The sequence below is a fragment of the Sphingobium sp. YR768 genome (genome assembly GCF_900111125.1).
In the GTDB taxonomy this organism is placed as follows: domain Bacteria; phylum Pseudomonadota; class Alphaproteobacteria; order Sphingomonadales; family Sphingomonadaceae; genus Sphingobium.
Genome location: NZ_FOGE01000007.1, coordinates 55,709 through 110,223, shown reverse-complemented (window position 1 = coordinate 110,223; position 54,515 = coordinate 55,709). Strand labels below are relative to the sequence as shown.

The following is a 54,515-nucleotide window of genomic DNA, read 5'->3' as shown; positions in this document are numbered from 1 at the left end:
AACAGGCGCCCCAAGTGAGGAACAGGGCATGGATTTCCCACGCGGCGCGCCCTTCCATCATCGCGGGGATCAGCCGGTTCGCCCAGAAATAGGCCGCGACGCCGATCGGCAGGCCGATGATCGTGCCCAGGTTCAATATGTCGACCAGCAGGATGCCGAAGGGTAGCTTGCTCGCCTTGGCGAGCTTCGCCTTGCGCTTGGTCGACCAGAGCAGCAGCCCGGTGGCGATCATCGCCGCGCCGCCCAGCCCCGACAGCACATAGAGCGCGCGCAGCACTGGCCCGGCGAAATGCCCCTCATGCACCGCCAGCAACGCCAGCGAGAAGTCGGCCGTGGCGGTGCTCTTCTCGCCCTCGTCGGGCAGGCGCGCACCGGTCACGCCGTCGAACGATAGTTTCGGCCCGCTGCGGCTGAGCGTCGTCAGCGTATGGGCCGCGATATCGACGCGGGCGTCGGCGCGGCCGGGATGTTCAACCGTGAGCCGGGCAATGCGCCCCGCACCCCACGCCCGTTCCGCTTGCGCCAGCATCGGCGCGATCGGCGCGGTCGCGGCCAATGGCTTGACGTCCTTGTCGCTGTCTTCACGACCATAGACCTGCTCGTAGAAACGGTCCCGCGACGGTCCGTCGGGATAGAGGGTGTCGATCGGCACCGGCATATAGGTGTAGAGGAAGAAGATCAGGCCCGACCAGGTAATCATCAGATGGAAGGGCAGTGAAGTGACGCTCAGTAGGTTATGCGCGTCGAGCCAGCTTCGCTGCCCCTTGGCCGGGCGGAAGGTGAAGAAGTCCTTGAAGATTTTCTTGTGGGTGACGATGCCGCTAAGGATCGCCACCAGCATGAACATGGCGCAAACGCCGACGATGCGAATGCCCCAGTCATAGGGCATGTAGCGCAACGCATAATGCATGGCGTAGAGATCGTCGCCCCCGCCCGTCTCGCGCACGCGGCCCTTGTCCTCCAGGCCGGTGGCGGGATCGATCGTGGCGCGGGTGTAGGCGCCATAATCCTCCCCCGTTTTGGGCCAAGCCTGCCATGCCGCCTCCAGCTGGGTTTCGCCGCGGCGGCCGGGCAGAAATATATACCAGCGTTCGGCATCCCCGGCCTGTGCTCGCAGCCATTTTTCGGCGGCGGGCAGCAGGGTCTTTGCGGCGGGCGGCGCGCCGACCATGGGCAATTCGGGCCGCATCCAGCGGCTGACTTCGCTGTTCACATAGCCAAAGGCGCCGGTGACGAAGACGAAGAACAGCACCCAGCCGACCAGCAGTCCGGTCCAGGTGTGCAGCCACGCCATCGACTGACGGAAACCCTCCTTCATGCCCGATCGCCCATGTTCGCCGCCCGATGCATCAGAACTGGCCTCGCAGGGTGACCGTGACGTTGCGTGGATCACCGTACAGATTGCCGTAGCCCGGCCCGTCGATCGTCACATAATAGGTCTTGTCGAAAATGTTGTTGAGGTTGGCGCTGATCGAGAAACGCTCGTCCAGCGCATAGCCGGCCCGCGCCGACCAGATGGCATAGCCCTTCACGCGGAACTGATATTCATAAAAGTCGCCGTCATAGAGGCCAGTGGCGGGGTTGAGTTCCTGTACGAAGCCGGACCGGAAATTGCTGCTCTGCGCGGTGACGCCGCCGCCGATGCTAAGCCCTTTGAGCGCCTCACCCTGGAATTTATAATCGGTCCACAGCTTCAGCAGATGCTTGGGCGTGGTTTCCGCATAGCGCGCGTCGCTGTCCCGCTTGTTGACATTATTGTTGTAGGTGTAGCCGAAGGCGACCTGAAGGCCGGGCAAAACCTCACCGTTCAGCTCGACCTCGAAACCCTGGCTCTTGATATAGCCGTCGCGGATGTAGCAGCAATTATTGCCGCCGATGGGCGGATTGGCGGGATCGGACACCGCCGCGCCCTTCTTGTTCACGCGATACCAGGCGAGCGAACCGGTCAGCTTGCCGTCGGCCAGTTCACCCTTGACCCCGGCCTCATAGTTGCGGCCCGTGACGGGATCGAGCGGCGTGCCTGGGCGCGGGCCGCTATTATATTGCGCCTGCGACTGATAGATTTCGGCCGCGCTGGCGTAAAGGCTGACGCTTTTATGCACATCCCATATCGCCGCAGCGTATGGAATGAACACGCTGTCCTGCCTCACCTGGTTGCGCAGCACGCTGGTGATGAGGTTATAGTTGGTGGTCTTGTCGCGGAATGCCAGGCGGCCGCCGCCGATGAGCGAGAGGCTTTCGACCGGACGGACGCGCAGCGACCCGTATAATCCCATCCGCTCGATCGTCTGGCGGTTGCGATAGCTCCAGGCCGGCGGGAAGTCGGGTTCGACGGGATAGACCGGGTTGAAGATGTCGCCAGCGCCGACATAGGTCCAGAGCTGCTGATAGGTCTGCTGGTAGCGCACATAGTCCACGCCGAGGATCAGATTGTGGGTCTGGCCGAAGGCTTCGAAGGCACCCTGGCTGCTCAAATCGACGGTGGTTTCCTTCGTCGCCTTGTCCTGCTGGAAATACCACCAGTCGATGCCCGATCCGTCGATGGGATCGACCGCATTTTCCATTTCCGCCGCATTGGTCTTGTCGCGGTTGCGCATATGATTGGCGGTCAGCTTGACTGTCCAGTCGTCACCGATCCGTTGTTCCAGCCGGCCGAAGAAGACACTGGTGCCGCGTGTGATGGAGTTCCAGGGCGTGCCCATGTTGAAGTCGCGCGGCAGGCCGATATCGACGCCATTGCGATAGCGCGGCAGCGAGACGTTGAAGCCGTCCTTCTGGTCTTCCTGCCGGGTGAAGCCTGCGACCAGCAGGGTGGAGGGGGTCAGGTCCGCCTCGATCAGGCCATGGATGAGCGCGCGGCGATCCCGCTTGAAACGCTGGAAGCCGTGACCATTATCGATCACGCCGATCGCCCGCCCGCGAATTTTGCCATCGCTGGTGAGCGGCCCGGTCGCATCGACTTCCAGCCGATAATTGTCCCAGCTGCCGCCATAGGCCGCCAGCTTGAGCTGCGCGTCTTCCAGCGCTCGCTTGCGCGAGAAGTTGAGCACGCCGCCCGCTTCCCCGGCGCCGAACATGCCGTCTGCGCCGCGCACCAATGCGATGCTGTCATAGATGGCGGTGTCGATGTCCGACATGCCATCCACGCGGAAGCTGGTGGCGCCGCCATCATAGCGCGCAAAGCTGATCGGCAGGCCGCGGCTGTTATAGGTGGACGACAGCCAGTTGCGATCGACCGTGACACCAGTCGTTTGCAGCATCACGTCCTCGACGCTGACCAGGTTCTGGTCCTCCAGCCGCTGGCGGGTGATGACCGTCACCGATTGCGGAATCTGGCGCAGGCTTTGCGCGGCCTTGCCGACATTGGTGGCGAGTGGCGCGTAGCTGCGCGACCCTTCCGTTACGACTGGATCGCTGGACGCGCGCAGGCCCGCGACTGCGCCGCCGCCGTTTCCGCTGCCTTCGACCCGGACCGGGCCGAGCGCGATCGTATCTCCCGCCACATCGGGCGCGCGTTCCAGCACCACCGTATTGCCCATGACCCGGAACGTCAGGCCAGTCCCGCCTAGCAGCCAGCCGAGCGCGGAGATGGCCGACATGCGGCCATTGACGCCGCTCGACCCGCGGCCGGACAGGAGATCGGCCGGCGCGCTCACCTGAAGCCCCGACTGCTGGCCGAAGCTGGTGATGGCAGTCGCCAGCGGTTGCGCGGCAATGGCGAACGCTCGTTCCGCGGATGCGGACTGCGCCATGGCGGCCGTCGACATGGCCACGGTAGAAGCTGTGCCTGCGAGCAGCGCCGCCGCGACGGCTCGTTCAATCTTTCCGAAACGCACGATATTTCCCCCGAAACAAATCCCTAAGGTCACGCGAAATTTCTGCAAATGCGTTGCAATCGCGTTCCTGTATCAAGAGACGCTGGGGGTTGCGGGTCTTTCGGAAAGACTGGTAAATTTTTTCAGACTGTTTCCCGCGGGGGTCAGTCCTGTGAATAGATGATCAGCCAGTCACCGATCATGGTCACGCGACCGCCATAGGCGCGCGCCATGCCGCGCAGGGCCTGCACCGGGTCGGAAGCATTGAATATGCCCGTCAACCGTTGTTGGGCAAGGGCGCTGCCGTGCGTTACGATCATGCCGCCGAACCAGGGGCGCAGCCGTTCGATCGCCTCCGTGATCGGTTCATCCTGCACGATCAGCTGTCGCGCCCGCCATGCCGCCACCTGTGCGGGCGCAATGGCTTGACGTTGGATCGCGCCCGCAGGCCCGATCGCTGCGGCCTGACCGCCTGTTAGGAGGTGGGGACGGCCATGCATGAGCGCTACCTGCACCCGGCCATGTTCCACTCCGACGAATGCGGGATGCGCCTCGTCTTGGACTTCCCGCACATCGAAGGCGGTGCCGAGTACGGTGATGGTCGCCCGTTCGCCGATCACGCGAAAGGGGTGCCTCCGATCCGGGGTCACGGTGAAAAAGGCCTCGCCCTTCAGCAGGGTGACGTCGCGCCGACCGTTCGCATAATCGACGGCGATGGCCGAAAGCGGCGCCAGTTGCACGACGCTGCCATCCGCAAGCGAGATCTTTTGCACTTCGGCCACCCCGCTCTGGTGATCGGCGCGCAATCGCAACATCGCCGATGGCGCGACCAGACAAGTGAGGCAAAGGGTGCAACCGGCAAGCTGCGCTGCGCCGCGCCAGGCGCGGGGTCGCTTTGCCACGGCGACCGGGTGGATGGTTGGCCGGGCTTTGGGGGCGGGCGGGGCGCGCACGGCAAATGCAGGTTCGACATCGCCCAGCCGATCATAGACATGGGCCATCTCCGCCCAGGCGATGCCATGGGCGGGATCGGCCGTCAGCCATGCTTGGAATTGCCGCTGCACGATGATATCGGCCGGGGCGTCCCGCAACGCGATCGTCCACAGGATCGCCTGCTCTTCCGCATCCGGCGACGCGGGAACGGAAGACGAAGGATCATCCTGTATGCCAGAGCCCATGCGCGTCCTTATCCTGCGATCATCGCCATGACCATCAGACGTTCCATCCCAGGTGTTTTTCGCCCGGCGTGGTGAGATTATCGCATGGCGACGGGTTAAGGGCGCAAGGCCGCGCGACAATGGCGCAACGCGGCGGCAACCAGTTCATGGGCGCGCGTCACTGAAATATCCAGTGCCGCCGCGATATCCTGGAGCCGCGCGCCTTCGAACCGGTGCATTTCGAACGCGACGCGCGTACGGTCGTCCAACTCTACCAGCGCATCGCCCAATAGCCCCAATTCGCTCCGGGCGATCAATGTCCGTTCGGCCGAAGGCGCATCGTCGGCCGCCTGCCCCCGGGTATCGCTGGCGTCGCCGACCTGGGTGCGGGCTCGCTCACGCGCCAGGCTGCGACTGCGATCGATCGCCAGATTGCGTAGCACGCGCCGGAAGAGATGAGCCGGATCGCCGATCGCTTCCCGACTCGCAAGGATACGGCAGCGGATCCAGGCTTCCTGCACCAGATCCTCCGCTCCGAATTCATCGGAACTGACGACGCGCGCGTAGCGGACCAGGCCGCCATGCTGCCGTCGGTAGAATTCGCTTAGAGACTTCACCCAAAAGCCCATTCACCAAATGCGAATGATTCGCAATCCGATTTGACAACGCCGCGAAAAATTTCCGAACTCTATCCGGATTGTCGATCGGACCTTGTAGGGCGTGATATCGTCCGCGCCCCAGATAAGCAGGATAATATGCGGTTTAGGTACGCATCAAGATGCGCACGGCAGACATAGAGACGCGGAACAGCGGTGTTTAGGAAACGACCGGTGGGCTCAACCCGACCCTCCGGGCCTCTCCGCTTTCAGTACTCAAGGGCCGACCAGAGGCTGGCAGTCGGGTACAGGCACGGTAGGTTCGGTCGGAAGCCGCCGCTTAATCACGGCACCACATAAGATCGTCGCGGTTACTTTGATCCAGCCATCAATTCCGCGGCAGCGGGTTCATACAAGTCCCAAACCCCGTCATTTCGGTGGAATGCGTGAAAAACAGGCGGTTTGCGACGGGCGGCATGAAAATCAGTTTCTTGCCCAACGCTGATGATGATCGACGGCAACGGTTCTCCGCCTGTCTCCTGGCGGTGCAGCCGGATCTCGCCGATCCCCAATCTGATCTTTTTGGCCACGATGTCCGCCATGCGCCGAACATTGCCGGGCGTATCGAGATCGGGGACCCCTTCCAGAAATTCAGTCAGGAGAAGCGTGAGCATCTGACAAACTTCGGCCGAGCCGATATAAAGGGTGTCGCCCTTCCCCGCCGCATTGGATTGTTGCCTTTCCGCCGACACTTCGCAGATGGCCTTGACCACCGCCCGACGAAGTTCGCTGATGTACTCCTCGTTCAACTCAGCCATGGGTGATGTCCTTCGTGCTGGAGCGAGGAGACCATGATTTCGGGCATGCAGCAGCGAGTCCAGCCTTTTTGATGAAGGTGGCGGTCGAACAGATCCTGAAACCGCGTATGACGCGTACCACAAGATATTTCAAGGTAACTCAACGGGATAGGACTGCCCTCGTCGGCGTCGTGGTCCGCGTACTACAGCCTTCTGGATCGGCGTAAGACGCGTATCACGGCCATATATCCTTGTTTTACAAGCTAATGCGCCCGCAGCACCCGTGCGTAGGGTCCATTACAAAACGGCCTCGAGCCGTGCGTCCCGCCTTACGCAGCGCGCTCGCGCTGCGCAGCCTCGCACCGGCAGGCGCGGGGCACTCTTGCTGCAGATTTACAGAGCACATCGGCATGATGGTTTGAGGGATGTCGATCATGGGTGGGGGCTCCCCAAATACAAAAAAAGGACCGGGCGTCAGGCCCGGTCCCGAGGTGCAATTAGCCTTGCTGGGCGATCAACCTATGCGCTTCATGGATGAGCATCGCCGCCTCGTCGTCCCGGCCCTGCGCCCGAATGATCCATTACGCATTGGAGCGGGCGGCCATGCGGGCTAGGTCGCAAGCCTTGTTCCATTCGGCTTCATATTCCTCGTCGCACTCGCCCGTGATCACGACATCGCCGGTCTCGTGATCGGTGTAGCCGCAATATCGGCCAGCGTAGGAATTGGCGCTTTTGAGGTGTCGCTCGATCTTGTGGATGAGCGCGAAGCCCCGCGCCTGTGCACGGAAATAATGGGGCTCATGGGTTTCGACGAAACGGTCGAGATCGGGTTCGATGGCAAGCATGGATGCCTCCTTGAAAGGGAGCCGCAGGCGACAGGCTCCGCGGGCCGATGGATGGGATGGGTCAGTGAAGGATCGACAGGAGCGGCCAGACGCGACGCCCCGCCGGTTCCTCAGGAAGCGGCAATCCCTGCTTGCGCTGGTCCGTCGATGTGGCACAGTTACAGGTGACGGGCAGGCCATCGGGGAAGGACGATGGAAATGCCGAAGATGACGGAAAGGGATCGGCTTGCCGATCTGGAAGCGCGTCAGCGCAAGATGAACGATGAACTGGAAAGCGCGCGCCGTTCCCTGCGCGGCAAATATGCCGCGATGATAGCGGATCTGCCGGTGGAGAAGCTGACGGAAAGGGACTTCCGAGAGCTACTCACACAGGCGATCCGGGTAGGTGGCAATGTTGCGCTGACGGCAATTAAAGGATTGCCAGCAGCGACCTGATCGCGCCGCAGGCAATCAGAGGTTCCGGCAGGGATACGCCTCGAGGAAGCTGTCCCTGTCGGAATCCGATCGGAGCGTGATGAAGCGCTCTTCCGGATCGAGCCAGATCACAATGAAACATCCCCGCGCCGCCAATCGGTGGATATTGGCGAGGCTTCCCCGGCTGCGACCGTCCCAGATCACGAACCCGCAGGACGCATGTTGCGCCATCGCCTTGTCCTTGGGCGTGTGATAGGCGGCCGTACCCTTCGCTCCGAAAGACGGGATGTTTCGGGTGGGCCATTTCCCGAGGTTATTGCGCGGTCCATCGCCCGAACAATAGACCATGACGGCATCGATATTGCGATCGGAAAGGAAGCGTTGGACGGCACGGTCCGCACCGCGCGCATCCCCGATCAGGACAGGAAGCGCGCGCTCGACGATACCGTCGATACGCTCGATGACGGGTTCGGGAAGCGCGGTAATGGACAGCGATCCTGAAATGAAGACCGCCGGGTTGATGGATGATGGAAGGATGTGGTCGGACATGGCTTTAATCTCCTCAAATGAACCAATCGTCCCTGCCCTCCTCTCCTCTATGCGGCGGAACCGGACCGTGCCGCCTCAACCAACCCCGCCAAAACCGCACCCGAAGGGTGTCCCTGCGACGAGCACGGCGAAGCCGCGCGCAGGAGGCCGGGACCGCCCTGGCGGTTCCGCATCGGCCCCGCGACGGGCCCGCTTGCGGGTCCCTGAGCGGGGGCGAGAGCTACGCTCGAAAAAGAAATGAGGACCGGCCCGGCGAACCGGACCGATCCTCTTGGCGAAGCTCACTGCGCCTCCCATCCCTGATCGCTGAGCCTGACGAACCGCGCCGGGATACGCTTCTCCTTCACGAGACGTGCGAGGTGCGATTGCAGTCCCGATCCTTCGCAGACCAGCGCTTCGACGGGCCGCAGCCCGACCATCTGCTCGTTGCGCACGAACCCAGCCCGCTTGCCCAGCTTTGCACTGAGGCGGAACGTGATGAGCTTCACCTTGCGGGAGGCTGCCCACGCTGCGGCCATGGCGTCGCACCCCTTATCCTGTGCGGTGGTCGCCAGCAGCATCATCGGGTTTCGCGCTTTCGCTTCGTCGAGTTTCGCCCAGATAAGGCGGTCATCGAACCACGTGTCCGCTCCCCCTGAGAAGATCACGATGGGCCCTTGCGGGTTGTGTGCATCGGTCCGGCGCTGGCGGCGGGCGGCAAGGAAATCGGTGGCCGCTATGACGGAGGCGGTGCGCTTGCTCGACACCAGCGACCCCTTCGGCGCGGACCACGGCCGTCCGGTTTCGGTGTGGAAGACGTCGGCGGCATGGTCGCGCATGCACCGCAGGGCGTCGGTGGCTTCGTCGAGAAATTCGAGAGAGTCGCGCGCCTGCTCGAGTTCGACGCCGTGGATCTCGCTGCCGTCGGCGCACCGCAGCAGGTCCTGAACATCGCGGGTCGCCTTGTCGGCCTGACCCTCCCATTGCTGGGCGACATGATGGAAACTGTTGACGATGCCCCATGCGAGGCGCTCGGCGGCGGGCTGCAACCGGCTGTCCCGCAGCACATCGAAGAGTGTCGTGACGATGAGTTCCACGGCGAGCTGCGCTTCCCTCGGATCAGGCATGTCGGTCGCCATCTCCTCCTCATCGCGCCCGATGCGGATACCCTCCAGATTGGAGACGAAGGCGGCGTGGAAATCGTCGGTGGTGGCCGCGGTCTCTTGTGCGATGAATTCGGCGATGTCGGAAAAGAGGCGGACGGAGCGGTTGATAGTCGTCATTGGAACCTCCTGTTGAAACGAAAGAGGTTCCCCCCTCGGCACGGGCTCCGAGCGGCGGGGTCAAGGATCGCGGAGCGACCGGCGTAGCCGGCGATGGGGGTCACGATTTTTCTGGGCGGCCACCATCATAGCAGGCCAGGCGCAACGCCCGACCCGCCCGGAAAAATGGTGGGGCCCCGTCGTCCTTGAGGCCGGCGCGGTCCCGTGCCACCCTAGGAATTCTTGAGAGAGAGAAGAGGCTTTGCGAATCTGGGGCTCGATGCCCCTGATTCGCAAATGGGTGCCTCCGGGCGCCTCCCTCATATCCATGGACGGTGAGGGCCGGGGTCAAGGACCGCGGCACGCGGGCGCGAAGCGGCGGTGGGGGCAGCGATTTTGCGGAGCAAAATGGTGGGGGCCCGCCGTCCTTGACGCCAACCGACGCCTCTATGACGATCATGGGGATGGAAGGGTATTGCGAGCTTGCTCGCGATGCCCGCATCTCCCTTCCGCCCGATCAAGGGCACGCGCCTTGCTCAGGATGCCGGCGGGGCATAGGCGGCGAAGGGATCGCCTTCATGCAGGTGCCCGAATGGCGTGAAAAGATACTCTTCCCCGCTCCGGCCGACGGCGCACACGACAAAGCGTGGCTCGCCGGAAACCGCATCGGCGCATTCCAGCAGGGCGAGATCGCCGCTCAGGGCCGCATGCAGCAACGTTTGAAAATTGGCTCGGTGGTGATCGGGTATCGCCATGACACGTCCCCATGAAAATGGGGACAGCGCGTAGCGCCGTCCCCGACAGGATGAATGAGGTTTGCCGCTATTATGCCGCCCGACGGAGCCGGCCCCGCACTGGCGGCGCGATCTTCTCGGCCGGAGCCTGATCCGCCTTGCGGAAGGCATGGATAGGGACACCTGCCTTGCGCAGGGCCTGATAAAGGTTCGCCTGAATGCCCGATCCCTCCCCCAGCAAGGCCTCGACGGGTTTGAGATCCACCAGTTTGCGATTGCGCGCGAAGGGCGCACTGCGTCCCGAGCCCGTCAGCGAATAAGTCACGAGCTGGACCTCGCGGTTGCCGGCCCACGAAGCCACGATCGCGTCGAAGCCCTTGCGCTGCGCGGTCGTCACCAGCGTCATGTGCGGGATACGCTCGAGGATGGTATCAAGCCGGTCCCAGAGCTGCTGCCAGTCATGCCATTCGGCATGGCCAGAGGCGACAACGATCGGGCCTCGTGGGCGGAACCGCTCGCGTTCGACCAGTTCGCGGGCGCGCAGGAAATCCTGTATCGAGACCTGCGTGGCGGTCGCGACCTTCGAGACGCGCGAGCCGCGTGCGGGCGACCATGGGCGGCCCGAAAGCACCCGAAAGGTGTCGGCGGCATAGTCGCGCATGCACTCGACCGCTTCGCGCTGTTCGCTCAGCGACTGGCAAAGGAGTTGTTTCTCCTCCAGCTCGGTGTTGAACACCTCGGAAGGGTCGGCACGACGCATCATGTCGCGCAGTTCGTCAGCCAGCGCATCCTCCTGTCGCTCGAGCTTGCCGGCGACGAAGTGGAAGCTGTTGACCATGCCCCATGTAATCTCGGGCGCAAGCGCATCGAGACGGGTGTCAGTCAGCAGATCGAAGATCGTCGCGATGACGCCGGCACAGTCGGCTTGCGCATGGAGCGGTTCGGGCATGTCATGTTCGCCCGGTTCGTCGCCCGGGCTGATGATCGAAAGCGGAATGGGATCGCCAAAGGCGCGCTGGAATTCCGGAGTCGCCGTTATCTCGGCGAACAGCGCCGGCAGGTCTGCGAAGCGGCTGATGCTGCGCGAATGTTCTCGGGTCATGGAAGTTCTCCGTGGATATGGAAAGAAAAAGGGGCGCGGACGCGATGGCGTCCCGCCCCCCCGTTGTCGGATCAGTGGAGACTCGCCCGGATGCCTGCGAAGGCGGCCGACCGCGTCAGGACGGCTCCGACGATTTCGGCTGCATACGGGGCAAAGGGCGTGCCCTCGAGCAGGTCGTAAATGGCAGCGATGATCTCGCCGCAGGTGATCCCCGTCGGGATCTCCGAAATGGGGGCGCCAGGAAGCGGCGGCGAAAGCATGTCCCGGATGGCGGGACTGGCCATGATCGCGGCGCAGAGCGCGGAGAGATCGGCCAACGGGGCGAGGTCGTGCAACGAAGGGAGCGGCATGGGCTGCCTCCTCAGACTGGAGAAAAGAAAAGGGCCGGGGAAGCCTGACGCCTCCCCGGCCCGAAACCTGTTCCGATCAACCGGCGATCAGAACGGATCCTCCTCGCCGAACGGCGCACCCGCGCCGGTCAGTTCGCCGCCTGCACCCACGGTGCTGTCGCCGAAGCCGCCCTGATCGCGCGGGCCGCGATCGTCATAATTGGTGCGGCTGACGCCCATGCCGCCGCCGAAGTCGGAGCGCATGGTGTCGCGACGCCATGCGACCATGTAACCGCCATGATCGGCCGGGAAGAGCGCGATCGGCATCGGTTCGGGCAGGCTGGGATCGTCGATATTGCCGGCGAGGAAGACCTCGCCCGTGCGCTTCGACACGGCTTCCCACAGCGCGCCGATCTGGACCCAGCGGCGTGCGACGTTGAGGGCGAGGATCTCGTAGACCGGGGCCTTCTCGTTCTCGCTCATCACCTTGCGCAGCCCGATGCGGGGGAGATCGATCGTGCGGGTGGCGATCGAGCCCGTCAGGCGGTTGTTCACATTGAAGATTTCACCGATGTTCATCGTCTTGACCTTTCGAATGTCGCTCGGAAACCATTCTCCGGCGACACCCTCCCCGGTCCTTCTCTCCTCTCTGTCCCGCGCCCTCCCCGCGCGCCGTCCGCCCGTGGACCAGCGCTCCGCTGCCTCCTGCGCGACCCCGCACCGCCTGCCCCGCGCGCAACGCCCCAGCCCGCCCGCAACTCTGCGCGACCACCGCGACATGGCGCGAGGCCGGGGCGAGGTGCGGGGCCGAAGATGGGCTGGGGAGCGAGGCTGGAGGCGCGGCGGTAGCCGAGCTGGCGTTACGCCAGCGGACGTAGCGGTAGCGGCGCGGTCAGCATAACCAGGCGGTCCCTGCAGGCGGAACCGGCGGACCCATGCTGGAATGCACCGCTCGGTGCGTTTCTGGTATCGGGAGCGGTCAGCGGATAGCGGCGGGCCGCGCGGCGGAATTTGCTATTGCACGGACCTGGGAAACCACACCTCGCAAGCTGGCTCTGCGAAGTGCGTCAACATGCGGATCATGGCATTTCTGACCAGCTTGGCCATGCGCATCCACGCTTTGCTATCCGTTCGCGGGATTGATAGATTCGGCTGGCGCTCCCGTTCGAAGCCAGGACGTATTTCAATTTGGTCACTGGCAAACAAGTGGTGCGATGTAGGTGCTGGCGAATTCTATGAACGTTCTTGCCTTGGTCGAAAGGCGATGCCCTGGAGGCCACGCCATGGACAATCGCAACGGTTCAATCATCACCCCCGGCAAGACATGCACAAGTGTTCCAGCGGCGACATCGCCCTGTATCTGAAATGCAGGCAGCAAGCCTATCCCCAGTCCGGCCAGGACGGCCTGGTGGGCGGCTTCGCTGCTGTTGCATGTGAAGCGAGGATCGATAGGGATTGCTTCACGCTCGATCGTCCAGATGCCTGACAGTTTGTCGTAACAATATTCCACCAGTTCATGGGACCCCAGTTCGCTTGCTGTCCCCGGTAAGGCTCTATCCCTGAGATAACGCGGCGATGCCACAAGGCTGCGCGCGACATCTCCGATCCGCCGCTGGATCAGACTGCCCCCCGATATCTCGCCAATGCGAAAGGAGATGTCGATTCCTTCTTCGACCATGTTCGCGGAAGCGTCGGACATCAGCAAATGTATGCGCAGCCGCGGATGGAGTTCGTAAAGCTTGCCAAGCAGATTACGGGAGAAGAACAATCCAAGCGCCGTCGTGACACCGATGCGCAGCAGCCCTTCTGCATCCGCGCCGCGCTGGCCCAGTTCGGTTTCGGCAAGATCGATATTCGCCAGGATCGAGCGCGCGTGGCCAAGGAGACGCTCACCATCATCCGTCATTTTCATATGCCGGGTGGAGCGCTGGAATAATCTTGCCTGAAAGCGATCTTCCAGAAAGTCGATACGACGCGCAATCGTCGTATGACTGGCATGCATTTCCGACGCGACGGCCGAAAAGCTGCGGCATTCGGCGACGCGGATGAATGTCGAGAGTGCTTCGATGAGATCTGCCATAAGTGCGTCATACGCACAGGTGATGTGCCTGTCTCGCCAATTGTCCTTCGCCCGTAGGCATCTCATATGAGTATGAGAACAAGGCATTAAACTCGTTGGCATCGACGCTCGAACCGCTAACAACGGGCAAAGCGATACTTCTCGACGCCAACTCGGCAAAAGAGAAATTGGCGAATGTTCGAAACGACCAACCCCTATACCGGTGAGACCCTCAAGAAATTCGAGGCCGCGACCGAAGCTGAAATCGGGCAGGCAATTGGTGATGCCGATGCGGCGTTCCAGTTGTGGCGCCAGACGTCTTTTGCAGAACGCTCCAAAGTCATGCGCTCGGCGGCGGCGATCCTGCGGCGGGACACCGATAAATATGCCCCGCTACTTACCCTGGAAATGGGCAAGCTGATATCAGAGGCGCATGCGGAAGTCGAACTCTCGGCAGCGATCTTCGACTATTATGCGGATAACGCCGAGCGGCTGCTGGCGCCCGAGCAGCTGCCCGTTTCGGATCCGGCGGAAGGCGACGCCATCCTCGTCCATGACCCGCTGGGTGTGCTGCTCGCAATCGAGCCCTGGAATTTCCCTTATTACCAGATCGCTCGGATCATCGCACCGCAGTTGTCGGCCGGAAACACGATCCTGCTCAAACACGCGGCGAACGTCCCGCAGTGCGCAGCGATATTCGAGACGCTCATGCTCGAAGCGGGCCTGCCACGGCACGCATTCATCAATCTCTATGCTGGCCATGATCAGGTGCAGTTGATCCTGGAAGATCCTCGCGTCCATGGCGTTGCATTGACAGGGTCTGAAGCCGCCGGTGCTGCCGTGGCTTCGGCGGCGGGCAAGGCGCTCAAGAAATCGACGATGGAACTGGGCGGGGCGGACGCCTTCATCGTCCTGAAGGACGCCGACCTGGAGAAGACGGTAAAATGGGCCGTTTTCGGCAGGCACTGGAATGGTGGCCAGGTGTGCGTTTCATCCAAACGGATGATCATTGCCGACGAAATCTACGATGAATTCCTGGAAAGCTACACCAAAGGCGTGGCGGCTTTGCGCATGGGAGATCCGTTCGATCCGGAGACCACCTTGGCGCCCCTTTCGTCGCAGAAAGCTGCTGACGGCCTCAAGGACATGATTGCCAAAGCCGTTGAACATGGCGCGACCGCGACGACCGTCGGCCCCGAGGTTCCCAATCAGGGCGCATTCGTGCAGCCCACCATCCTGACAAATGTCAGCGAGGACAACCCCGCTCGCCATTGGGAATTCTTCGGCCCGGTCTCGATGCTGTTTCGTGCCCGGGATGAGGACGATGCCGTGCGCATCGCCAATGACTCGCCCTTTGGCCTGGGCGGCTCTGTGTTCACTGCCGACGCGGCCCATGGAGCCGAAGTGGCGCGCCGAGTTTCGACAGGCATGGTTTTCGTCAACCACCCCACCATGGTGAAGGCCGATCTCCCGTTCGGCGGTGTGCGTCGATCCGGTTACGGGCGCGAACTACTCGGCCTTGGTATCAAGGAGTTCGTCAATCACAAACTGATCGACGTCGTCGATATCGACGCGCCCTTCTAAGCGGCGAGATGTTGTACTGCGTGCGCCGGCCATGCCGGTGACGCCTATTCTTGTGAAGCGAGAGCCCAATGCAGAGCACTATGAAAGCAGCGGTTGTCCGGGAATTCGGGAAACCCCTCGTAATCGAAGAGGTGCAGGTGCCGCGGCCCGGACCCGGGCAAATTCTCGTCAAGATCGCCGCGACGGGTGTTTGTCATACCGATCTTCATGCCGCCCAAGGCGACTGGCCGGTCAAGCCGAACCCGCCCTTCATCCCGGGACATGAGGGTGCAGGCCATGTGGTAGCCGTCGGTCAGGGCGTGACTCATGTGAAGGAAGGCGACCGCGTCGGCGTGCCGTGGCTTTACTCGGCTTGTGGCCACTGCGTACACTGCCTGGGCGGCTGGGAAACCTTGTGCCATGAGCAGCAGAATACAGGCTATTCTGTAAACGGCAGCTTTGCCGAATATGTACTGGCCGACGCCAATTATGTGGGGCACTTGCCCGACAATATCAGCTTCGTCGACATCTCCCCGATCCTGTGCGCGGGGGTGACTGTCTATAAGGGTCTCAAAGTCACAGATACAAAGCCGGGCGACTGGGTAGCGATATCGGGCATTGGCGGCCTTGGACATATGGCCGTGCAGTACGCCAAGGCGATGGGCCTTAATGTGGTTGCCGTCGATATCGACGATGCAAAGCTGAAGCTCGCTCAGTCGCTGGGTGCGTCCCTCACGGTCAACGCGCGTGACGTCGATCCCGTGAGCTTCATCACCAAGGAGATCGGCGGCGCACAAGGGGTCCTGGTTACCGCCGTCTCGCCAAAGGCCTTTCAGCAAGCGATGGGAATGGTCAGACGGGGCGGAACCGTGTCGCTGAACGGCCTGCCGCCCGGCGATTTCCCGGTGTCGATTTTCGACACGGTTCTCAACGGTATCACCGTGCGGGGCTCTATCGTCGGAACCCGGCTTGATCTGCAGGAATCGCTCGATTTCGCGGCACAGGGCAAGGTGAAAGCAACCGTGACGACAGCCAGCCTCGAAAATATCAACGATGTCTTCGCACGCATGCACAAAGGCCAGATTGAGGGACGTGTGGTCCTCGATCTGGAGAATGCATGAAGGTTCAAGCCATGCTCCCCTCGCGACCTCCACCAAAGCTATTCGGTGCACGACCAGCCCAAACTGAAGGAGCCGCATGGATAGCCGACCGGGAGCAGCGGGAATCTTTTGAAGAACCGGCTGGGAGAAGTCGCTTCACCATTGTCTGAGGCTGGCAAGGCGGAAACGGGATGGGAATGGCGGGCTTTCCTGCGCTGCCGCGGCCCAGACGACGTTGGAACCCTAGACTGCCCCCCGGGTGCGCAAGTGCTGCGGGCTGGGTTATCAAGTCACAGGGGTGACCAGATCTCCGCAACCATCGATATGATGCATGTTGCGGTTGCGAAGGGCAAGGCACTCGATGCGCCTGCTCGGTGCTCTGCACGACCGTCACTCCACAGCTCGAAGCAGTTCGACGCCGGCGTATCAGGAACGCGTCGAGTTAGGGCGCGACACGGCTGAGGTCAGGAATATGGGCGTTCTTGTCGTCACCGATCGCCAACATGCAGAAACGGCCCACCACAGGTTGGGAGCTGTGGTGGGCAGGTTTCAGGATGTCTGGAGGAAGGTTATCACAATGCCTGTGCCTTGCAAGCTTATGCTGCGACGCATCAAGAATGTGGACTTTTCCGTCGGCAACGACATCGTGAATGCCGAGCGAGGTAAATCTTGGCCGTCATTCTACCCAATGACCGAGACCTGCATTGAAGCGGTCCAGCCATTCCCGCATATGCGGCCTCATCTCCGGCGAAACCGCCGCTGCGCTCCGCTGAAAATCCAGAAGGTCAAGCGGCGCCGACGCGATTATATGATCGATCTCATGTTCATCGAGCAGTTGCTCGCTCCGGATGAAGGCCGTCATCGATCCCGGCCTTTTCCGCGTCGACTTGCGCCAAAGTCCCTCAATGGTTTTCAACCGCGGAGCAGCGCGGGCTTCGAGAAGAACGATAAGGCGCAACTCTTCGCGCGTCAGCGCCTTGACCTCCTCCTGCTGCATCGCCGTGCAGAAAAAACATGAGCTTTTATAGAAGGTTGGTAGGCCTTCATCGAAAATAATGCGCTCGCAATCCTCTCGAGTAAAACCCCATTCTCGCAAGGGATATCGGTATTGGAACAGCGGATCGACATGCCCCACGCGATGAGCATAGCGCTGGTTGTCGCGTGCCGAGCAATCGTAGCCAATGAGGCGGATGACCTTCTCGCCATGCGCCCAGGCATGTTGTGCCGGCGGCCAGGCCTTGACCCATTTGTCCTGTGGGCTGATTTTATGACGCGCACTGCAACTGTGAAGCCCGAATGCAATCGAAGGCAAAGTGCCGTTGGTCAAACAGGCCTCGAGCAGCGACCCATAAGGCGGCCAATGCTTGAAGAAACGTGCCTGATATTCGACGATCTCATTGGGCACACCATGATCGTCCATCCACTGGCGAAATATCGGGATAAGCCTGCGCGTATGCGGCTGCTCGGGCATCGCCGCCAGCAACGTCATCTCGGGGATTTCGCCGCGCCGCACGAGTTCGATGATCATCGCGGTCGAATTGGTGCCCGCGCCCCATGCCGCGACGACGGGCGCACGCCTGCCCGCGCTCATGCGACCATCGCCAGCCAACGGTCGGGCCATGGCGGCGGACGGGTCGTGACGCGATAGGCCTGGAAAGGCGCGATGCCGTGCACGACATAATGAGGAACGCCGGTGGCGCGCCGCAGGTTCAGCGCAATGCGATAGGCGCGATCGAAGGAGGATAACTGGCTTCTGAGCGGTGAGAGACAGGCGGGCGGGACTGGCAGAGCCATGGGAACCTCCGAAAGGAGCTGACCGGGAATGGAAATCGATCAGGCCGCAATCGGCAGATCGGGTGGATCGAGAGCGAGGAGACTTTCCAGCGTCACCGGCGCGCGGCTTGCCCGGCGTGTTCGCGGTCCCCGGCTTGGCCTTGCCGGATCATTGAACCGGTAGCCGATGCGCGCCGCATGCTTGCCGATCACCGCCGGATCGCGGCCGAGCGCCTGTGCGACATCGACCATCGAAACGCCATGGGTCCAGGCGTTGCGGATAGCCCGGTCTTCATCATCGCTGAACGGGCGCATGAACCCGTGGACGAGGCCCAGATGATTGGCGCGGTAGAGCACGGCGCGAAGCCCGCGCCCCAATGCCTTGGCGATCTCGCGCGTCGGGATTTTGCCATAATCGGCGCACAGACGCGCTTCATCCTCAGCGGTCCAGATCGGCCCCTGCCGAAATCCGTCACGGCGGACATGCGTGCCGCGAAGCTTCAGCGCTTCGGCGCGCCATCGGATGGAATGGGACGAACGGCCCAGCCTTTCCCGCAGCGGCGTGAGACTGGCGCCTGTCGCATAGGCATGGCGGAGGAGATCATCCTCTTCCGCGATCCACGCACGTCCCCAGCCCCGTCCATAGCCGAGCAGGCGCAGGCGCTGCCCCAGGCTGCGGCTGTTGCGCTCGGGAAAGCCTTCGTGGGCCAGCATCCGGGCAATGGCCATATAGCGCGCGCCCGTGGCGGCGAGCGTGAGCGCCCGCGTCATTTCCGCGTCGGTCCAGTCGTCCGGCTGGCAGGCATGACGCAGGCCCAGCACCGATGCGCGCGCGATGACACCGCTTAGCGGCCGCCCGATGAGACTCGAAATCTGCGCGACGGGAACGCCCTGTTCGTAGCCGGCGCGAAGTTGCGCATCCTCCCATCCGCTATAGGGTGGGGACCCGGGCTCGGACAGGCCCAGCAGGCGTGCGCGGGCATAAAGGGCGCTCACGCCCCGGCCAAGCCGGGCAGCCAGCGTTGCCGTCGGGACATGTGCGTAGCAGCGTGCCATTTCCTCGTCGTCCCAGTCGCTCCAGGACCGCCGGGAGTTACGGCGCAGGCCAAGGTCATGGATACGCGTGGCGACACCTGCCCGGGGCCTGCCGAGCATGGCGGCGATCTCGTCGATGGTTCGATCTTCGGCAAATGCCGCGCGCAGGCGGCTCGTCTCATCGGGGAGCCATGCGTCCGCCCGGAAAGCCAGTTCGGAGAGCGGCGCGTTTGGAACGGCTTCCGCTTCGGGGACAAAGGGGGTCAGTTCGACGAGATCGGCGTCGAGATCGAAGCTGTTCTGGGTCATGATGCGTGCCTCAGACCAGGCCGACGACGGGTGTATCGACCACGCGCAGGCGCAACCGGGCCGACAGGCGCGCAATACGCGTATCCCCCCGCGGCATCGTGTCGGACGCACCGATGGCAGCGAGCAGATCCAGTCCGGCGTCCACATCGTTGGCGGCAAGCGCGAGATGGCGCGCCAGATCGTCGGCCGTGGTGGCGTTGGGCGCTATGTTGCCCAAGGCCCCGACAATGCGCGCGGCGGCGGGAGCGGCAGGGTCGAGCAGAAAGGCGTCGAGCGCACGCTGCCCCCGCATCGCGGCATGGCTGGTCCTGGCCGGCGCGACCTCGCGCAGATTTTCAAGGTCGAGCAGAGTGCGGCTCTCGTCCGGGCCGAGGTCGGCGGCCGCCACGAGATCGGGCGTGCGGCCGATATGCGGTGTGATCGTCGGATCGATTTTCGCGAGGACGGGCGTGGCGGCCAGCGCGGGACCGAAGGCGAAGAACTCGCCGGGTGGAAGTAGGCGTAGCAACGCTGCCTGATCGCTGCCGAACCCGAGCAGGTCGGCGGCGCGGGCCACATCGCGGTCGAAGACATTGAGGCCGATCAGATGATTATGCAGTTCCGAGACCACCGAACTGGCGAGTTTCGCGAGGCGCTGCGTGGCGATGATCGTGCCGATGCCGCGCTTGCGGCCCCGTGCGCACATGTCAGTCAGCGTGGCGACGCCCAGGCGGCGCGTTTCCGCGCCGCGAGCGGACGCTGCCATATGCGGTGCGAGCAGATGGGCTTCGTCGATGCAAACCAGCACCGTATGCGCCCAATGTTCGCGTTGGGCGGAGAGGAGCCCTGCGAAAAAGGCGGCGGCCTTCTCGATCCGGTGATCGGGTTCAAGATCGGTGAGATCAAGGTGCAGCGCAATGCGGTGCTGGCGTGTGCGCAGCGCAAGGGCGGTAAGACCGTCATTGGCATAGTCGCGTGCGACAACCGTCGTGGCGCCGATATGCGCGGCGAGATTGGTGAACTCTCCCTCCGGGTCTACGATGATGGTCGTCAGATAATCGAAGGCTTCCTCGATGATCCGGCGCAACGTCTGGCTTTTGCCCGCGCCCGATGATCCCTGGATGAGGCAGCGGCCCGACATCAGTTTGCCGAGATCCAGTTCCAGGGGGCCGGTCGAGCAATGGCCGAGCGGGACGCGGGCGTTGCGTGTGAAATTGCTGATGGGAATGGTCATCTGGCATACTCCTTCACCGGCCGCCAAAGGCGGTCGTTCGCGTTGAGTTTGGAGGGGAATTCAGGCGGCGATCGCTGCCGGAAGAATGAAGGGTCCAGCATTGCGCCAGTCATGACCGGCCGCTTCCAGGGCATCGGTCACGACAGCGAACTGGCGATCGTCGTCATCGTGGAGGATTCCCAGCGCGCAGGCGTCGGCCATCACCTGGCTGAACAGGCCGGCTCGATAGGCGTCGAAATCCTGCCCTGCTCCGAAAGGCGCCTCGCATGATATCCACAGCGATGCCTCGATTTCCCGGATCAGTGCAGACGCGCGGTCCAGTTTCGGATCGTGGAACAGCGAGCGGCGGCGCAGCAGGAGCTCCGGCGCCCAGCAAGGTCCTTCGGGCTGGTCGATCTGCTGAGCGGCCGCCTGCCATCCGGTTTGCGACAGCGCGCCGGGTGGCAGGAAGGCGACGATATCGTTGAACCAGCGCAACTGATGCATGCAATGGATGCGCGCGCCGATGGCGTTGCGCCGGTCCAGCGCATCGGGATAGTCGGCCTCGAGCGCCGCTTCCAGTTCGGCGGGTGTCAGCGCGATGAAGCAGGCATGGCGCTGCGGATCGGGAACGGCGCGGGACGCGTAGAGATTGGCAAGCGTGACCGGTGCAGACGCGGGAGCCGGAGCTTCGACAAGGGCGGGCGCCACCGCGCGCCAGAGCGCGTCAGGATAATCGCTTAGGGCAACGACATGTTTGAGCGTGCCGCTATCGTCAGTATCGATGAGGTTGAGCTGCGCCCCGCCCCGGATCGACGATATGGCTGCGGGATCGAATAGGGCGACCTGCAAGCCTGAGCGTTCGAGGCTGCTGAGCGCGACATGGGTGACGATGTCGCCGGCTACGCCGGATGGAATGGCCATGCATTGTTCTCCATAGTTCCAAGGCGCATCGCGGCAAGCGAGGCCTGACTGACACCGCCGGCGTCGACGGCGGCATCGAACACCGATTGCCGTTTGCCGCCGTCCCAACACACCCGGCATCCAACCACATGGCGATCCTCCTCTCGAGCCGTCCCGATGCACTCTCGCTTCCGCCCCCTCCCCTCCGGTCGGATTGCATGGTGGGCAGATGCATGTTCCGGTTTTCAGATGGCCGATGCTGCGGCAAAGAAGCGGGCATGCCTATTTTTCGGATTCGAAACTGAACGACCTGCTTCGCCGCTTGCCCGACTGGATACGCCGCGATCTTGCTTCCACAGATGCTTCACGTCGAGCGCGTGCGGAAGACTCGCTCCACGCCATGCTGATGCCTCTGATCGCTGGCGGAAGCGCCGCAGGGAAAGACGCCGGTTGATGGCGTCGCGCGCTAGGGCTACGCGCAGTTCATCCAAGCTGACGCTCGAAAATCTGGAGAGCCTGGGCGTTGCCCGGCTGGCGCGGCTTGTGCTGAACCAGGCCGAGACCGATCCCATTTTCGCGCGTGCCGCGCGGATGGAGATGGCGGCCAGGGATGACAGCGGCGCATTGGCACATGAGATCGGCAAGCGCCTGAAGACCATCCGCCGCTCGCGCAGTTTTATCGAGTGGGACAAGGTGCGGCCGCTCGCCCAGGAACTCGACCAGTTGCGCGCCGGCATAGCGGGGCCACTTGCCGAAACCTCGCCGCAGGAGGCCATCGAGTTGATGCGCCTTTTTCTCAGCCTCGCCGAACCTGTATTCGAACGCGCAGATGACAGCAGCGGTGCGCTCGGCGATGTGTTCCGGCAGGGCGGCGAGGATCTGGGGAAACTCTGGTGCCGCGCGGGCGCCCCGGAACCCAACATACTGGCAGGCGACATTCTGACGCTGATCGAGAGTGACGGCTATGGCGTGTTCGACGAGTTGCCGGAAGCCGCTTCGCCTGCGCTGGGCAAAGAGGGCCGGGCGGCGCTTCGACATATGCTGCTGGAGCGGCAGGCATCGCTGCCCGATGCGCAGCGGAGGCGTTTCGACTATACGGCCGGGTGGCTCCTCCCCAAACTCGCCGACCTGGATGATGATGTTGACGCCTACATCGCCACTGTCGATCCTGATCGACGAAACGCGCTGCTCAATGCGAAAGTGGCCGAACGGCTGATCGCACATGGACGCTGCGAAGAAGCACTCGGCTGGATCGAAGCGCCGACCGAGCGCGGGCATAACGAGCGCGAGCTTGCCGACCTGAAGTTGCAGGCCCTCTGCGCCCTGGGTCGCAGGGAAGACGCGCAGGCGCAGCGCAAGGCGATCTTCGATCGCTGGCTGGACAGCCAGGCGCTGCGCGACTGGCTCAAGAACCTGCCGGATTTTGAGGATTTCGACGCGGAGCAGCAGGCGCTCGATCAGGCAATGGCGTTCGATCCCGGCGTCCCCGCCCTCGCCTTTCTCGTGGAGTGGCCGGATCTGAAGCGCGCCGGCCAGCTGGTCCGAGCTCGTATCGATCACCTGGATGGGCGGGCCTATGAGATCCTGCGCCCCTGTGCCGAGGCTCTCTCGTGTAGCGATCCGGTCGGCGCGACCCTGCTCTACCGGCAGCTGGTCACTGGCGTGCTCGATCGTGGCGCGTCGAAATATTATGCTTATGCGCTGCAGGATTTCGTCGCTGCCGGCAAGCTCGCGGACGGCATTGATGCCGGAGCAGATATCATGCGCCATATCGACTGGATTGATCTTCTGCGCCGTAGCCATGGGCGCAAAATCGGCTTTTGGAGCCAGATTCCAACCTGACGGCATGATGCCCGGCAAAGATTACCAGTCGTGGGCCGGCAGATCATCCGAGCGGTCACCGTCGCAATCGAGGAGCAGGAACTGGAAGCCCCGGCTTCGACCGAACGCCATCAGGCGCAGCAGGTCTGCCGGCAGTTGCGCCTGGCGCGCTTCGTCGAGCGAACGGGTGGGCACGAACCAGCCATAGACGGAGGCGGCGATGTCGATCGGCCGCTCGGTCGGCGGCCAGGACGCCCAGCCATCGAGAAGGCCGGCGGTCTGGACCGTCAGATGCGCGGTCGAGAGCACGCAATAGCGCCCGGTTTCCACCGATTTCGAAGCGAGGCTTGTGTGGAGAAGCGGCGGCGTGACCTGGAGTAGGTCTTTGGCGCATCCGTCCGACGGATGCCCGTCGAAATAGACGGCGATCACAGTCTCATTGTCCAGCGTGGCGGGATCCCGCTCGTCGCCAGTTTCTTTCCACCACTCCCGGCACCAGGCGGCGATTTCCGCGTCCAGCGTGGCCTCATCGATCGCGGCATGGATATTGGTGCCGTAGCGGTGCTCGATAGCGGCGGCATGAAGCTGGACCGGCCAGGGCAAGGGCGATCGCTCGATGTGGTCTTCGGCACTGCGGATTGCCGTAATCAGTTCGCTGCGCGCAGGGTTTGCGAGGCAATCAGGATACTCGATGGCCGAGCGTGCCCGCGCCAGCAGGGCGAGATGATCCTCGCGGCTGGCGATAATTGTCGGTCCCGACGATGGCTCTTTCCCGATGCTCGTTACCCAAGCCTGTGCAGCGTTCTGTCCGGCCGCATCGGAACGCAGGACCGGGTGGTGCGGATGGGACCAGTCGACGCTTTCGGCCAGCCATCGGCCGATATAGGCCCAGTCGAGACCGAAAGGACAATCATCATCAAGCTGCTGCCATGCCCGTTCGACCGTAGCGGTCCAGTTGAGTATGATGGGACGCAGGGTCTCTGCCCCAAGCCTGTCGAACGTCTTGCGGATGGCCAGGGCGCGTTCGAGCGCATCGGGATCGGCGGCAGGCCGGTCACGCAAGGTCAAAACCGCCTCCCACAGGCAGGCAGCGATTTCGAGATGGAAGGGGGCATAGCGGGTCATGGGCTCAATCCTGCTTCAGGCTGCGCGGCGGTGATCGTTGCGACAAAGGTCGAGATCGGTGGAGATCAGCGTTTCGATCCTGGGTGCAAGGCTATCGAAGGCAGCATTGAGATCGATGCCGGAGATGCGATGGCGGGCCTCGCCAGGCTCATGCTCCAGGAGAAGCATCGGCGGAACGAGACGCGCGGTCATTGCAGGGAAAATGGCATGCAGGATGATGGCCTCGACACGGCGTGACACGAGGTTGAGCCGCGCGGCCAGACCGCAATGCATGGCGAGATAGCGCTCGAACCAGCGTCCTGACGCCAGCACGTCGGCGAGCCGGGTGCAGGGAAACCGGCCCGCCGGTGTGGGGACATGAAGAATGACGACACGATGCCGACGGTGGGGAGCAAGCTGGTCCAGCGGGACGAGAACCCGATAGCTGTAAAGCGGAGCCTGCCCGCTGACGCGGGTCCTGCAGGTGATCATATCCATCGGGCATTTCCTTTATATGCGTGCGCAATGCTGCTCGCGGTTTCACACAGGCCCCCTCCCCCCTTCGCTCCGGTGCCCGGTCGTGAAGGCGGTCTGTATGTCCTGCAAAAATGGGCCGGATTGGACTGAAACGGATGTCAGCGCTCTGGCTGGTCACCACGACAAGCTGCGTTGTCATAGATGGGCCTGTCGCCCGGTCGCCACGGGATGGGATGCCAGATACGGCCATTGTAGCTGATGCGACCGACGACGATGTCCTCGCGGATGAGGGTGGCATCCGGGAAGGTACTGGCGCCAAGACCAGTCTGGTCGCGGCGTTCGCAATAGCGCTGGGATGCGTCTTCTAGCGTTTCCACGATGATGTCCGGATATCCGGCTTGCCTGACGATCAGGGACAACGGGTTTTGCTGGCCTGCTTCTGTGTATGGCACTGTCGCATTCGGGCGCATGGCCGCGTTCCTCAAGGGTAGGACATTATGGGCGGGGAACGTCGTAACGAGGGTCGCATCCCGCCTCTCCCGGATACAGGCCCATCGGATCGGGCAGGAGGAGCTGGACGACGGCATATTCCTCATGACCAAGAAAGCGCCCAACCTGGATAGTGAATGCGCTGCGTGCCGTCGCCCCGGCAAGGCGCGGACGGATCGGGAAGGCGCCGCCGATATCGATGTCCCTGTCGGGCACCTGCTCCGTCTGGCGCATGCGTCGACCGACTTCGTTGAGAACCGATGCCATCAGGATCGGCGCGAAATTACCGATGATCAGCAGTTCGGGCAGGCCAAGGCGGGCGTTGCCGATCGTGTAGGCGAAGCCCGGCGTGTCGGCGTCGGGGAAGATTGCGAAGATATGCCGGCCCGCCCTGTCGATGTTGGCTTGAATGAGGGTCCTGCTGGTCGTGGGGATGGTCATGATGGGTTTCCAGTTTCGCGATGCGAGCCGGCCTCGCGTCGTTCGGGACAGGTCAGTAGTGCGGGACCGCTGAGGCGAAGCGGCGCAGCATTGCCGCCATATGTTTGCGCAAATGCGCCTTGTTGGAGATGATCGCTTCAGGCTTGAGCGGTTCGCCCCGTGGCGTCATGAAGCCTGTTGCGGAGGTTCCGCCTGTGCGCTCTACGACGATATGATGGCCGCGCGGCTGGGCGGGACCGGCATAGCGGACCGTGAATTCGCCAAGACGACCGGAGAGACCCTGGGCGATCTTCGTCCAGAAGATATGGCCGCCGGCCATGGTTTCGCCGGCATCGAACCCACGGTCGAGCCACATGCGCAGCTGACCGCGCTGCTGGATCACGGAGTTTCGCGTTCTCTCCATGGTGCGGCATAGCGGAAGCAGATCGGCATGATGGTCGATCCAGTCGAGATCCGCGCCATTCGCGACAATCAGAAGATCATCAGGATCGATATCGGCGAGCAGGACAGGCAATGGGCTGAGCGCACGCGCCGTTTCGGCGTTGCAGACACTATTCCATAGGCGAAATCCCTGTCCGGGAAGAGCCAGAATGGCTGTCATCGCCTGGTGACCTGGGCGGGACTGGAGCATGGCGGAAAGGTCGAGACCGGTGTCCGCCGCGATGGCCTCCCCTACGATCAGCAGGCGCCTGGACCACCGCGTGGGGCGCGGCGCGTCGGTGGGAAGAGGCCAACTGCTCGGAGGCGGCCGGGACACCGGCTGGTTCGGGGCCTTTCGTGCTTCACACGGCATCGCGGTCGCAGCGGCATAGGCACGCCTTGCCGCATCGAACGGGTCGTCGAAACAGCCTCCCGCGTCGCGAAAGCCCTGGGCGTAGGCACGCTTGAGAGGATCAGCGTTCGTGCCACCCGGGGTACGGCAGGATCGGCGCGGCTCCCAGCCTGAAAGCGCCGCGATAGTGCCGTCCCCATATTGAACGGCGTCGTCCCAGTCATATCCATGGCGGGTCCGGGCCTGCAAGATGAAATGATCGCGCGGGTCGGCGCTGCCTGCGGCTACGCGACGTTCGATGAAGGCGAAATTCCTGCTCTTCCTCTCGCGTTCGCCTTCCTCGCGGATGGCGTCGTTGAGAGGACGGAGCGCTGCAACCCGTTCACGAATGCGGGCCATCCGGTCCTGCGCTGGCGCCTCATTTGGAAGATCCGGGAAGTCAGCCCATGCGCGAGCCAGTTGCTCTGCATGATGCTCAGGGCGCCCCCGCGTGATCCAGCATCGCGCATCGGCGGGATCGAAGAATGTCGGGGTTTCAGTCATGGCAGTTGCGGCCGGCCGCGTCATAGTGATCGGGATCGGCTGCCCGGACGTGCCATCCGAACATGGCGCCGGCCTGCATGGCTGCGATCGCGGCAGGCGTAGCGTTGAAACTCGCATTGAGCGCATCGACCGCGATGAACGAGGGCATCGGCCAATATCCGGTCTCGCCGCGTTTTATGACGATGGTCTCGCCGGTTTCCGGATGTGGGCAGGCGCACATGTCTGGAAGCTTTTCCAGATTGGCGAGGCGGCGCCCTGCGTTGTCGAGGCGAAGCTTCGGCAAGTCCCATAGCCAGGATGGCCCGAACTGGTTGCGGATCATACGAAGCGATGCGCTGTCTGGCTCCCGCTCGTCATCGCCGTTCATCCATTTGAGATTGAGCGCGTCCTTCCAACGCCTGCCATGGCGCGCGCGGAAATCGAGCAGCGCACGCCACATGCGATCGTCGGGTTGCTGCATGATGATTTCCTTGGTGGGGACCGGGCACTGCGACGCATTGGGGCAGCGCAGTGGCCGGCTTTGGCCCGCGTGATCGCAGACCAGCGTCAGGCGGGTCGGACGGTGGCGGTGCGACGCAGATCGGGAATGCGCGCATTGTCGTAGACGCTGTTCACCGACATATGCAGAGCCTGCTGCTGTGCGCTGAACCATGTCGGGGCAGGAATCCGATATGTCTCGGTGGCGAAAGGGTCGGCCCCGCTGAAAAAGGCGACGTCGACGGTAAATTCCTCGAAGAGAGCGGATTTTTGGGGACGCATGAGGGCATCCTTTCATGAGAAAGGGCATCCTGGCGCGGGACCAGGATGCCGGACTGGAAAGGGAAGAAGCGGACGGAGGCCCGACGTCAGAGCGCCTGTTCGAGGAGCTTGCGGGCCTTGCCTTCGAGCTCGAGGCGGCTGTCCTGATGCGGCCTGGTGCGGGCCACCGCGGTGATGCCCTGCACAAAATCATAGACGCTCGTGGGCGGGTGCCCTTCCTCGGCAAGGACCGTCTGGATGATCTTCGTCGTCTCGGCTTTCGAGAAGCCGCGCCGGCGCAGGAAGGCATCGCGATCCTCGTCCTTGCGTGCGACAATGCGTTCGCGCGCGGCATTGATGCCGGTGATGAAGTGCAGCGGGGAGGAATTGGCGAAGTGCTCGAGCGCGGGAGCGGCCTGGTGTGCGAAACGGGCGCCGGCGAACTTTGAGTGCCGGATATTCACTTCCTCGAAATTTTCGACGCCCCACAGGCATCTGTTCGCGCAGACGCCGCGCAAGTAGAAAGTCGCGATCCCCAGTGTCTTGGAGCCAACCTCACTATTCCACGCATAAAAACCGCGAAAATAGAGATCGGGATCGCCGTTTGGCAGTTTACCCGCTTCGATTGGATGAGTGTCGTCGACAAGAAATACGAAGACATCCCTGTCCGATGCGTAGAGTGTGGTCGTCTCCTTGCTGATATCGACATAGGGATTATAGCTCATGCTCCCCCAGTCGATCGTTCCAGGAACCTTCCACCGTGTGTCCCCGACACCATCTCCAGCGAATGCCATGATGGCCTTTATGAGTTCCCAGTCGTACACCCTGCCGTACTGACTTCCGGTCGCGGCCCGAAGTTCTGTTCGGCCATCGTCGGTCTGCAATATTTTGATCTGTTCGCCTCTGTGGGTGACAAGACCGTGCTGCAGATTGATACCGGCGAGCGCCGCGGGCAGCTGGCGCAGATAGGAGGCCGGGGCACCGACGAGGCTCGCGACCTGGCCGAAGGACCAGTTGGTAGGTGTGAGCGGACGCTCGTCGCCCGGTGCGATCAGCGTGAGCCGTTCGGGATTATCGCTTCTCGCCTCGACACGGATCGCGCGGCTTTCGACGGTCCGGGTAGTCGAGCGATCGGCGCGGGCTCGCACGCTGTCGTAGAGGCTGGAGAGCGAGAGGAATTTCTCGTCGTCGGGCCTGGAGAACCATTCCGAGGACACGCGGCCACTGCGGCCGCCGCGCGAGACATCGATGCGATAGGGGGCGGATACGGGGGGCGCTTCGTTCATGCGGGCAAGGGTCGCCATGGGAACCATCTCCTTGAGAGTGAGGGACGACGGGACGATCCACGTCTCCCGTCACATTCCCGCCCCTCCCTTCCCTTTCCGGCGTCTCGCGATCCCGGCTTCGCAACGCCCGGATTTGACGCTAGGATAGAGGCCGCGTTCCAAATCCTCCTTCTGGCTCATCCATCGATCGCCAGGAGGCCATTGCAGTGACCACGTTCGGTATATTGGTCCGGCTGGTCCGGCTGATGCTGTCGGCGGACCTTGGCGCCAGGCGAAGCCTGATAGATGCTTTTGCCTTGGAAGCCCTTGTGATCGCGATGGGTGTTGCCGGGCCCTATGCGCTCAAGCTGCTGATCGACACGCTGGCCGGACCAGTGGGATCGCCCGTGCAATTGTTATTGTACATCCTGCTGTTCGTGGGATGCTGGGCGGGCGCCTCCATCCTGGAAACAGCCAGGCTTTCCTGCACCGCGATTATGGTCGATGCACTGGGCCGACGGCTCGCCACCGATGCGCTTGCCGCCGCCCTGCCTCAAATCACCGCGGCGCGCGACAGCCGGAGTGGACGCGTTCCCGGCATGCTGGAGCGATTGCCCTATAGCCTGACGCTGGTCGTGGAAGGATTGATCTGGCGGCTGGGGCCCGTGTTTCTGCAGGCTCTCGCCAGTCTCGCTGTGATCGCCAGCCTGATCGAACCGCGCTATGTCCTGATCCTCGGGCTTACGCTTTTAGGATTTCTCGGGGCGACCTGGATGGGGGCGGCACGCCACCGTGTGCATGCCGATGCGACCAATGCGGCTGCATCGCATGTGTCCCGCACGATCGGCGACATCGTCCGCAATGCCCGCCGCGTCATCCTCAACGGCGCCCTCGATCGCGAACTCCTCTATGTAGGCAGGACTTTGAGCGCCAGGCGGCACGCCACTTCCGGCATGTATCGTTCGCTGACCGTCATGGCGTCGCTGCAATTCTGTATTGTCGGGGCCGGGCTTGTGGCGCTGCTGATGCTGGCCGGTCTCGACGTAGGCAAAGGCCGAATGACGGCAGGCGAATTCGTGCTGCTGCAAACCTACGCCTTTCGACTGACGGTTCCGCTGAGCGCTCTGGGCTATATCCTGGCGCAGGCGGGCGTCGCGATCGCCAACATCCGCGATGTGCTGGCATTGACGAATGTCGATGGCGAGCGGGGTTGCCGGCAGCCCGGCCGCTTTGCCGATGCCGATCTCGCCGCCGAAAACGTGAGCTTCAGCTATGGTGATGGCCTGCCCGCTCTCGCCGGGATTTCGCTGCACATCGCATCAGGGCGCTTCGTCGCGATTGTTGGCCCGAATGGTTCGGGCAAATCCACGCTTGCACAAATTCTGGCCGGCGTGCTCGCGCCTGCCTCGGGAAAAGTCGAGATTGCAGGGGTCGATGTTACGACGATCCCATGGGGAGAACGTCATCGCTATATTCTTTATGCACCGCAGTTCATCGGTCTGTTCAACCGGTCGCTGCGGGAGAACATCCTCTATCCCCCGGCGAACCAGCAGATCACTGACGTCGAGGAACTGCTTCATGTCTGGCGCTTCCACGAGCCTGGAAGACCGATCGACTTCGATATGGAATTGGGAGAACAGGGCGAGCGCCTGTCGGGAGGCCAGATCCAGAAGCTGGAGCTTGCCCGGTTGGCGGGGGTCGACGTACCGGTCCTGATACTGGATGAAAGCACGTCGGCGCTCGATCCGCGCAGCGAAGCAGATGCGATCGCAAGGCTGCGGCGCAGGACCCATAGCGCGACGACGCTCGTCATGATCACCCATCGCTTGGCGACAGCGAAGGGCGCCGACCAGGTTCTCTTCATGCAAGGAGGGAAACTGGTTGGCAGCGGAACGCATGCGGAGTTGATGCAGCGATGCGCGCCCTACCCGGCTCTCTGGCATGGGTTGCAAGAGTGAGGTTGGATGACAGCATCCCGGCAAGGTTTCCCAAGCTTTGCACATTGGCGTATATGTTCAATGGAAGGGGTTCCCGATGCCGGTAAAGCACAAAGATAATCGGTCCCAGCGACATGAAGCGGTCATGGCCGCCGCAAAAGCGGCAGGCTTGCTGTCCGGCGCGAACAGCAAGCTCAGCGTGCGCGTGCCGCGCGAACTCATCGATCGTGCCAAGATGCAAAGCGGTTTCGCTTCGACAACCGATCTCGTCGAATATGCACTTGCCAAAGTAGCGCTCGAGGATGATTTCGGGGCAAGGCTGGTAGGTCGGAAGGGTTCGATTCCTGCGGATATTGCGCTTGGGATTTGACCGCAAATGCGTCGCTGGGGGTGATGTGGGGACGCGCCTCAGCTTTTGCTGAACGGTGGTTCACCTGCTCGCGTCACACCTCATCGCGCAGAATGGAATAGACGTCTTCGCCATATAGGCGAGCGGTCTGGCAGCTTTCATCCCAGAAATGCGTTCCGGCGCGGAGGCGAGAGGCAACCCAGAGACCGGTGTCCAGGGTGCGCCAGGTGCCGATGGCGGTCCACAGTCCGTGCGGAGAATATTCAAACCAGAGTTGGCGACCGAGCTGGCCGCACTTCATCTGGAAGGCCCAGCCGCGATGATGGCGCTCGGCCCTGACCTCGTTCCCCGCGTATAGACCGGGCAGGATGCGTTTCATGCTTTCACCGTGGCGGATCAAGGAGAGCTTGCCGAGGACACAGGCGGTTCGGTCTGAAAGAGATCGGCCGCCCACTGCGCGATCCAGGCGTCGGAAATTTCGTCGTGCGAAAGCTGCCCGTCCTCGATCAGCGCCCGGATCTCGGCACGGGCCTGTGCGATCGCCCTCTTCCACTGATCGCGTGGCGGGCGGTCATCGGGTCCGAGCGGCAGCTCGCCCTGTGTGGGCGCGAGAGCATGGGTGGACCGCGCATATTGGCGGCGGGCCCATCTTTCCATATGATCGGCGACGAAGGCATCGGTCTTGGAGATGCCGCGCTAGCGCGCCTCGATCCTGCTGGCAATTCCGAATGCCTGGCTGTCGACTGTCTGGATGCGATGTTCGAGCCCGCGCAGCTTGCTCAAGACCGTGCCCTTGATGCCGAAACCATGCACCATTGTCCCTTCGCCCAGAATACGGTCGATGTGCTCGAAAATGGCGATCACGCCGTCACTGCCGCCGACGGGCCTGCGGCACATCGAGCCGATCCCGATCAGAGGCACGGCATCGATGATGTCGCCAAGCGCATCGATGCAAAATTCATAGTCGCTCGCAACCCTGCCCTGCATTACGGGCATGAAGCGATGGGCAATGCCGCGGTCATGCGCGCCGCGCCAGCAATCGCGGTTGACCCGGATGGTTCTCGAAATCCGGTCACGCACCTCTTCGCGATCGGGCGCGATTTCGGGTTCGACGCAATAGTCCATGCTGGCGAACCAGCGAAACGGATAGCTTGCGGCCAGATCGAGATACTCTTCCGTTGCCCATGGATATCCGCGATAATGGGATAAAGCCACGAATCCGGCGCTGTCCAGTGACAGGCTGGACAATCCGTCGGCATTTTTCAGCAGGTCGAGGCGCCATCCCCGCCACTCGGGCCAGCCCTTGCTGCGGTTCCAGCGCGACAGCGCATTCGCGGAGATGAGGGTCGACACCTGCATGGCACGGGCGCGGTTCAATATCGGCCCCTCGCGCAGGTGCGGCAGGCCTATGATGATCTCGATCGCCATGGGGCTCAAGCGACGCGCCAGCGGCACCAGCGCTCTGCGGCTTGGCGAGCGGTGAGCAGGCCATGATTTGCGCCGCACCATCGGCGGAAAGAGGGATCGAGAGCGAGAGCGGGGTCGCCGAGCCGCGCGATGACATCCTGGATGAAGGCGTCGGCGGGATCCGTGTCGAGCCCGGCGCGCGCGGCAGTGATCGCAGCCTGGAGCCGCGCCGCCATCTTCTCGGCTTCGTCGAGCGAAATATCCTCGACGGCGCGCGTCCCACCGCGCGGTCCGCAGATGGCCAGCGTTATGACTGTCATCCCCGCCGGCTTCCGGCTGAGCGCGGTGATATGGACATGATGGAACATGCCAGTCTCCAGCAAAGTGAAATCCTGGGTCAGAAAAGGGTCAGCTGTTGCGGCATGGCCGGCGTCGAGGCGCGGGGTTCGCACAAGGGTAAAACCGGGTGGCGCATCGGGACTGGCGCGCGTGGCGCTTCGACAACATGCACACGCGTTTCGCCAGTGGGCTCATGGCGTCGTCGACAGGCGAGCCGGGCGTTCCACTCACCCAGAATATGGGCCGGCGTGTACCAATGCTCGGCTGTCTCGCCCGAGAGTGAATTTCCGACCATGAGATGCGCCGGCACATGCAGCAGTGAGAGCTGGATATAGGCCATATGAATCGCGCGCGGGTCGATATCGATTGCGGTGACGTGAAGATGGCGCTGATAGTTTATGCCGAGATCGCGCATGGCCTCAGCGAGCGCGATGACCATCGACCCCGCGCCGCACGCCGGCTTCATGGCGGTCACGAAGCCATGATCGCCGATGATCGCTTTCACGCTTTCGAAATCGCCAATGGTTACCTGAGCCATGAATCGACTGAGCGTATAAGGCGTGAAGAATTGTCCCCTCGCTTTGTTGTGAAGCTCGAGGTCGTGAAACAGGGCGCCCAGCACGTCGCCTGGACCGACTTCGAGAGCCTGCACCAGTTCGGCGAGGACTCGCGGAAACAGATCGAGCACATCTGGCCGGTAGCGGCTGACAATGTCGAGATAGCGAGCCTCGCGCGGCTCGCGTTGGCGCAGATCGACGCTATTGGCTATGGCGAGCGCCATCGCCTCCATGCAGTGACCGAAAGCGGTGTAGAGATCGTGGCGCGGCTGGCTGCGGCGAAGCAGCGCTGCCATCGCCTTGAGATAGGGCTCATGCATCGGAGCCTCCGGATCAGTGATGAGACAGGTTCGGTCGCGCATGGACGGATGGGCCCGCTTCAGCGGGATCTTCTGCGAGACGCCTTTGCGAGCACCTGGATTTCGCGCGAAGTACGAGGCGCAGGCGGGGACAATATGGCCCTGGTCAGGCGGCCTGCCGGCGAATCCACTCGTACAGCAAGTGATCATCCGGACCATATTCCGAGCCGATGGCGATCCGGATCAGACGGCCGTCACAGGCAAAAGCCGATGCCCGCGGAAAGGTGAGATAGGAGCGTCCTTCGAGGATCAGATCGCCGGAGCGCACCTTCGTGATCTCGCGGGTCGTCCCAAGCAGGCGATGACCGGCCGGCGCGTCGATCAGTTTCAACTGGTCACCCCCCTTGATCCGCTTCTTGAACGCCGCCAACGATATCACCGTATCGACCGGATTGCGGTTACCCTGGCGCTTTGCCAACGCCGCCCAATAGGCCTGGCCTATGCGCACGTCGCAATAGAAACTGCATGACCAGAAATCTTGCAGCGGATTCGTCCTCGTGAATCCGAACCGTTCCATCTGATCGCGTATCTCGACGATGAAGGCGTTCTGCGCGTCGCGGCCGGTCAGGTCGGTCGGGGTATCGATAATCTCCGCGATGACCTTGCGCCCCCCGGGGAATTTCTCGGTGCGGATCGCGAAGGTGGTTGTGGCGAAATGCTCGGCCAGATGGCGTTCGATCCGCGAGGCAAGCGGCGGCAGCGCTTCACCGGCAAGATAGAGGTCGCCTTCATAATGGAAGTTCCCGCGTTCATCATGTTCGGTCTGGCTATACAGGCGCGCGGATGCGCCCGGCGCGATGGCGTCGGTCATGATAATGTCCTTGTGCTTCGAGAAAATTCGGGGAGTGGGCCGGTCAGGCCGGCAGCGGTGCAGTCAGGGCGTGGGCGTTGTCGCCTGCGTCAGCGCGAGCGAGCGCTCAGTCGAGATAGCCAAGACGCGTGTCTCCATTCAGAACCTCGGCTGCCCAGTCGACGGACGGATGGTCGGGGTAGTCGATCCATGGATCGGGCGGGTCCCGCATTGGCATGGGTGCGGATATGGCCAGTCGTCGCGCCAACTGCTCCTGCGTGGTTTCGAACTCGACATGGTCGGCGAATATCGCGCACCATCCTCCCCCGAAGCTGTCGCGACGGGGACGGGAGCAGCTATAGCTCCAGTCGAAACCCATCGGTTTGGCCGTCAAACTCTCCTGGCAACAATGGCGGATGAGTTCGGCGATCGGACCTGGCTGGAAGTCCGTGGTTCCGTAGATCGAGACGACACACTCTGCACCGCCCTCAATCTGGATCTCCGCGCCGAAATCGGGAAAGGCGGGATCATCGAAGATCGCGAGCAGGCCGTTGAACGGATTGGCGAGGTCCGTCGGCATGAAGGCAGCCAGAAACGCCGCGCTCGGTTCGCCTGGCGTGAAGTCCGCCAGCAGGTCGGCGGCGTGCTGCCACGCCTCCTCGATCAGGGCGCTTTCGGCCGCCGTGCAAGTGAAAGTAAAGGATCCCTGGACATGATGATCAGCCATGGAGCGTCGCCGAAACAGCGGGATCGCGCGGATCGTCCTCGACCAGGACCAGCGGGGGCGGGTTCGTGCGAGCAAGCCGATAGCCCGCTTCGATCGCCTCGATGCTTCCCAGTTCCCTGATGCGTTCGATCGGGAAGACTTGCTCGTCCTCTTCGGTTGTCAGAACTTGCTTTGGTTCGCCATGGCCCAGGTAGAGAACCCGAACAGACGGGAAGCTGCCGGGATAGCCGCCGGACCAGCGAACATAGTGAAGACCATGGCGGCGACAGACAGCTTCGATCTCTTCGAAACGACCATTGGCGACATCATGATCCATCAGGGCAAGGGGCGTATCGATGGGTATATCTGAAGAATTAAAGGGTGTTCCATCCCAATCGATAGCGGGATTATCCTTCTCGATAGCTTGGATGAGCCCGGCATATGCGGAGCGGGAAAGCATGCCCCCGATCATGATGTGGGCAGATACGCGGTCGGCCATGGTTCGCCTTTCCTGGAAACAAGACCTTCAATCGGCCCTGATCTTCCCCTCTTCCTCCCCTTCCCGTTTTCGGACCCATGCGAGTGCGATGCACAGGGCGCTTGCATGAGCGGCGCATTCCCGTTTAGCTGTCTGCCCCAATTTGTTCTCCACAATCACCGCCATTCATGGCCTTCCAGTTCAGGGAGTTTACCGTGGCCGACACCGAGCAGCCCGATTTCACCGCCATGACGGTGCAGTTATTAAGCGCCTACTTCTCGAACAATCAGGTGCCGGCAGGCGATATTGCCAGGATCATCGAAGCGACCCGTGACGCCCTGGAACGGAAAGCAATAGTAGAGACGCCGACAGCGCCTGAATATGTTCCGGCTGTATCGATCCGCAAAAGCCTGGGTTCGCGTGAGCACATCATCAGCATGCTCGATGGCAAGCCGTACAAGACGCTGAAGCGGCACCTGGCGACAAACGGACTGACCCCGGCGGAATATCGCGAACGCTATAATCTTCCCAAGGATTATCCGATGATCGCGCCGGCCTATTCGGAGCATCGACGCGCCGTCGCCCAGCAGCTTGGGCTTGGAAGGCGTATTGGCGTAAAGTCGGCGACCGAGGCGCCACTAGTCGAAGCAGCGCCTGTGGCTGAGGCGGAATCCCAAGGTGCTACGGCGGCCGTGCCGGAGGTCGCGCCCGTGGCCGAAGTGGCGTCCGTACCCGCCCCTGAGAAAAAATCCCGCCGCCCTCGTGTCAGGGCTGCTGTTGCCAAGCTGGGTGATGAGGCCGGAACTGCGGCACCCAAACCGACGCCGGAGCCGGTAGCTGCGCCTGCGCAGGTCGAAGCGGCCACTGCGAAGGCAAAGCCTGTGGCCAGGAAAGGCGCCGCGAAGAAATCCCCTGTGAAGAAGCCGCCTGTGAAGAAGGCGCCGGCGAAGGCGAAGTCCCCGACGCCAGCGCCCGCGGAGGAAGCTGCGGCCGTGCCGGCTGCGGCGGAACCTGCAAAGCCAGCCTTCAGAAAGAAGGGGCCTGCGAAAGCCACAGCCGCAGAGGCAGTTCCATCCACGAAGCCGAAGGCGCCCCGGCGCCGCGCTGCAGGGGCCAAGCAGGATGAGCCCATGTCGGAGGCGCCGGCACAGGCGGAATGATGATCTTTTCGCGAAGTGCGGAAAGATACAGACCGCACTTCGCTTGCCGCCTACCGACTGGGAGAAGCCGGCATCAGCGGCGCTCGGCAATGATCCTTTCAAGGATATCACGTGCCCGCTCCGGCGGTAGGAACAATCTGGTCTTGAATTGCACGACTTCGCTGAATGCGCCGCAAGCCTTCAGCCAGGTCCGATCTTCGGGGCGATAGTCGCGGATCTCGAGCCGGGGACTGTCGTTGACGTGAACGCTTACGAGCCTTGCCCGCCCAAGTCCGGGGATTGGGACGCCGCTGCCCGCCCGCGCGCCGGCGATGATTTCTTCAGGACCAAGGGCAATGCCGCCATCGAGCCCGAATCCCCTTTCGAGCCGTTCGATGGCGGCCGGATGGATGATACGTCCCAGGATCGATGTGCCGGCGCCATTGTCGATCCGCCACACGCGCACATCATCTTCGGGCAGTTTGTTCCAGACGGGCAATAGCAGACCGGTCGCGAGCGTAATCGTCTCGACCAGAAGATTCTTGCCGGCTTCGGCCGCCTCCTGCTCCCAGAGGTGCCGGAACGTATAGCGGTCGATCTCGCTCCAGTGGCTGGCCGACAGGGCGGCAACCTCCATGCGGGACTGGCTGGTGGGGCGAAGAAGATAGCATCGCTCGATCCAGTTGCCCTCTTCATCCTGCCCCGGCCATGTCGGCACGCGAAGCGCCACGCGGCCGGAGCGGGCATTGCGAAGCCAGGCGATATCGTCCGCATCCTTGCACTCGAGCTGAAGCATGGCCCAGTTGGTGACCGGCGGCCGCCGGTGCAGCTCGAGGCGCAATAATCTCGTCTCGGCGCCGGTCACGGGATCGGTGCGCAGGAGTTGATCGGACAAGAGGTCCATGCGGTCGGCGCGGATGGTCTCGATACCCAGATCCAGCGTGCCCGCCGTGCGGGCCGCTTCGACGCGATCCTCGACCAGTCCCAGAAACTCCTCGAATATACTATTCTGGGTGGCGATCCGCAGCGCCAGGATGCGGTTGAGCCAGCGATGGATGGGAGGCAGGCGCTCGAGCAGTTCCCCGCCCTCGCCGCACAGTTCAAGACCCGTCATCTCCTGAAAGGCCTCGAGAGAAACACTGCGCAGCTTGCCCTCGTAGAGGAGATGGAACCATTGCGTGAGTGCGTCGCGTGCATAGTCCGACTCCAGATTGTCGGATGGATCGAAGAGATTCTGCGATCCGGTCTGGCGCTGCCCCCTCGTCAAGGCGCCCAATGCTTCGAGACCGCGGATGATGGTGCTGAGGAAGCGGCGCTCGCCACGGCAATCGGTGGTTAGCGGGCGATAGACAGGCGCGGTCATCTGATTGGTGCGATGACTGCGCCCGAAGCCCTGTACGGCTGAGAGGATGCGGAAGCCCAGTTCGAGAAGAAAATGCGCGCGCCGACGGTGCGCGGTCGGGCAGTTCCGATCGGAATGCATGGACCGGCCGGTGCTTCCCGCGAGCGAAAAGGCGGCGATCGGCTTGCTTCCATTCTGGAAGGCCTGGACTTCGAGGACGTTGGCGCGCGCGCCCCGCCTCTCGACTTTCTGCTTTCCAGTGACATCGGTCACGATGCGCCGCGAGCGCCCGGTGATCTCGGCGACGCGATCGGTTCCGAAATGAGCGATCAGGGCGTCCAGCGCGGTGGGGATGGCGGGGAGCGCGCACAGATCCTCGATCAGTGCGTCGCGAGCAGCGATCGCCTGCCGGCACAGCACCGGATTACCGTCGGCATCGGTCATCGGTTCGGCGCGCACGGCGCCATCGTCGGCACGAAAGACCCGCATCTGGCGGATGGGAAAGGCATTCTTCAAATAGTCTACAAGGGTCTCTTTGGGCGAAACCTGGATATCCATCATTGCCCGTTGCTCGGCGGAGAGTTCGGAGAGCCGGCGATCCATGATGGCCTCCCCCGTGCTCGCGAGTTGCACCAGCACGGCGTTGTCCGACGCCAGTTCCTGTTCGATCGCCTTGATGAGCGACGGCATTTTCAGGCTCACGAGAAGGCTGGAAAAAAACCTCAACTTCGCAGTCTCAAAGGCGCTTAGCGCCGAACCGCGCGCCCGCGCATTCTGCGTCTTGCCCGATATCCGGTCGACGATGCCGATCTCAGCCAGCACTTCGCCAAGCCCGCGGTGAATGATCGCCCAGCTGTCTGCATAGGCGTCGTAGATTGCAATCTGGTCCGGCGTCAGCACATGTTCGAGCGGCTCATATTCGACGCCTGCGAAGCTCAGGGCCCGGGCGGTATAGAGCCCCATCGCCTTGAGGTCCCGGCAAACGACCTCAAGCGCCGCAATGCCCCCCTCCTCCATCGCCTTCATGAACATGTCGCGCGTGGCAAAGGCCGTGCCGGGGACCCACAGGCCGAGCCGCACGGCATAGGAGAGGTTCTCGGGCCTGGCCGCGCCGGTGGCGGACATATAGAGGATGCGGGCTCGTGGCAGGGCATTTTGCAACCGAACGCCCGCCAGCCCCTGTTCCGACCCCTGCGCCTTCCCGAAATCCGTTTCCGTTCCGCCGGCATGGGCCATGGCATGGGATTCGTCGAAGACGATCACGCCGGCAAAGTCCTCGCCGGTCCAGTCCAGCAATTGCTGCAGGCGCGATGCAGCGTCGTGGCGGGCGGAGCGCAGGGCGGCATAGGTCAGGAAGACGATGCCGCTTTCCATCGTGATCGGTTTACCGAGAGGGAAATTTGCGATCGGCTGGATATCGATGGCGAGACCGCCCAATGCCGTCCAGTCGCGCCGTGCGTCCTCGATGAGGTCGGCCATGGAAATCCAGATCGCGCGACGATGGCAGCGGTTCCACTGGTCGAGAATGATGCCCGCCGCCTCGCGGCCCTTGCCGACGCCGGTGCCATCGGCGATGAAGAAGCCGGTACGATAAAGTTGGCCGTCCCTGTCCTCGATCAGCCGATCGCCCGCAAGATTGGCCGAGAAGCGCCCCGCAAGATCGCGCTCATGCGCTTCGCCCGCATAGATGATGGTTTCGAGTTGCGCCTCCGACAGGGCCCTGATCGCCCGGTCCTGGAGCATGGGCTGGTAGCGCGGCACCGGAAGCGACACCGAAGCCATGGCGATGGATTCAACCAGGTCGTCGGGATGCCGGGAGGCATTTTCGATGGCAATGCGCGCGAGGCGCCAGGTGGAATAAATGCCCACGGTCTCGCCAGGCGCAAGCGGCGTCTGGTGTGCGGCATAGCTGATCGGTCACGCCTCATCCGCCGTGGCGGCGATCCGTGAGGGTGGCGCAAGCCTTTGGCCATTCATGCGCGCGAAGAGCATGGCGGGCGATGGGGCGGCCGGGACAAGTGAACGGGGCGTAGCGACGGCCGGCGGCGGGGCGAGCGGCGGCGGCTCCATGGGATCGAGCCGATCGGGCATGGCAAGCACGAGGCGCAGCGCAGCGTCGATATCACTGGCGAAATGGCGCTCGGGCGTGCCGGTCCATCCCTTGTCGAAGACCAGCAACCTTATATCGATCCCCGTGCCATGCCTGGCGTAGGGACTGCCCGAAATGGTAAGTTCGACACGGGGCGGCACAAGTTCGGCGACGGCATTATAGCCAAGTGCTGCCGAGCCCTCGGGTGAGAAGCTGGTCGGCATGATGGCGACGCATCGCCCGCCCGGCGCGAGAGAGGCCAGAGCCGCGCGCAGATGGCGCGCGCCGGCATGGCGGTCGATCCCGCGTCCGTTGCTGCGGCTGAAGGGCGGGTTGATCAGCACCAGCGTCGGCTGCCGCTCGCTGATCAGCAGATCATGGATATGTTCGCCATCATGGCGCGTGACGATCTGGCCGAGATTGTGGGACAGGAGGTCGGCGCGGGCCGGATCATGTTCGTTGAGAAGCAGATGCGCGCCCGCCCGCAGGCCGTGGACCGCCAGCATGCCGGTGCCGGCCGAGGGTTCAAGCAGCATATCGTCCGGTCCGCAGCGCGCCGCCATGGCCACGAGCCAGGCCAGGGTGATCGGCGTGCTGAACTGCTGGAGATCGACCTGCTTTTCCGAACGGTAGGTCTGGGTTGGCAAGCCGCGCTCGAACTGCCGCAGGCGTTCGAAAATGTCGGCCGGCGTGCCGCCCAGGAGCGGGTTCTCCGGATCGGCAAAAAGCAGGACCTGCGCGGTTTCCAATGCGTCATAGGCGTCGCGCATCGACCATAGGCCGCCGGCATCGTCGTCGCCGAAAGCCTCGGTCATCAATCGCTTGAGGCCCTGGCGACTGACGGCAGCACCGTTGCGCAGGCGGTGGCAAAGAGTGCGGGCGACGTCGGACAGGCATGCAGCGCTGTCTCGGGTCTGCGATAGGGCAAGCTGGGGCAAGTTCATGGGCACCTCTTGGGATAACCGGACAATCCTCCTGTCCCCTTCCCGCTCTCCTCCGTCAGGCTGCATCGATTCTCGTGATCGGATACTCTATGGCGATTTGGGCGAGTTTCGAGGGCGCGCACGGCCTTTCAGGCGCGCGCGAAACAGATCAAATCAGATCCATAACAAGCGCTGATTCATGCGGACAATTGAACAGTTCAGTGTGGCGCTGCCGCACGACAGCCGGCACAGGTCCACGCCAAGGTGGCGTCGGGCGGATATGCCAGCGAGAGCTAGGTCATTGCCCACGGGTTGCGCGCGCTTCAGGCGTAGGGCCGGGCTGTGAGCAATGGCTGCGCAACGCGGTCGCGCCTGCCTATACCCCCTGCAAGGCCGATGCCTCGCGGGGGGATTTCTCTCGAAGACGTGCGCACCGGACTGGCCGAACGCCACGAACGGGCCGCCAGGCACGGCTGAACATGTGCCATTCCATTATCTTCACGCCGGAAGCGCGTGAGCATCTCGGCGCCATTCACCACTATTGTCAGTGTGCCATCATTCGTGAATTGGTTCATGATCAAAAGCACGCCGCCAACCCATTGCGTGACGCACCCATCTTGCCAAATTTTGCCAAACCGGCTATATTGCCGACTATGAGCACGATGAACATTTCGTTGCCTGACACCCTCAAGGCTTTCGTGGACGAACAAGTCTTGGGACGCGGCTACGGTACGAGCAGCGAATATGTGCGCGAACTGATCCGCAAGGATCAGGACCGCCAGCGGCTGCGAGGGTTGTTGCTCGACGGCGCTGAATCGGCGCCGGGCGCCCCGGCGGATGACGACTATTTCGAGGGGCTACGCGCGCGGGCTCGCCGCGCTGCATGACCGTCAAGCGGGTCGTCCCCCGCGACAAGGCTCATCGCGACGTCGAAGACGCCATCGACCATTATGCGCGCGAGGCCGGGCTGGACATCGCACTCAGCTTCGTAACAGCACTCGAAGAGGCTTATCGCGTAGTCGCGGAGCATCCCGGCATCGGCTCGCCGCGCTACGCGCATGAGCTGGCCCTCTCACGGCTGAAACACGGGTTCGATTCCCGTAGGGGTCACCAGCAAAATCAATAACTTAGTAGATATTTTTTGAGCCAAATGGTTGGTTTGGTCCACACATCGTCCATGGCTTTGCCCGGACATCGCTGGACGGCGGTGATCGATTATTACGATTATTCGAGAGCATTCTGATTATTCAACAGCGCCTCTCGGCGCGGAACAAATCCACAGAGAGAATCGGTTAGATTCCACCACTGACAAGTCGATCCTATTTCTCGGGCCAGCCGCTCGGGATCGGCATATCGTCCCACCTGCCGGTCAGTGTGTGAGGATCATAAGCATGGACCTTGATTTTGCGCCCGAAATACTCGCAGAATTCCAAAAAAGAGCGATGCCAGGGTGGTGCCAAGCCTACCGAACCTGAGCCATACCTCCGCTCAATCCCACATCGCCGCTGAATCTGATGTCACCCGGTGCGCCGGACGCGCTTCATGCGTCAGGATTCTGGATGTTTCGGTGCTTCTCTAGGAACCGTCCAAGACCGTCTACCGGGAGTAAAGTAGCTCGCCCTATTTTGACGATCTCGATCTCACCCGACTGAATAAATTCATAAAGTTTCGACCGACTGATCCCGAGCATGGCAACGGCCTGTGGAACTCGTACGGCGAGTGGCGACGCCACGACCATATCGGTCGAGGCATAGACCGAAGCTTCCGATTTGACTTTGCGGATCATGACTATCGTAGCTCCCATGTGAGATGAGCTGTCCCCTTCTCCTCATCCGCAAACAATACTCCATCGATCGGGCATAGCGGATCATCGATCCTGACCCGCCAGTAGTCACGCGGGGGATCGCTGCGCGACGTTCGTTCCCATGCATCTCCGATGTGTTGCCAGCCCAGCATCACCCGGAAGGCGGGCGCTCTGTCGTTCAGCCGATCATCATTGGGCACCAAACGGATTTGGCGCTGGAGGGAGAGCGTATTGATTTCGCCTTCCCATCCGCCCTGCTTCGACCGCTTGAACCGACCGATCACGCGACGGCGCATCATGGCGTCACCTCCGCTTCCTTACGCGCCTTGGCAAAAGCCCGGTCACTGGCGAGGAAGGATTCGAGCATGGCCGGGATAAGATCTGCCACCTCTGCCTTGTCGGAATAGGCGCGGTTATAGAGCGCGGTATAGTCGGCAAGCGCATGAGCAAGGTCGGGCGTGACCGTGATACCGATCTTGACGGGGGTGCGGTCAGGGAGCTTGGCGAGTTTGAGCATGGTGGCTTCTCCTGTTCAACGAGCGCCCACCCACGACCGCAAAATCAAGTCCTTGTGAACAATCACGCGGAGCGGCCATCCGGGACGGACGGTAATAGTGGGCTGGATATTGAGGTTCTTGGAGACGATCTGCTGGCCGGCTTGATTGGCGGACTGCTGGGTTGACTGGCGGAGCGCCCGCACAAGGTCGCTCTCATTGTCCCCGATCGACAATTCCGTGCCGACGCCCAGAAGGGTCGATAGCGCTACGCCCTTGAGCAAGCGCCAGGTGTGATAATCCACCTTGTCGGACAGGCCGGCATAGCCCGCCGCATCGGTCGCGGGCAGATTTTCGATCTGGATAGAACTGCCGTCGGGCAGGATGATCCGCTGCCAGACCAGCAGCGCACGGCTCTGCCCGAACGCCACGACGCTATCGTAGCTACCGATCAGACGCGAGCCCTGCGGGATCAACAGCGTCCGGCCCGTCACCGTGTCGAACACATTCTCCGTCACCTGCGCCACAGCCATGCCGGGAAGATCGGAGTTGAGGCCAATAAGCAGGCTCGCCGCGATCACGCTGCCCGCCATCACCTGATGCGGCGATGCCGGGGTCTGGAGCGCATGGGCGTTGTAGATACCGCCCGATGCGGATTGCCCAACGAAGTCCAGCTTTCGTTGCTGATTGTTCTGGTCGCGCTCCGGGTCCAGCGCGAGCCGGTCTGTTTGAGCCGGTTCACCTGTCGCAGGGATCGCGCCTGTCGCTTCCGCACCTGCCGGCCCTGGAGCGGAGACCGCTGCGGCCGCGCTACCGGACGATTGCACCATCACGCCGGCCTCTCGCGCTTGTGCCGCCTGCGCCGCGATACGCTGCCGTTCGGCTTCGGCCGCCTGCTCCTGCGGCGTCATGGCAGGCGGCATCGCGCTATCGCCGGCCACGCCGCCGCCGGCCTCAAGCTGGCGCTGGCGGTCGAGAATGGGCCGCCCGAGATCGCCGGGGAGCGGAGCGCCCAGGATCGGCGTCCCGGGCGCGACCTCGCCATAATTGCCGGGAAGGTTCGCCACGGCATCGGCGGGCGTCTTGCGATCACTGACCGCGCGCTCGTCGGCGGCGCTAATGATATGGAGCGTCTTCGGTCCCAGCCCCATCCAAGCGACGCCGGCGATGGCGAGCGAGCTGGCCGCCGCGCCGCCGATGATGACGCCGCGCCGGAAGCGGACGACACGGCGCGGTGCCGCGCGCAGCACGAGCGTTTCTGGCGGGGCTTTGGATGGCGGCGCAGATTCCGGCACCGTTGCGGTGGGTGGCGTGCGTTCGGGCGCGTCCGGATCGACGGGCGGGATCGGGGCCGCGCTCATTTGCGCGCCCTCCCGTCCGTGCGGGCAATCCGCACGACCTGCTGCGGCTTCTCGCCAAGGCGAAGCTCGGCCGCCGCGAACAGGCGATCGACGATATAGTGGTTGCCGCTGACGCGGTAGTTCACCAGTTGCGTGTCGCCCAGCGGCCCCACGACGAACAGCGGCGGCGCTTCGCCCTGATCGAGCCGGCCGGGGAACTCGATATAGACCTTCTTGCCGCCGTCCCAGGCGCGGACCGGCCGCCACGGCGGGCTATCGCCGCTGATCTCGTAGCGAAAGCGCAGGTTGGTGAGCGCGACATTCTCCGCCGCCGGCCGCGCCTGTTCGGCACGGGCATTCTGTCCGCGCAAGGCCTCCAGCCGGTCCTGCGGATAGGTCCAGCTTATCGCCGCCATCGCGGTCGCATCGGTACTTTCCAGCGCGAGGTGATAGGCGCGACGGTCGGTCGTGATGACCATGTTCGTGACAAGGCCGGGGGCGAAGGGCTTCACCAGGACATGCACGCGCGCCGCATCGCCCGCGCCGCTGATCGTATCGCCAATGATCCAGCGGACCGTATCGCCGGCCGATACCGCGACCAGCTTCTCGCCGGCCTGCAACGCGATGTCGCTGACACGCTCTGGGGCGGTGTAAAGCCGGTACAGCGCGCCTTCGGTCCACGGATAGACCTGCACGGCGTTGATGTAGCCCGCGCTCGACGGTTCGCGCGTGGCGGCGCGGTTTGCCGCCTCGATCCGCGCGGTTGGCGCGCGCGTCTCGCCCTTCACCGATGGCGGGGGCTGAAGCTGGCCGGGGAGCGGTAGCGGCACCGGCTGTTCGACGATCTCGACCGGCCGGGGCGGCTCGGCCTCGATTGCGGCGGGCCGGAACTCGGCAGCGTCATAGCTGATCGCGGGCGGCGGTGTCTTGCCCGCACAGGCGGCAAGCGCCAGCGTCGAGGCGCACAGGAACATGGTCCGGGTCATTGTCCAGGTTCTCCTTCATTGGTGGGACTGGCGGGCGCTGCCGGGAGCTGCCGGGAGCGGCGCAGCGTCCGCGATGGCCGGCGCGGCAGGTGCTGGCTGCGCGGGCGTCGACGCTGAGGGTGCAAGCGCAATCTCCGCTTGTGGCCGTTGCCCTTGCTGGCCCGACGATGCGGGCTGGCCCTCCAGTTCGCGCGCCCAGTCGATCGCGTTCACGAACAGGCCCAGCGGGTTCTTGCGCAGCGCATCGGCGGTCTTGGGCGGCCGAAGCATCACGGTCAGCATGGCGGTCCAGCGTTCGGTCTTCGCCAGGCTGCCCCGTTCGTAGATGCTCTCGGACCATTTGACCTGAAAGCTGGTGTCGGATGCACGAACGACGCTCGTCACCTGCACCGATACGCTGCGCTGGCCGATCCCGGCGAACGGGTCGTTGCTGCGGGCATATTCGTTGAGGAAGATCGCGGCGCGATCACTGGAGAAGTCATAGGCGTCGAGCCAGTTGCGCTTGACCAGAACGGGGTCGGTGGAAACGGACCGCACATTCGATATGAACCGCCCGAGATGCCATGCGACCTGACCGTCCGTGGGTTGGTAGTTCTGGATCGCGGGCGCGACGCTGCGCGCCTCACCCAGCCGATCGACCTCGACCACATAAGGCGCGACGCGGCTCTGCATCGACTGCCAGACGTTGGAACCGATCAGAACGCCGGTCAGGCCCAGGCAGCCGAACGCGACCAGCCGCCAGTTCTTTGCCTGCACGCGGACGGAGCCGATACGCTCGTCCCAGAGCTGGCCCGCGCGCTGGTAAGGGGTTTCCGATTGCGGGCTATGCCCGTAGCGCTGGATGGATCGCTTAAAGAACATGAGCACTTACTCCTTGTCGCTGAGGTTGGGATTGGCGGCGGAGCCGGGACGATCGCCGTCCTTGATGGTCTGCATCGCCATGTGGCGGTGGTGACGCGCGGCCTGCTGCGCGCGCAGGTTGCGCGCCCATGCGGGGGCGCTATCGGGTGTGCTCGCACCGGAAGCGTTTGATGTCGCGGGAGCGGGCGTCGTGCGGCCCGCGTTCCACGCCGCTTGCTGACCGCGTGCGGCGCTTTCGCGAAGTGGACTGGCGATGCGCGATGCCGCGGCTTTCATCCCCTGCGATGCAGCGCCGCCAGCGGCCGTCGCCATGCCGCCGAGACCAGCACCGATGCTCGCGTTACCGGATGTTTCCTGCCCGAGCCGATACGTTGTCGAGGCAGCCGATCCCATCGCGGTTCCGGCCTTGATCGCCCCCATGCCGCCGTGACCGGCTGCCATTGCGCCGCGCGCGCTGAGCATGGCCGCTCCGCCCGTGGCAAGGGCCGCGCCTGCGACCGTGCCTACGGCAGCGCCCGCGCCAAGCTGGGGTGCGCCCGAGACCAGGCCGGACGCGATGCCGGGACCGAAGATGCCAAGCCCGAACAGGGTGAGCGCGCCCATGAGCAGGCTCAGCGCCTCGGCAATCTCCGGCTCGCTACCGACAAGGGCCGTCAGTTCACCGAACAGATTGGTGCCGATGCCGAGGATGACGGCGAGCACCATGACCTTGATGCCGGACGACATGACGTTGCCCAGCACCCGTTCGGCGAGAAAGCTGGTCTTGTTCCACAGCGCGAACGGCACCAGCACGAACCCGGCGAGCGCGGTCAGCTTGAACTCCAGGATGGTGATAAAAAGCTGGATAGCGAGGATGAAGAAGGCCAGCACCACCAACAGCCAGCAAATGAGCAGCGCCGCGATACTGAGGAAGTTGCCGAAAAACTCGGGGAATCCCGACATTTCCGTGACCTGATCGAGCAGCGGATGCGCGGCGGTGAAGCCGGTGCCGGCGATCGCGCCGGGGTGCATCAGGTCATCCGCGGATACCCCGCCGCCGCCCGCCGTGATGCCCAGGCCCGAGAAGCTTCGGAAAATGATATCGGCCAGCGTGCTGAAATTGCCGATGATGAAGGCGAAGGCCCCGACATAGAGCGTCTTCTTGATGAGCTTACCCAGGACATCCTGATCGTTGTCCATCGCCCACCACAAAGCGGCGAGCGTCACGTCGATGCCGATCAGGACGGTGGTGAGAAACGCGACATCGCCGGACAGCAGCCCGAAGCCGCTGTCGATGTAGCTGATGAAGGCTTCGAGGAAGCTGTCGATGATGTTGAGGTCGGGATTCATGGTCAGCCGCCTTGCCGTGCGCCGTCAGTTGCGCGTGTAGATGTCGGCCGTGCCGATGAAGCGCTTGGTCCGCTCGCGCGCAGCCTCCAGCGCCTGCTGCTGGCGGGCGCGCTCCAGCGCATCGGCGCGATATTGCGCCGCCATCATCTGCTGAATCTGAAGCTGTTGGCGGGTTGAGAGCGCGATAAGCTGGTTGGTCGCCTGTTGCGCCTACAAGCTGCCCGTGGCCGACTGGCTCTGACTGACAAGCTCGGTGAGCAGGTCTGCATCGGCCTCGATATTCTCGACCACCTGCGCCTGCACGCGCATGCTCTGGCGATAGCCCTGCATCGACGCCTGCAAGCGGGCGCGCGCCTGCGCGATGATCTGGCTGGTGGACAGCGCGCGGTCGAACTCGGCGGGGAACTGCTGGCGCAGCGCATCGTCGGTGGATGCGAGATCGAAGGCGATGCCATCGGCCTGGTTCATCAGCGTGCCGATCCGCTGCATCGAGCGGGTGATCTGATTGAGCGACGAGAAGTCGAGGCGCTGGAGATGCTTCGCCATGTTGGTCAGCATCGACGCCTGATTCTGGAGCGCCTGTATCTGGTTGTTGATTTGCGTCAGCGTGCGCGCCGCCGTCAGCACATTCTGCGCATAGTTGCTGGCATCGAACACCGGGATAGCGTGCGCCGGTGTCGCCGGCACGATCGCGGCGGCGGTCATGCCGGTGGCCGCAACACAGGCGGCAAGGATACGGGTTTTCATAAGAACAGCTCCTTTTGCTGGGGGTTGAGAGGATCAGTCGCGGCCGGTTGGGCAGCGGGGAAATCGGTGAGCAGATCGGCGGCCCAGTCGAGGCCGCGCGCACGCAACATCGCGGCGGCGAACCCGTCCGGGCCGTGATGTTCAAGAAGGTCGTCGATCAGGCTTTGGCTGGCGGCATCGGAAGAGCCGCAAAAAGCGAGCGCGACAGGCCCCAGCGCCAGCTCGAACAGCCGGTTGCCGCGCCGCGATTGCAGATAATAGTGCCGCTTGGGCGTGGCGCGGGCGACCAGCTCGATCTGGCGCTCATTGAGGCCGAAGCGTTCATAGGTGGCGCGGCCCTGCGGCTCGATCGCGCGGTCATTGGCGAGGAAGATCCGCTGTGGGCAGCTTTCGATGATCGCGGGCGCAATGCTGCTGTCGGCAATATCGGCGAGGCTCTGCGTGGCGAATACCACGCTGACGTTCCTGCGGCGCAGAACCTTGAGCCATTCGCGGATGCGGGCCGCGAACACGGCATTGTCGAGGAACACCCATGCCTCATCAAGGATCAGCAGCGTCGGCCGTCCGTCGAACCGCTCTTCGAGCCGATGGAACAGATAGGTCAGCACCGGCAGCACGACGCCGGCGGTGTTCATCAGGGCTTCGGTCTCGAAGCATTGCACATCGCTGAGCGCGAGGCGGTTTTCCGCCGCGTCGAGCAGGCGGCCGAACGGCCCTTCCAGCGTGTACGGCATCAGGGCCGCTTTCAACGCATTGGACTGGAGCAATACCGCAAGGCCGGTCAGCGTGCGCTCTTCGGGCGGCGCGCTCGCGAGGCTGGTGAGCGCGGACCACAGCGCTTCCTTGACCTCCGGCGTGACATCCAGCCGCTCATGCGCGAGCAGCGAAGCTGTCCATTCGGCGGCCCAGGCGCGTTCGCCATCATCGTCGATATGGCGCAAAGGCTGGAACGCCAACGCGTCGCTCTCGCCCAGCGCGTGATGCTCGCCGCCCATCGCCAGCACGGCGGCGCGTGCGGAACGCCCCTTGTCGAAGATATAGACCTGTGAACCGGGATAACGGCGGAACTGCAAGGCGAGCAGCGCCAGCAGCACGGACTTGCCCGCGCCGGTCGGGCCGACAATGATCTCATGCCCGACGTCGCTGACATGGGTGGACAGCCGGAACGGCGTCGATCCGCTCGTCTCGGCGTAGAGCAGCGGCGGACCGGAAAGATGGTCGTTGCGTGCCGGTCCCGCCCATACCGCCGACAGCGGCATCAGGTGCGCGAGGTTCAGCGTATGGACCAGCGGTTGCCGGACATTGGCATAGACGTGGCCCGGAAGGCTGCCCAGCCAGGCTTCGACCGCGTTGACGCTCTCGCGGATGCAGGTGAAACCCAGACCGTTGACGATCCGTTCGACAATGCGGACCTTTTCGTCCGCCGCCGCGCGATCCTCGTCGGATACGGTGATGGTCGCGGTGTAGTAGCCGAAGGCGACGTGATCGCCGCCGAGCGCCTGTAGCGCCAGGTCGCTATCGGCCACCTTGTTGTCGGCGTCGCTGTCTGTGAGCGGCACCGGCTCGTTCATCATCACTTCGCGCATGAGCTGCGCGATCGACTTGCGCTTGTTGAACCATTGCCGCCTGATCTTCGTCAGCGTCTTGTTGGCGGCGGTCTTGTCGAGCGCGATGAACCGGGTGGCCCAGCGATAGGCGAAGTCCTGATGATTAAGGGCGTCGAGAATGCCGGGGCGCGTGGCATTGGGAAATCCCATCACGGTCACGGTGCGCAGATGGCGGTCGCCCAGCATCGGCTCGATGCCGCCCGAGAGCGGCGTATCGACCAGCAGCCCATCGAGATACATCGGCGTTTCCGGCACGGCGACGGAATGGCGCTTCGTGGAAATGCAGCCGTGGAGGAAAGTCAGCGTCTCGCTGTCGTCGAGTGGGCGCACCTCCGGCATGAGGCCGGACAGCAGATCCAGCACGCGGTCGGTCTCGGCGATGAAGGCGCGCAATTCCTGTCGCCAGTCGCGACCTTCCTGCGGCACGTCGCGTTCGAGCAGCGCGCGCTCGGCGCGGCTGACCTGATCGGCGGGCGGCAGATAGCAGAGCGTCAGATGATAGGCGCTCTCGAAATGCTGGCCCTTGCGCCCATCAAAATGGGCGCGGCGTTCCTCGTCCACCAGCCATGAGGCGGGATCGGGAAATGCGCTGTCGGGATAGCCCAGCGCCTCGATGCGCTCGGCGTCGAAGAACAGCGCCCAGCCCGAACCGAGCCGGCGCAGCGCATTATTCGCCCGCGCGCAGACCGAGACCAGTTCGGCCTCAGTAGCGGATTCGAGGTCGGGACCGCGAAAGCGTAGCGTCCGCTGGAAGCTGCCGTCCTTGTTGAGCACGACGCCGGGCGCGACCAGCGCGGCCCAGGGCAGATGATCGGCCAGCCGGTCGGCGGCGCTGCGATATTCCTTGAGGTTCAGCATGTGAGATATCCCCGCTGGCGAAGATGCCGGGCAAGCACGGCGGCGAAGTCAGGATCGCGCTCGGCCGCGAACACGGCGAGGCTATGGCCTGCAAGCCAGAGCAGCAGGCCCGCGATCCATTGCTGGAGGCCCAGCCCCATCGCGGCGGCGAGCGTGCCGTTGAGGATTGCGATGCCGCGCGGTGCGCCGCCGAGCAGGATCGGCTCGGTCAGCGCCCGGTGCAGCGGCACCTCGAAGCCGTCGATATGGCCTCCCGCCGCGATGGAACTGGCCCCGGCCATCAGACCAGCGCCCCGCCGCCGAAGCTGAAGAAGGACAGGAAGAAGCTGGATGCTGCGAACGCGATCGACAGCCCGAACACGATCTGGATCAGCTTGCGGAAGCCGCCGCTCGTCTCGCCGAACGCCAGCGCAAGGCCGGTTGTGATAATGATGATGACGGCGACGATCTTGGCGACCGGCCCCTGAACGGATTCGAGCACCTGTTGCAGCGGTTCTTCCCAGGGCATGCCCGAGCCTGACGCCATTGCCGTGACGGGAAAGATCAGCGTGGCGGTCGCGATGGCGGCAAGTTTTGACGGTTGGCGCGTGGGGGTGGACGCATTGGTAGCGTGCATAGTCAGTCTCTTGTGTGGGTGGGAATGGCGAGGTCGGTGACGGCATAATCGCCGTCGCTATCGAGACCGCGGACCTCGGCCACGCTCTCGACCCTGCGGCCGGTTCCCCGGCCGGAGATGAACACCACCATGTCGATCGCATCCGCGATCAGGCGGCGGGGCACGGTGACGACGCCCTCCGAAACAAGCTGCTCGATCCGGTAGAGCGCGGAGCGCGCGCTGTTGGCGTGAACCGTGGCGATGCCGCCCGGATGCCCGGTGTTCCATGCCTTAAGCATGTCGAGGGCCTCGCCGCCCCGGACCTCGCCGACGATGATGCGGTCCGGGCGCAGGCGCAGAGTGGAGCGGACAAGATCGGCCATGCTGACCGCGCCCGCCTTGGTACGGAGCGCGACCGTATCGGGCGCGGCGCATTGCAGCTCGCGCGTGTCCTCGATGATGATGACCCGCTCGTCGAGCGTTGCCATCTCATTGAGAAGCGCGTTTGCCAGCGTTGTCTTGCCCGACGACGTGCCGCCCGCGACAAGGATGTTCCGGCGCTCGACCACCGCCATCGACAGCGCCAGCGCGACCTCCGCACGCATGATGCCGTCCGCCACATAGTCGATCAGGCGATGGATGCGGGCGGAGGGCTTGCGGATGGAAAAGCAGGGCGCGGCGGATACCGGCGGCAAGAGGCCCTCGAACCGTTCTCCCCCCTCGGGCAGTTCGGCGCTGACGATCGGTGCGCCGGCATGGACCTCGACGCGGACATGGCTCGCGACCAGGCGGATAATCCGTTCGGCTTCGGCGGCTTCCAGCCGTGTGCCGGTATCGACGCGGCCCTCTCCCAGACGGTCCAGCCGGAGCGCGCCGTCGGGATTGACCATAATCTCGATCACCAGCGGATCGGACAGGGCTTCCGCGATCTGCGGTCCCATTGCTGTGCGCAGCATCGCGCGGCGACGACCCTGCGCGGTCGAGTTCGCGCTGCCATTCAGGGGGCCGCTCATCGCGAACCTCCATCATCGGCGGGCGCTTCGCCGATGCTGCGGCCGCTGGCGAGCTGGCGGCCTACCTGATCGACAAAGCGACGGAAGCGTTCGCGGCCCACGGCTTGCGCCGCCTTGTCGGTGTCCGGCAAAGGCGCAGTAGCGGTGAGTTGGTAGCGGACGAACAGCGAAAGAGTTTCAAGCAGGACATGACCGTTGCGTTCGATCCGGCTTAACTGGGCGCTGATCCTGTCCAGCCTGTGCTTGAGCAGGTCATCCACCTCACGAGTGGCCCGTCGATTGAGATAGTTCCGTAGGGCATCGGAAATGATCGCGGATTTGGACGTGCCGGGTTTCGACCCCAGTCGCTCCAGTTGCGCGGACAATTCCTCGTCCAGATAGAGATGATGGCGGGGTTTCATCAGCGCATCCCCCGTCAAAAGCTCGGCAGCAGATCGTCGCCGCGATCGCCTTCGTTCATGGCATGGGCACGCTGCACGGTGTCGAGACCGCGCAGCCGATCCATTGCCCGCCGATCAGCAACCGCGTCGCTCTCGTCGTCGATGGTGATGAGCGCATCCTTTTCGGTGTCAGCGGACGCAACCACTTGCTCTTCGGGAAGGCCAGGGTGACGCTGCTGCTGCAGGCCGCCTTCGCTTTCTTCGTCAGGGGCTGCTGCGTCTTCCGCCACGTCGGCCGTCAGTCCGATATGCAGCCCGCGCACTTCGCTGCCCCAATCATCGGGACGCGGTTTTGGCCGGTCGGCATAAGCGCCGTCATTTCCGTCCAGGCGCGGCGGCGGCAGTACCCGCGACGTGAAATTGCGGTCCTCATAATACCGCAGCTTCTTCGCGCGGATCGGCGCAAGACCTGACACCATCACCAGCTCGTCGGCGGGTGGAAGCTGCATCACCTCGCCGGGAGTCAGCAGCGGCCGGGCCGTCTCCTGCCGCGACACCATGACATGGCTGAGCCAGGGCGCGAGCCGATGACCGGCATAATTGCGCTGCGCGCGCAATTCGGTGGCGGTGCCCAGCGCGTCGCTGATCCGCTTCGCAGTCCGCTCGTCATTGGACGAAAAGGCGATGCGGACATGACAATTGTCCAATATGGCGTTGTTCTCACCATAGGCTTTGCTGATCTGATTGAGCGACTGCGCGATCAAATAGGCCCGGATGCCATAGCCGGCCATGAAGGCGAGAGCGGTTTCAAAAAAGTCCAGGCGGCCAAGCGCGGGAAACTCGTCCAGCATCATCAAAAGCTGGTGCTTGCGGCTTTTCTTGGGGTCGCCTTCCAGCCGCTCGGTCAAACGGCGGCCGATCTG

General features: G+C 63.3%; 58 protein-coding genes and 1 pseudogene (2 of these 59 running past the window's edge). 9 read left to right on the top strand and 50 right to left on the bottom strand.

The features are described 5' to 3' along the window. The 6 genes from BMX92_RS10905 to BMX92_RS10880 form a co-directional block, all read right to left on the bottom strand. A protein-coding gene (locus BMX92_RS10905; protein WP_093016296.1) for a PepSY-associated TM helix domain-containing protein crosses the window boundary here: on the bottom strand, positions 1 to 1,318 show its 5' portion. The gene continues 287 nt to the left of window position 1, outside the view; only the first 1,318 of its 1,605 coding nucleotides appear in the window; the start codon lies at positions 1,316 to 1,318; the stop codon falls past the left edge of the window. Positions 1,319 to 1,349: 31 nt separating this feature from the next. After that, positions 1,350 to 3,836, bottom strand: a complete 2,487-nt coding sequence (locus tag BMX92_RS10900; RefSeq protein ID WP_093016294.1) for a TonB-dependent siderophore receptor — start codon at positions 3,834 to 3,836, stop codon at positions 1,350 to 1,352. A 143-nt stretch (positions 3,837 to 3,979) separates the two neighbouring features. Beyond that, positions 3,980 to 4,993 carry a FecR family protein gene (locus BMX92_RS10895; RefSeq protein WP_093016292.1) on the bottom strand — a complete coding sequence of 338 codons (1,014 nt, stop codon included), beginning with the start codon at positions 4,991 to 4,993 and terminating at the stop codon, positions 3,980 to 3,982. A 95-nt stretch (positions 4,994 to 5,088) separates the two neighbouring features. Then, positions 5,089 to 5,589 carry a sigma-70 family RNA polymerase sigma factor gene (locus BMX92_RS10890; RefSeq protein WP_177185001.1) on the bottom strand — a complete coding sequence of 167 codons (501 nt, stop codon included), beginning with the start codon at positions 5,587 to 5,589 and terminating at the stop codon, positions 5,089 to 5,091. Between the two features lie 350 nt (positions 5,590 to 5,939). Further along, on the bottom strand, positions 5,940 to 6,386 hold the full coding sequence (locus BMX92_RS10885) for a hypothetical protein (RefSeq protein ID WP_093016288.1): 447 nt from the start codon (positions 6,384 to 6,386) through the stop codon (positions 5,940 to 5,942). 560 nt (positions 6,387 to 6,946) lie between these two features. Beyond that, positions 6,947 to 7,210 carry a hypothetical protein gene (locus BMX92_RS10880; protein WP_093016286.1) on the bottom strand — a complete coding sequence of 88 codons (264 nt, stop codon included), beginning with the start codon at positions 7,208 to 7,210 and terminating at the stop codon, positions 6,947 to 6,949. 198 nt (positions 7,211 to 7,408) lie between these two features. Here BMX92_RS10880 and BMX92_RS10875 point away from each other — a divergent pair, with 198 nt between their 5' ends. After that, complete coding sequence (locus tag BMX92_RS10875) at positions 7,409 to 7,645, top strand: hypothetical protein (RefSeq protein ID WP_256213378.1); 237 nt, start codon at positions 7,409 to 7,411, stop codon at positions 7,643 to 7,645. A gap of 15 nt (positions 7,646 to 7,660) precedes the next feature. Here the strand turns inward: BMX92_RS10875 and BMX92_RS10870 are convergent, their stop codons facing one another. The 7 genes from BMX92_RS10870 to BMX92_RS10840 form a co-directional block, all read right to left on the bottom strand. Beyond that, positions 7,661 to 8,173, bottom strand: a complete 513-nt coding sequence (locus BMX92_RS10870; RefSeq protein WP_093016284.1) for a hypothetical protein — start codon at positions 8,171 to 8,173, stop codon at positions 7,661 to 7,663. Positions 8,174 to 8,454: 281 nt separating this feature from the next. Further along, a complete protein-coding gene (locus BMX92_RS10865; protein WP_093016282.1) occupies positions 8,455 to 9,435 on the bottom strand; it encodes a DUF2493 domain-containing protein in 981 nt (326 codons plus the stop codon). Between the two features lie 515 nt (positions 9,436 to 9,950). After that, positions 9,951 to 10,169 (bottom strand): DUF6117 family protein, encoded by a 219-nt coding sequence (locus BMX92_RS27985; protein ID WP_093016280.1) that lies wholly within the window; start codon positions 10,167 to 10,169, stop codon positions 9,951 to 9,953. 70 nt (positions 10,170 to 10,239) lie between these two features. After that, entirely contained in the window at positions 10,240 to 11,250 is a 1,011-nt protein-coding gene (locus tag BMX92_RS10855) for a DUF2493 domain-containing protein (RefSeq protein WP_093016278.1), read from the bottom strand. Positions 11,251 to 11,321: 71 nt separating this feature from the next. After that, positions 11,322 to 11,600: a hypothetical protein gene (locus tag BMX92_RS10850; RefSeq protein WP_093016276.1), complete on the bottom strand. Its 279-nt coding sequence runs from the start codon at positions 11,598 to 11,600 to the stop codon at positions 11,322 to 11,324. A gap of 87 nt (positions 11,601 to 11,687) precedes the next feature. After that, complete coding sequence (locus BMX92_RS10845; RefSeq protein WP_062063578.1) at positions 11,688 to 12,158, bottom strand: DUF736 domain-containing protein; 471 nt, start codon at positions 12,156 to 12,158, stop codon at positions 11,688 to 11,690. Positions 12,159 to 12,771: 613 nt separating this feature from the next. After that, entirely contained in the window at positions 12,772 to 13,659 is an 888-nt protein-coding gene (locus tag BMX92_RS10840) for a LysR family transcriptional regulator (protein ID WP_177184999.1), read from the bottom strand. 174 nt (positions 13,660 to 13,833) lie between these two features. Between BMX92_RS10840 and BMX92_RS10835 the strand changes: the two genes are divergently transcribed. Together BMX92_RS10835 and adhP are read left to right on the top strand one after the other, a co-directional pair. After that, a complete protein-coding gene (locus BMX92_RS10835) occupies positions 13,834 to 15,222 on the top strand; it encodes an NAD-dependent succinate-semialdehyde dehydrogenase (RefSeq protein WP_093016272.1) in 1,389 nt (462 codons plus the stop codon). A 68-nt stretch (positions 15,223 to 15,290) separates the two neighbouring features. Then, complete coding sequence (adhP, locus tag BMX92_RS10830) at positions 15,291 to 16,322, top strand: alcohol dehydrogenase AdhP (protein WP_093016270.1); 1,032 nt, start codon at positions 15,291 to 15,293, stop codon at positions 16,320 to 16,322. 655 nt (positions 16,323 to 16,977) lie between these two features. On the opposite strand, the gene BMX92_RS10825 is transcribed toward adhP, so the two are convergent. The 5 genes from BMX92_RS10825 to BMX92_RS10805 are packed head-to-tail and all read right to left on the bottom strand — an operon-like array spanning position 16,978 to position 21,534. Continuing rightward, on the bottom strand, positions 16,978 to 17,892 hold the full coding sequence (locus BMX92_RS10825; RefSeq protein ID WP_093016268.1) for a hypothetical protein: 915 nt from the start codon (positions 17,890 to 17,892) through the stop codon (positions 16,978 to 16,980). Beyond that, entirely contained in the window at positions 17,889 to 18,095 is a 207-nt protein-coding gene (locus BMX92_RS10820; protein ID WP_093016266.1) for a hypothetical protein, read from the bottom strand. Before BMX92_RS10820 ends, BMX92_RS10825 begins: the two co-directional genes overlap by 4 nt. Positions 18,096 to 18,134: 39 nt before the next feature. After that, positions 18,135 to 19,418, bottom strand: coding sequence for a hypothetical protein (locus BMX92_RS10815; RefSeq protein ID WP_093016264.1), 1,284 nt, complete (start codon positions 19,416 to 19,418; stop codon positions 18,135 to 18,137). 10 nt (positions 19,419 to 19,428) lie between these two features. After that, positions 19,429 to 20,631 carry an ATP-binding protein gene (locus BMX92_RS10810; RefSeq protein WP_093016262.1) on the bottom strand — a complete coding sequence of 401 codons (1,203 nt, stop codon included), beginning with the start codon at positions 20,629 to 20,631 and terminating at the stop codon, positions 19,429 to 19,431. A 60-nt stretch (positions 20,632 to 20,691) separates the two neighbouring features. Further along, positions 20,692 to 21,534, bottom strand: coding sequence for a hypothetical protein (locus BMX92_RS10805; RefSeq protein WP_093016260.1), 843 nt, complete (start codon positions 21,532 to 21,534; stop codon positions 20,692 to 20,694). A 228-nt stretch (positions 21,535 to 21,762) separates the two neighbouring features. Here BMX92_RS10805 and BMX92_RS10795 point away from each other — a divergent pair, with 228 nt between their 5' ends. Beyond that, a complete protein-coding gene (locus tag BMX92_RS10795; RefSeq protein WP_218145759.1) occupies positions 21,763 to 23,355 on the top strand; it encodes a DUF6880 family protein in 1,593 nt (530 codons plus the stop codon). Between the two features lie 21 nt (positions 23,356 to 23,376). On the opposite strand, the gene BMX92_RS10790 is transcribed toward BMX92_RS10795, so the two are convergent. The 8 genes from BMX92_RS10790 to BMX92_RS10755 form a co-directional block, all read right to left on the bottom strand. Beyond that, positions 23,377 to 24,459, bottom strand: a complete 1,083-nt coding sequence (locus tag BMX92_RS10790; protein WP_093016256.1) for a DUF5983 family protein — start codon at positions 24,457 to 24,459, stop codon at positions 23,377 to 23,379. A gap of 15 nt (positions 24,460 to 24,474) precedes the next feature. Beyond that, a complete protein-coding gene (locus tag BMX92_RS10785) occupies positions 24,475 to 24,936 on the bottom strand; it encodes a hypothetical protein (RefSeq protein WP_093016254.1) in 462 nt (153 codons plus the stop codon). Positions 24,937 to 25,073: 137 nt separating this feature from the next. After that, positions 25,074 to 25,385, bottom strand: a complete 312-nt coding sequence (locus BMX92_RS10780; protein ID WP_256213377.1) for a hypothetical protein — start codon at positions 25,383 to 25,385, stop codon at positions 25,074 to 25,076. A gap of 25 nt (positions 25,386 to 25,410) precedes the next feature. After that, complete coding sequence (locus BMX92_RS10775; protein ID WP_093016252.1) at positions 25,411 to 25,845, bottom strand: DUF4262 domain-containing protein; 435 nt, start codon at positions 25,843 to 25,845, stop codon at positions 25,411 to 25,413. A 52-nt stretch (positions 25,846 to 25,897) separates the two neighbouring features. Continuing rightward, the gene (locus tag BMX92_RS10770) at positions 25,898 to 27,016 is read right to left on the bottom strand and encodes a hypothetical protein (RefSeq protein ID WP_256213376.1); all 1,119 of its coding nucleotides are present in this window, start codon (positions 27,014 to 27,016) and stop codon (positions 25,898 to 25,900) included. A gap of 136 nt (positions 27,017 to 27,152) precedes the next feature. Continuing rightward, a complete protein-coding gene (locus tag BMX92_RS10765; RefSeq protein WP_093016248.1) occupies positions 27,153 to 27,620 on the bottom strand; it encodes a hypothetical protein in 468 nt (155 codons plus the stop codon). Positions 27,621 to 27,706: 86 nt separating this feature from the next. Then, positions 27,707 to 27,919, bottom strand: coding sequence for a hypothetical protein (locus BMX92_RS10760; RefSeq protein WP_093016246.1), 213 nt, complete (start codon positions 27,917 to 27,919; stop codon positions 27,707 to 27,709). Between the two features lie 86 nt (positions 27,920 to 28,005). Continuing rightward, positions 28,006 to 29,202: a DUF932 domain-containing protein gene (locus BMX92_RS10755; RefSeq protein WP_093016244.1), complete on the bottom strand. Its 1,197-nt coding sequence runs from the start codon at positions 29,200 to 29,202 to the stop codon at positions 28,006 to 28,008. Between the two features lie 227 nt (positions 29,203 to 29,429). On the opposite strand from BMX92_RS10755, the gene BMX92_RS10750 reads away from it, so the two are divergent. Together BMX92_RS10750 and BMX92_RS10745 are read left to right on the top strand one after the other, a co-directional pair. Further along, positions 29,430 to 31,121, top strand: a complete 1,692-nt coding sequence (locus BMX92_RS10750; RefSeq protein ID WP_256213375.1) for an ABC transporter ATP-binding protein — start codon at positions 29,430 to 29,432, stop codon at positions 31,119 to 31,121. 76 nt (positions 31,122 to 31,197) lie between these two features. Continuing rightward, on the top strand, positions 31,198 to 31,470 hold the full coding sequence (locus BMX92_RS10745; RefSeq protein WP_093016239.1) for a hypothetical protein: 273 nt from the start codon (positions 31,198 to 31,200) through the stop codon (positions 31,468 to 31,470). A gap of 73 nt (positions 31,471 to 31,543) precedes the next feature. Here BMX92_RS10745 and BMX92_RS10740 read toward each other — a convergent pair whose 3' ends face one another. The 8 genes from BMX92_RS10740 to BMX92_RS10710 all read right to left on the bottom strand — a co-directional run bounded on the left by BMX92_RS10740 (position 31,544) and on the right by BMX92_RS10710 (position 36,106). Beyond that, positions 31,544 to 31,828, bottom strand: coding sequence for a hypothetical protein (locus tag BMX92_RS10740; protein ID WP_256213374.1), 285 nt, complete (start codon positions 31,826 to 31,828; stop codon positions 31,544 to 31,546). A 17-nt stretch (positions 31,829 to 31,845) separates the two neighbouring features. Next, positions 31,846 to 32,106 carry a hypothetical protein gene (locus BMX92_RS28385; RefSeq protein ID WP_371262308.1) on the bottom strand — a complete coding sequence of 87 codons (261 nt, stop codon included), beginning with the start codon at positions 32,104 to 32,106 and terminating at the stop codon, positions 31,846 to 31,848. Between the two features lie 39 nt (positions 32,107 to 32,145). Next, on the bottom strand, positions 32,146 to 32,877 hold the full coding sequence (locus tag BMX92_RS10735; RefSeq protein WP_371262307.1) for a deazapurine DNA modification protein DpdA family protein: 732 nt from the start codon (positions 32,875 to 32,877) through the stop codon (positions 32,146 to 32,148). 5 nt (positions 32,878 to 32,882) lie between these two features. After that, on the bottom strand, positions 32,883 to 33,224 hold the full coding sequence (locus BMX92_RS10730) for a hypothetical protein (protein ID WP_093016235.1): 342 nt from the start codon (positions 33,222 to 33,224) through the stop codon (positions 32,883 to 32,885). Between the two features lie 29 nt (positions 33,225 to 33,253). After that, a complete protein-coding gene (locus tag BMX92_RS10725; protein ID WP_093016233.1) occupies positions 33,254 to 34,072 on the bottom strand; it encodes an N-6 DNA methylase in 819 nt (272 codons plus the stop codon). A gap of 145 nt (positions 34,073 to 34,217) precedes the next feature. Next, entirely contained in the window at positions 34,218 to 34,922 is a 705-nt protein-coding gene (locus tag BMX92_RS10720) for a hypothetical protein (RefSeq protein ID WP_093016231.1), read from the bottom strand. 106 nt (positions 34,923 to 35,028) lie between these two features. Further along, positions 35,029 to 35,628: a hypothetical protein gene (locus tag BMX92_RS10715; protein ID WP_093016229.1), complete on the bottom strand. Its 600-nt coding sequence runs from the start codon at positions 35,626 to 35,628 to the stop codon at positions 35,029 to 35,031. After that, positions 35,621 to 36,106 carry a hypothetical protein gene (locus BMX92_RS10710; RefSeq protein ID WP_093016227.1) on the bottom strand — a complete coding sequence of 162 codons (486 nt, stop codon included), beginning with the start codon at positions 36,104 to 36,106 and terminating at the stop codon, positions 35,621 to 35,623. Before BMX92_RS10710 ends, BMX92_RS10715 begins: the two co-directional genes overlap by 8 nt. Before the next feature lie 194 nt (positions 36,107 to 36,300). Between BMX92_RS10710 and BMX92_RS10705 the strand changes: the two genes are divergently transcribed. Then, positions 36,301 to 37,245 (top strand): MucR family transcriptional regulator, encoded by a 945-nt coding sequence (locus BMX92_RS10705; protein WP_256213373.1) that lies wholly within the window; start codon positions 36,301 to 36,303, stop codon positions 37,243 to 37,245. Between the two features lie 73 nt (positions 37,246 to 37,318). Here BMX92_RS10705 and BMX92_RS10700 read toward each other — a convergent pair. Continuing rightward, positions 37,319 to 41,599, bottom strand: a pseudogene (locus BMX92_RS10700) (strawberry notch-like NTP hydrolase domain-containing protein). Between the two features lie 458 nt (positions 41,600 to 42,057). Here BMX92_RS10700 and BMX92_RS27980 point away from each other — a divergent pair. Further along, positions 42,058 to 42,465: a ribbon-helix-helix domain-containing protein gene (locus BMX92_RS27980; RefSeq protein WP_256213372.1), complete on the top strand. Its 408-nt coding sequence runs from the start codon at positions 42,058 to 42,060 to the stop codon at positions 42,463 to 42,465. Beyond that, entirely contained in the window at positions 42,462 to 42,704 is a 243-nt protein-coding gene (locus tag BMX92_RS10690) for a type II toxin-antitoxin system RelE/ParE family toxin (RefSeq protein WP_093016221.1), read from the top strand. Before BMX92_RS27980 ends, BMX92_RS10690 begins: the two co-directional genes overlap by 4 nt. Positions 42,705 to 43,118: 414 nt before the next feature. Here BMX92_RS10690 and BMX92_RS10685 read toward each other — a convergent pair whose 3' ends face one another. The 15 genes from BMX92_RS10685 to BMX92_RS10620 all read right to left on the bottom strand — a co-directional run. Then, a complete protein-coding gene (locus BMX92_RS10685; RefSeq protein WP_093016219.1) occupies positions 43,119 to 43,364 on the bottom strand; it encodes a helix-turn-helix domain-containing protein in 246 nt (81 codons plus the stop codon). A gap of 2 nt (positions 43,365 to 43,366) precedes the next feature. Beyond that, positions 43,367 to 43,681, bottom strand: coding sequence for a DUF736 domain-containing protein (locus tag BMX92_RS10680; protein ID WP_093016217.1), 315 nt, complete (start codon positions 43,679 to 43,681; stop codon positions 43,367 to 43,369). Next, the gene (locus tag BMX92_RS10675) at positions 43,678 to 43,899 is read right to left on the bottom strand and encodes a DUF2274 domain-containing protein (protein ID WP_093016215.1); all 222 of its coding nucleotides are present in this window, start codon (positions 43,897 to 43,899) and stop codon (positions 43,678 to 43,680) included. Before BMX92_RS10675 ends, BMX92_RS10680 begins: the two co-directional genes overlap by 4 nt. Before the next feature lie 15 nt (positions 43,900 to 43,914). Then, positions 43,915 to 45,237 (bottom strand): TrbI/VirB10 family protein, encoded by a 1,323-nt coding sequence (locus BMX92_RS10670; RefSeq protein WP_093016213.1) that lies wholly within the window; start codon positions 45,235 to 45,237, stop codon positions 43,915 to 43,917. Further along, positions 45,234 to 46,202, bottom strand: a complete 969-nt coding sequence (trbG, locus tag BMX92_RS10665) for a P-type conjugative transfer protein TrbG (RefSeq protein ID WP_093016211.1) — start codon at positions 46,200 to 46,202, stop codon at positions 45,234 to 45,236. Before trbG ends, BMX92_RS10670 begins: the two co-directional genes overlap by 4 nt. Positions 46,203 to 46,217: 15 nt before the next feature. After that, entirely contained in the window at positions 46,218 to 47,063 is an 846-nt protein-coding gene (gene trbF / locus BMX92_RS10660; protein WP_093016209.1) for a conjugal transfer protein TrbF, read from the bottom strand. Between the two features lie 6 nt (positions 47,064 to 47,069). Then, positions 47,070 to 48,392, bottom strand: coding sequence for a P-type conjugative transfer protein TrbL (gene trbL, locus BMX92_RS10655; RefSeq protein ID WP_093016207.1), 1,323 nt, complete (start codon positions 48,390 to 48,392; stop codon positions 47,070 to 47,072). 24 nt (positions 48,393 to 48,416) lie between these two features. Further along, positions 48,417 to 48,539 carry a hypothetical protein gene (locus BMX92_RS27975; RefSeq protein WP_256213371.1) on the bottom strand — a complete coding sequence of 41 codons (123 nt, stop codon included), beginning with the start codon at positions 48,537 to 48,539 and terminating at the stop codon, positions 48,417 to 48,419. A gap of 63 nt (positions 48,540 to 48,602) precedes the next feature. Next, the gene (gene trbJ, locus BMX92_RS10650) at positions 48,603 to 49,139 is read right to left on the bottom strand and encodes a P-type conjugative transfer protein TrbJ (protein ID WP_256213370.1); all 537 of its coding nucleotides are present in this window, start codon (positions 49,137 to 49,139) and stop codon (positions 48,603 to 48,605) included. Next, positions 49,136 to 51,604 (bottom strand): conjugal transfer protein TrbE, encoded by a 2,469-nt coding sequence (gene trbE / locus BMX92_RS10645; RefSeq protein ID WP_093016205.1) that lies wholly within the window; start codon positions 51,602 to 51,604, stop codon positions 49,136 to 49,138. Before trbE ends, trbJ begins: the two co-directional genes overlap by 4 nt. Beyond that, positions 51,598 to 51,885 (bottom strand): VirB3 family type IV secretion system protein, encoded by a 288-nt coding sequence (locus BMX92_RS10640; RefSeq protein WP_093016203.1) that lies wholly within the window; start codon positions 51,883 to 51,885, stop codon positions 51,598 to 51,600. The genes trbE and BMX92_RS10640 overlap by 7 nt, the downstream gene beginning before the upstream one ends. After that, a complete protein-coding gene (locus BMX92_RS10635) occupies positions 51,885 to 52,220 on the bottom strand; it encodes a TrbC/VirB2 family protein (protein ID WP_093016201.1) in 336 nt (111 codons plus the stop codon). The genes BMX92_RS10640 and BMX92_RS10635 overlap by 1 nt, the downstream gene beginning before the upstream one ends. 2 nt (positions 52,221 to 52,222) lie before the next feature. Beyond that, on the bottom strand, positions 52,223 to 53,212 hold the full coding sequence (gene trbB, locus BMX92_RS10630) for a P-type conjugative transfer ATPase TrbB (RefSeq protein WP_218145758.1): 990 nt from the start codon (positions 53,210 to 53,212) through the stop codon (positions 52,223 to 52,225). Then, positions 53,209 to 53,613: a ribbon-helix-helix domain-containing protein gene (locus BMX92_RS10625; protein ID WP_093016199.1), complete on the bottom strand. Its 405-nt coding sequence runs from the start codon at positions 53,611 to 53,613 to the stop codon at positions 53,209 to 53,211. Before BMX92_RS10625 ends, trbB begins: the two co-directional genes overlap by 4 nt. Before the next feature lie 14 nt (positions 53,614 to 53,627). Further along, positions 53,628 to 54,515: the 3' end of a conjugal transfer protein TraG gene (locus BMX92_RS10620; RefSeq protein WP_093016197.1), read on the bottom strand. It continues 1,158 nt past the right edge of the window; only the last 888 of its 2,046 coding nucleotides appear in the window; the start codon falls outside the window, past its right edge; the stop codon is at positions 53,628 to 53,630.

What these genes read in the sequence shown, in the direction of transcription:
- BMX92_RS10815 (WP_093016264.1), bottom strand. Translation starts at nt 19,418, where the DNA reads ATGACCCAGAACAGCTTCGATCTCGACGCCGATCTCGTCGAACTGACC.
- BMX92_RS10875 (WP_256213378.1), top strand. Translation starts at nt 7,409, where the DNA reads ATGCCGAAGATGACGGAAAGGGATCGGCTTGCCGATCTGGAAGCGCGT.
- trbG (WP_093016211.1), bottom strand. Translation starts at nt 46,202, where the DNA reads ATGACCCGGACCATGTTCCTGTGCGCCTCGACGCTGGCGCTTGCCGCC.
- BMX92_RS10710 (WP_093016227.1), bottom strand. Translation starts at nt 36,106, where the DNA reads ATGGCCGACCGCGTATCTGCCCACATCATGATCGGGGGCATGCTTTCC.
- BMX92_RS10835 (WP_093016272.1), top strand. Translation starts at nt 13,834, where the DNA reads ATGTTCGAAACGACCAACCCCTATACCGGTGAGACCCTCAAGAAATTC.
- BMX92_RS10625 (WP_093016199.1), bottom strand. Translation starts at nt 53,613, where the DNA reads ATGAAACCCCGCCATCATCTCTATCTGGACGAGGAATTGTCCGCGCAA.
- BMX92_RS10670 (WP_093016213.1), bottom strand. Translation starts at nt 45,237, where the DNA reads ATGAGCGCGGCCCCGATCCCGCCCGTCGATCCGGACGCGCCCGAACGC.
- BMX92_RS10840 (WP_177184999.1), bottom strand. Translation starts at nt 13,659, where the DNA reads ATGGCAGATCTCATCGAAGCACTCTCGACATTCATCCGCGTCGCCGAA.
- BMX92_RS10865 (WP_093016282.1), bottom strand. Translation starts at nt 9,435, where the DNA reads ATGACGACTATCAACCGCTCCGTCCGCCTCTTTTCCGACATCGCCGAA.
- trbF (WP_093016209.1), bottom strand. Translation starts at nt 47,063, where the DNA reads ATGTTCTTTAAGCGATCCATCCAGCGCTACGGGCATAGCCCGCAATCG.
- BMX92_RS10880 (WP_093016286.1), bottom strand. Translation starts at nt 7,210, where the DNA reads ATGCTTGCCATCGAACCCGATCTCGACCGTTTCGTCGAAACCCATGAG.
- trbE (WP_093016205.1), bottom strand. Translation starts at nt 51,604, where the DNA reads ATGCTGAACCTCAAGGAATATCGCAGCGCCGCCGACCGGCTGGCCGAT.
- BMX92_RS10810 (WP_093016262.1), bottom strand. Translation starts at nt 20,631, where the DNA reads ATGACCATTCCCATCAGCAATTTCACACGCAACGCCCGCGTCCCGCTC.
- BMX92_RS27975 (WP_256213371.1), bottom strand. Translation starts at nt 48,539, where the DNA reads ATGATGGCGGCGCAATATCGCGCCGATGCGCTGGAGCGCGCCCGCCAG.
- adhP (WP_093016270.1), top strand. Translation starts at nt 15,291, where the DNA reads ATGCAGAGCACTATGAAAGCAGCGGTTGTCCGGGAATTCGGGAAACCC.
- BMX92_RS10735 (WP_371262307.1), bottom strand. Translation starts at nt 32,877, where the DNA reads ATGGCGATCGAGATCATCATAGGCCTGCCGCACCTGCGCGAGGGGCCG.
- BMX92_RS28385 (WP_371262308.1), bottom strand. Translation starts at nt 32,106, where the DNA reads ATGGAAAGATGGGCCCGCCGCCAATATGCGCGGTCCACCCATGCTCTC.
- BMX92_RS10690 (WP_093016221.1), top strand. Translation starts at nt 42,462, where the DNA reads ATGACCGTCAAGCGGGTCGTCCCCCGCGACAAGGCTCATCGCGACGTC.
- BMX92_RS10755 (WP_093016244.1), bottom strand. Translation starts at nt 29,202, where the DNA reads ATGGCGACCCTTGCCCGCATGAACGAAGCGCCCCCCGTATCCGCCCCC.
- BMX92_RS10745 (WP_093016239.1), top strand. Translation starts at nt 31,198, where the DNA reads ATGCCGGTAAAGCACAAAGATAATCGGTCCCAGCGACATGAAGCGGTC.
- BMX92_RS10720 (WP_093016231.1), bottom strand. Translation starts at nt 34,922, where the DNA reads ATGACCGACGCCATCGCGCCGGGCGCATCCGCGCGCCTGTATAGCCAG.
- BMX92_RS10805 (WP_093016260.1), bottom strand. Translation starts at nt 21,534, where the DNA reads ATGGCCATTCCATCCGGCGTAGCCGGCGACATCGTCACCCATGTCGCG.
- trbL (WP_093016207.1), bottom strand. Translation starts at nt 48,392, where the DNA reads ATGAATCCCGACCTCAACATCATCGACAGCTTCCTCGAAGCCTTCATC.
- BMX92_RS10640 (WP_093016203.1), bottom strand. Translation starts at nt 51,885, where the DNA reads ATGGCCGGGGCCAGTTCCATCGCGGCGGGAGGCCATATCGACGGCTTC.
- BMX92_RS10770 (WP_256213376.1), bottom strand. Translation starts at nt 27,016, where the DNA reads ATGGCCCGCATTCGTGAACGGGTTGCAGCGCTCCGTCCTCTCAACGAC.
- BMX92_RS10845 (WP_062063578.1), bottom strand. Translation starts at nt 12,158, where the DNA reads ATGAACATCGGTGAAATCTTCAATGTGAACAACCGCCTGACGGGCTCG.
- BMX92_RS10760 (WP_093016246.1), bottom strand. Translation starts at nt 27,919, where the DNA reads ATGCGTCCCCAAAAATCCGCTCTCTTCGAGGAATTTACCGTCGACGTC.
- BMX92_RS10825 (WP_093016268.1), bottom strand. Translation starts at nt 17,892, where the DNA reads ATGAGCGCGGGCAGGCGTGCGCCCGTCGTCGCGGCATGGGGCGCGGGC.
- BMX92_RS10685 (WP_093016219.1), bottom strand. Translation starts at nt 43,364, where the DNA reads ATGATCCGCAAAGTCAAATCGGAAGCTTCGGTCTATGCCTCGACCGAT.
- BMX92_RS10795 (WP_218145759.1), top strand. Translation starts at nt 21,763, where the DNA reads ATGGCCGATGCTGCGGCAAAGAAGCGGGCATGCCTATTTTTCGGATTC.
- BMX92_RS10885 (WP_093016288.1), bottom strand. Translation starts at nt 6,386, where the DNA reads ATGGCTGAGTTGAACGAGGAGTACATCAGCGAACTTCGTCGGGCGGTG.
- BMX92_RS10730 (WP_093016235.1), bottom strand. Translation starts at nt 33,224, where the DNA reads ATGTTCCATCATGTCCATATCACCGCGCTCAGCCGGAAGCCGGCGGGG.
- BMX92_RS10740 (WP_256213374.1), bottom strand. Translation starts at nt 31,828, where the DNA reads ATGAAACGCATCCTGCCCGGTCTATACGCGGGGAACGAGGTCAGGGCC.
- BMX92_RS10870 (WP_093016284.1), bottom strand. Translation starts at nt 8,173, where the DNA reads ATGTCCGACCACATCCTTCCATCATCCATCAACCCGGCGGTCTTCATT.
- BMX92_RS10855 (WP_093016278.1), bottom strand. Translation starts at nt 11,250, where the DNA reads ATGACCCGAGAACATTCGCGCAGCATCAGCCGCTTCGCAGACCTGCCG.
- trbB (WP_218145758.1), bottom strand. Translation starts at nt 53,212, where the DNA reads ATGAGCGGCCCCCTGAATGGCAGCGCGAACTCGACCGCGCAGGGTCGT.
- BMX92_RS10765 (WP_093016248.1), bottom strand. Translation starts at nt 27,620, where the DNA reads ATGCAGCAACCCGACGATCGCATGTGGCGTGCGCTGCTCGATTTCCGC.
- BMX92_RS10750 (WP_256213375.1), top strand. Translation starts at nt 29,430, where the DNA reads ATGCTGTCGGCGGACCTTGGCGCCAGGCGAAGCCTGATAGATGCTTTT.
- BMX92_RS10675 (WP_093016215.1), bottom strand. Translation starts at nt 43,899, where the DNA reads ATGCTCAAACTCGCCAAGCTCCCTGACCGCACCCCCGTCAAGATCGGT.
- BMX92_RS10635 (WP_093016201.1), bottom strand. Translation starts at nt 52,220, where the DNA reads ATGCACGCTACCAATGCGTCCACCCCCACGCGCCAACCGTCAAAACTT.
- BMX92_RS10785 (WP_093016254.1), bottom strand. Translation starts at nt 24,936, where the DNA reads ATGGATATGATCACCTGCAGGACCCGCGTCAGCGGGCAGGCTCCGCTT.
- BMX92_RS10790 (WP_093016256.1), bottom strand. Translation starts at nt 24,459, where the DNA reads ATGACCCGCTATGCCCCCTTCCATCTCGAAATCGCTGCCTGCCTGTGG.
- BMX92_RS10820 (WP_093016266.1), bottom strand. Translation starts at nt 18,095, where the DNA reads ATGGCTCTGCCAGTCCCGCCCGCCTGTCTCTCACCGCTCAGAAGCCAG.
- trbJ (WP_256213370.1), bottom strand. Translation starts at nt 49,139, where the DNA reads ATGAAAACCCGTATCCTTGCCGCCTGTGTTGCGGCCACCGGCATGACC.
- BMX92_RS27985 (WP_093016280.1), bottom strand. Translation starts at nt 10,169, where the DNA reads ATGGCGATACCCGATCACCACCGAGCCAATTTTCAAACGTTGCTGCAT.
- BMX92_RS10725 (WP_093016233.1), bottom strand. Translation starts at nt 34,072, where the DNA reads ATGCATGAGCCCTATCTCAAGGCGATGGCAGCGCTGCTTCGCCGCAGC.
- BMX92_RS10680 (WP_093016217.1), bottom strand. Translation starts at nt 43,681, where the DNA reads ATGATGCGCCGTCGCGTGATCGGTCGGTTCAAGCGGTCGAAGCAGGGC.
- BMX92_RS10780 (WP_256213377.1), bottom strand. Translation starts at nt 25,385, where the DNA reads ATGCGCCCGAATGCGACAGTGCCATACACAGAAGCAGGCCAGCAAAAC.
- BMX92_RS10850 (WP_093016276.1), bottom strand. Translation starts at nt 11,600, where the DNA reads ATGCCGCTCCCTTCGTTGCACGACCTCGCCCCGTTGGCCGATCTCTCC.
- BMX92_RS10775 (WP_093016252.1), bottom strand. Translation starts at nt 25,845, where the DNA reads ATGACCATCCCCACGACCAGCAGGACCCTCATTCAAGCCAACATCGAC.
- BMX92_RS10715 (WP_093016229.1), bottom strand. Translation starts at nt 35,628, where the DNA reads ATGGCTGATCATCATGTCCAGGGATCCTTTACTTTCACTTGCACGGCG.
- BMX92_RS10895 (WP_093016292.1), bottom strand. Translation starts at nt 4,993, where the DNA reads ATGGGCTCTGGCATACAGGATGATCCTTCGTCTTCCGTTCCCGCGTCG.
- BMX92_RS27980 (WP_256213372.1), top strand. Translation starts at nt 42,058, where the DNA reads ATGTGCCATTCCATTATCTTCACGCCGGAAGCGCGTGAGCATCTCGGC.